Here is a 56,827-nt window from a genome sequence, read left to right on the forward strand (position 1 = left end):
CCAACGAGCTGGATTTGCTGATCAAAATGCTGGCTTACAACCTCTATGAGCGGTTCAAGCGGGACTATTGCGAACCCGTTCATTGGGGCTATACGATCGCCAGGTTTCGGCTGGAGTTCTTCCATTGGGCGGCGACGATCGTTCGGCACAGCCGGAAGCTCATCCTGAAACTGGCTCACGACTTTCCATACCGCCATGCGTGGAAGCGAATCGAAGCGCGGCTGGCGACCATGTCAGGTTAGAGATTCCCACAATTTTACATGGAAAACCAAAAGCCCCTTGCGGTGGGGGAGGGGGAGGAATACCTTTCAACGCTGACGGGGAGTTGTCTGGCTGGGAACTTCCCTGTTATTTACAGGGTGTTATGCGCTAACATCTCGTGATTTTACCGAAACAATGGGCTTTCGAAATTTAGGATAAACAAAAAAATTCCTCTATTTTCCGGCGAACGCGTGTTTACGTCCGTTCCCCATGAAAATAGAGGAAATTTTTTTCATTCCGCGGCTGTCAACCGAAAACACCGGAACAAGCGCGAACCTTTCTTTTATTCGAAAGCCGGGTATTTTCGATGGCCGGGTCACGCACGCCGCGCTCCGGCGCCTTCTCATGCGCCCCGACGCCGACCGGCGACACCCGGCACGCATCCCGGCGGACGGCGGCATCCCGGGCGACGTTGCGGACCGGCCGCATCTCCGGCGTCTGACGCGGACCGGGACAACCCGGGAGGGGGCCGGCTCCCCGACATCCCGGGAGACACCGACGGCCCGGCAACTACCGATGCTCCGGCACCTTCTACCGATGCTCCGGCACCTCTTCATGCGCCTCGCCGCGCTCCGGCATTTCCCCGCGCTCCATCCTTGCCTCCCCGCGCGCCGCATCGCGCTCCGGCGCCTCCTGCGTCCCGTCCGCTCCGTCCTCGCGCAGCGCCTCCAGAATCCGCAGGGCCAGCTTCTCGCCGATGCCGAGCGGGCGGAAATCCTCGACCGACGCCTCGCGGATCTTCTTCAGCGAGCCGAAGTGCCGGAGCAGCGCCTTGCGCCGCTTCTCGCCGACGCCGGGGATCGCGTCGAGCCGCGAGGCGATCATCGACTTGCCGCGCACGCTCCGGTGGTACGTGACCGCAAACCGGTGCACCTCGTCCTGAATGCGCTGCAACAGGTAGAATTCCTGGCTGTCGCGCGGCAGCGGCACGACCTCCGGCGGGTCGCCGGTCATGAGCTGCGCCGTCCGGTGCCTCGCGTCCTTCACGAGCCCGCAGACGGGAACGGAGAGTCCCAGCTCGTTCTCGAGCACGTCGATCGCCGCGGTGATCTGCCCCCGGCCGCCGTCGACGACGATCAGGTCGGGCAGCTCCAGCCCCTCCTTCAGCACCCGCTCGTACCGCCGCCGGATCACTTCGCGCATCGTCGCGTAATCGTCGGCTCCCTCGACCGTCTTCACCTTGTATTTCCGGTACTCCGACTTGGCCGGCTTGCCGTCGATGAACACGGCCATCGCCGAGACCGCGTCGGCGCCCTGGATGTTCGAGTTGTCGAACGCCTCGATGCGCCGGAGCCGCGGCAGGCCGAGCCGGCGGGCCAGTCCCTCGCATGCCTTGATGCTGCGGGCTTCGTCGCGCTCGATGAGCCGGAATTTCTCCTCGAGCGTCATCCGCGCGTTCTGGATCGCCATCTTCACGATGTCGCGCTTCTTGCCGCGGCGCGGGACGAACACCTTGACCTTCAGCCAGCGCTGCAGCGACTCGCGCACGTCCTCGTCGCCCCGGAAGGCGCCGGCGCCGTTCCCGCCTCCGTCCGCGGACCGGTGTTCATCGCCCCCGGCGCCTTCCCGCTTCGCACCTTCCGCGGGACCATCCTTCCCGCCGTCCGCCGGCGCGCCCGCGTCCTCGGCCGAGGGCAGCAGAATTTCCTTCGGCAGCGCCGGATTCTCGCTGTAATACTGCGCCACGAACGTCATGAAGTCCTCGTACGGATCGCCGTAGAAAGGAAACGTGGTCGCGCGGCGTTCGATCATTTTGCCCTGGCGCACGTACAAAATCTGCACGCACATCCACCCCTTGTCGGCCGCGAATCCGAAGATGTCGCGGTCGACCGCGTCGGGGACCTGGATCTTCTGCCGCTCCATGACCGTCTCGATGCTCCGGATTTGGTCGCGGTACTCCTTCGCCCGCTCGAACTCGAGTCGTTCCGCCGCGGCCTCCATTTTCTCCTGGAGCTGCGCCTTCACTTCCTGATAGCCGCCGTTCAGGAAGCGGGTGATCTGCTGCACCATCTCCTCGTACTTCGCCGGATCGACCGGGTATTCGCACGGTGCGAGGCATTGCCCGATGTGATAGTACAGGCACACCTTGTCGGGAATCGTCGCACATTTGCGCAGCGGATACAGCCGGTCGAGCAGCCGCTTCGTCTCGCGCGCGTCGTAGGCGTTCGGGTACGGGCCGAAGTATTTCCCGCCGTCCTTAACGACCTTGCGCGTCACCTCGAGCCGCGGATGCCGGTCGCCCGTGATCTTGATGTACGGGAACGACTTGTCGTCCTTCAGCAGCACGTTGTAGCGCGGCTGGTACTGCTTGATCAGGTTGCACTCGAGGATGAGCGCTTCCATGTTGTTCGACGTGACGATGTATTCGAAATCGCGGATCTCGGACACGAGCCGCTGCGTCTTGATGTTGTGGCTGCCCGTGAAATAGGACCGGACACGGTTCTTCAGCACCTTCGCCTTGCCGACGTAGATGACCTTCCCTTCGGCGTTTTTCATCAGGTAGCAGCCCGGCTTGTCCGGTAGCAGCGCCAGTTTCGAACGGATCGGCTCCGGGACGCTCTTCAGCTCCCCGGCCGCGGACCGGCCGGCCGATTCCTTCCGTGCCATGCGTTCACGCCCCCTTCGTCGCTACCACGTATTGTAGCACACGGAACGCCGCGCGGGACGGGGCGCCCGCGCCGGAGCGCCGCCTTATTTTTGTCACATTCGTTCGCTTTACAACGATTCCGCATGTTGGGTATACTAGGGGAAGCCAAGGAACACTTGTGACCGGGCGGCCCGGGACCCGAGGCCGGCCCGACGGGAGGACAGACGGATGGAGAACGTGCAGGATCCGCGTCAGCACATCAACGAGGAACCGCGCAACGATTTCAACGATGTGGCGAACGGTTTCGCCTGGATGTTCATCTTCATGGTGGTCGTGTTCTTCGGCGCCATCGCGATCAAGTACCTGATTTCGTAATCCCCCGGGACGGCGGGAACATTCGGGGCCCCGCTTCCGTCCGCTCCGGACGGCGGCGGGGCCTCTTTTTGCCGGAAACCGTGAAAAAAAAGGCCGGCGTGCCGCCCGGACCGGGAGCTTCCCGTTCGGACGGAGCCGGCCGCATCTACCGTCGGTTATCGCTTTGCTTCGCCGGTCTTCGCGAGCGGTTTGCCGGAGGCAGGCTGTGCCGATGCGCCGGATTTCTCGCGGGCCGCGGACGCCGCGTCGAACCGCCTGCGCTCCGTGCGGTCGATCTGCACGATCCGGCCGTCATGAACCGTGATCAGCACCGAGCCGTATTCCAGTCCGTTCACCACTTCGGCAATGCGCTGCATCCATACGGCATCCACCTCTACCGGTTTCGCCATCGTGAACCCTCCATCCGTGCGAATATGGATCAAATGTGGACCGGCAACGGATCCGTCTTGAGCGGATTTTCGACCAGCACCGCCGACGATCCGTCCAGCACGTACAGGCGATGAATGAACACCAGCACCTCTTCGCCCGGCCTGAGCGGCTCCCGGTCAAGCGACCGGTACGCGACCAGCCGGTTGCCCTCGACTTCCACTTCCACTTCCAGATGCGCCCCGCGGAAATACGATTGCCGGACGATGCCCGGTTGCGCGGAACGCGGATAGGAGAGTTCCCTTTCCCTGCCGACCTCCACGAACTCCGGACGGATGATGGCCGACTTGTCTCCCCGGCCGACGGCTTCCTCGAACCCGAACAGCCGCTCGGGATGCTGGAGCACCCGCGACTCGCCGATGAACGACGCGACGAACGGCGTCTTCGGATGGCGGTAGATCTCGATCGGCGATCCCTGCTGTTCCAGCCGGCCGTTCGAGAAAATGAGCATCTCGTCCGCCACCTCGACCGCCTCGTCCTGGTCGTGCGTCACGAAGATCGAAGTGATGCCGATGGCCTCGATCATCTCCTTCAGCCAGGTGCGAAGTTCCTTGCGGACCTTTGCGTCGATCGCGGCGAACGGCTCGTCGAGGAGCAGCAGGTTCGGACGGGGGGCCAGCGCCCGGGCGAACGCGACGCGCTGCCGCTGGCCGCCCGACAGTTGGTGCGGGTAGCGCTTCGCGACGCCTTCCAGCCCGACCAGCTTCAGCAGCTCGTTCACGCGCTCGCGGATTTCGGCCTTCTTCACCTTCTTCACTTCCAGCCCGAACGCGATGTTCTCGAACACCGTCATGTGCCGGAACAGCGCGTAGTTCTGGAAGACGAAGCCGATGCCGCGCTTCTGCGGCGGAACGTCGTTGACCCGCTTGCCGTCCAGGATGATGTCGCCCTCGTCCGGCTTCTCGAGCCCGGCGATCATGCGGAGCAGCGTCGACTTGCCGCCGCCGCTCGGGCCGAGCAGTCCGATCAGCTTGCCCTCTTCGATCGTGAAGCTGACGTTGTCGACCGCCTTCAGATTGCCGAACCGCTTCGTCACGTTGCGCACTTCGATGCGCATCTCAACCGGCCCCTCCTTCCGTATCCGTCCGCCGCTGCCCCGACTTCCACTCGACAATCGCCTTCACGACCAGCGTCACGAGCGCAAGGAGCGCGAGCAGCGATGCAACGGCGAACGATGCGGTGAACTGGTACTCGTTGTACAGGATCTCGACGTGCAGCGGCAGCGTGTTCGTCTGTCCGCGGATGTGCCCCGAGACGACGGACACGGCGCCGAATTCGCCCATCGCCCGCGCGTTGCACAGGATGACGCCGTACAGCAGCCCCCACTTGATGTTCGGCAGCGTCACGCGCCAGAAGATCCGCCACCCCTTCGCGCCGAGCGTCGCGGCGGCCTCCTCCTCCTCGACGCCCTGCGCCTGCATGAGCGGGATCAGCTCCCGCGCCACGAACGGGAACGTGACAAAGATCGTCGCGAGCACGATGCCCGGCAGCGCGAAGATGATCTTGACGTCGTGCGCCGCCAGCCACGGTCCGAGCAGCCCCTGCGCGCCGAAGAGCAGCACGAAGATGAGGCCCGAGATGACCGGGGAGACCGCGAACGGCAAATCGATCAGCGTGACCAGCACGTTCTTGCCCCGGAAGTCGAACTTCGCGATCGCCCAGGCCGCCGCGACGCCGAACAGCGTGTTCAGCGGCACGGCGATCGCCGCGGTGAGCAGGGTCAGCCTGAGCGCCGACAGGGCGTCCTTCTCCGTGATCGATGCGACGTAGACGCGCCAGCCCTGCGACAGCGCCTCGACGATGACGGAGATGAGCGGCAGCACGATGATGAGGCCGAGGAACAGCAGCGCGACCGCGATCAGCGCGATCCGCACGCCCCGGGATTCCGTCGCGTGGGCGGGCCGGTCGGAGGCCGCGTCGCGAAGCTCCGCGTGAATGGCACCGGCCATGGCGTTCCCTCCTTACCCCGTCTTGAGGCGGCGGCTGTACCGCCACTGCATGTAATTGATGACGAGCAGCAGGGCGAACGAGATGATCAGCATGACGAGCGCGATGGCCGTCGCGCCTTCGTAGTCGAACTGCTCGAGCTTCGTCATGATGAGCAGCGGCGCGATCTCCGTCTTCATCGGCATGTTGCCGGAGATGAAGACGACCGAGCCGTATTCGCCGATGCCGCGGGCGAACGCCAGCGCGAAGCCGGTCATGAGCGGCGCGGCCAGCTCCGGCAGGATGACCTTGCGGAACGTGCGCCAGCGGTACGCGCCGAGCATGACGGCCGCCTCTTCCACATCCTGGTCGAGATCCTGGAGCACCGGCTGAACCGTCCGCACGACGAACGGCAGGCCGATGAAGATGAGCGCGATCGTGATGCCGATCGGCGTATACGCAATTTTGATCCCGAGCGGTTCGAACAGCGAGCCGATCCATCCGGTCGGCGCGTAGATCGATGTCAGCGCGATGCCCGCGACCGCGGTCGGCAGGGCGAACGGCAGGTCGACGATGCTGTCGACGAGCCGCTTGCCCGGAAACCGGTAGCGGACGAGCACCCAGGCGACAAGCAGGCCGAACACGACGTTGACGGCGGCCGCGAGCAATGCGGTCAGGAAACTGATTTTGTAAGCCGCGAGCACGCGGGCGTTCGTCACGGCCGCCCAGAACTCCGAGAAGCTCATTCCCGCCGTCTTGATCAGGACGCTGGCCAGCGGAATGATCACGATGAGGCTCAGGTACAGGACCGTAAATCCGAGCGACAGCCCGAATCCCGGAAGCACGCTGGCCTTTCCGGAACCTTTCATGTGAAGTCAGCTCCCCGTCCGCAACGGCTGTATCGGTTGCCTTGGATGGATTCGGATCAGGCGGATGTCAGGAACCCGGCTGATAAATCTGGTCGAAGTAGCCTCCGTCGGCGAAATGCTTCTCCTGCGCCTCCCGCCAGCTGCCGAAGTCGTTGTCGATCGTCAGGAACTCCACCTCGACGAACCGGTCCCTGTACTGTTCGGCCACGGCCGGATGCGTCGGACGGTAGAAGTTCTCGGCGATCACCTTCTGCGCTTCCTCGCTGTACAGATAGCCGAGATACGCTTCGGCGACCTCGCGCGTTCCCCGCTTGTCGACGACCTTGTCGACGACGGCGACCGGCGGTTCGGCGAGGATGCTGAGCGACGGCGTCACGATGTCGAACTTGTCTTCGCCGAACTCCTTCAGCGCCAGGAACGCTTCGTTCTCCCACGCGAGCAGCACGTCGCCGATCTGCCGTTCGACGAACGTCGTCGTCGCGCCGCGCGCCCCGGAGTCGAGCACCGGCACATGCCTGAACAATTCCTTCATGAACGCGCGCGCGGCCTCCTCGTCGCCGCCGTTCTGCCGCAGCGCGTAGCCCCACGCGGCAAGGTAGTTCCAGCGCGCGCCGCCGGACGTCTTCGGGTTCGGCGTGATGACTTCGACGTCGTCCCGGATCAGATCGTTCCAGTCCAGGATGTTCTTCGGATTGCCTTCCCGGACGAGGAAGACGATCGTCGACGTGTACGGCGAGCTGTTCAGATCGAATTTCGATTGCCAGTCCGGCGAGATGAGCCCGGCATCGGCGATCGCGTCGATGTCGTAGCCGAGCGCCAGCGTCACGACGTCCGCCTCGAGACCGTCGATGACGGAGCGGGCCTGCTTGCCGGAGCCGCCGTGCGATTGCTTGATCGTGACCTTCTGTCCCTTCTCCTTCAGCCAGTAATCGGCAAACAGCTGATTGTACGCCTCGTACAGCTCGCGCGTCGGATCGTAGGAGACATTCAGCAGCTCGACCGACGGCAGCGAATCCTTGCCGCCCGAACCGGACGACGATCCGCCGTTCGAGCCTCCGCCATTGCCCCCTGCGCCGCATGCGGTCAACAGGGCAACGAGGGCGGCGAACATCGTCGTTCGGGCTGCGATCCTCCAGGATTTCATCGGTAACACTCCCCCAAATGCGGTAGCCACACAGGCCGTCTTGTCTGCCATCTGTACCGACTGTCGGCACAGCGAGCGGATGCCGGCGGGGCATCCATGTTCCGGTTGACCGGTCACAACATCATTATTCCTACATGTTTAGTCGGTTTATAGAAAGCATAATAACAGGTCGACTGCCGGGCGTCAACCGTTTTTTGCAAGTTTTTATCCATCCCATAAGCGGCGCTGATAAATGCGAAGGGCCCCGCCGGGGGACGCCTCGGGGCGCCGTCAGACGCCGATCCCCCGGTCGGGACCCGATTCGGTTGTCCTTGTTGCGGCCGGCCTTCCGTGGATCCGGCCGGTCAGCCGCGGCATCGCGCATTTGCTGAAGAACGGCCGGCCCGTGATGCCGCCGCTCAGCCCGTGATGCGATCCAGCGCCACCTTGCGGCCGGTTCTCGCGCTCTCGATCGCGCCGAACACCATCGCCATGCTCTTCAGATTGTCGGCGCAGTCCGTCTCGGCGGGCCGCCCCTCCTCGAGCGCCGCAAACATCTCGTCGAGGCAGCCGGCGTGGCCTTCCCTTCCGTTCCAGACGGTGCCGGCCTCCACGCGGCGCACGGGACGGATGAAGCCGGCCGCCGCCTCGTCCGCGATTTCCGCCGCGGGCATCGAGAAGCCGTCCCAGCGTGCCGTGCCGCGGCTGCCGATGACGCGCCAGTCCGCTTCCCACGACGTCGGGAAGCCCTCGGCGCACCACGATCCGCGGTACGTGAAGACGGATCCGTCGCTCATCTCGAAAATGCACACCGCCGAAGCGTTCCCCTTGTACCACGATCCCGGCGGGTTGTACTCATGGCAGTACACCGACACGGGATCCGCCCCGCTGATGAAGCGGGCCTGATCGAACGTGTGGATCGCCATGTCGATGAGCAGCGGACTGTCCATCAGGTCGCGGAATCCGCCGAAATGCGGTCCGATGAAGAAATCGGCATGGATCGAGCCGGGCGCGCCGAGCGCGCCGGAGGCGACGAGCTCCCGCAGCGCGCGGATCTGCCGGTTGTACCGCCGGTTCTGCATGATCGCGCAGCGCCGGCCCGCCCGCTCCGCGGCGCGCACGATCGCCCGCGCGTCCTCCCGGGTCTCGGCCAGCGGCTTCTCGGCGAACACGTGGCAGCCGGCCTCGAGCGCCGCCGTGACGACCGTCCTGCGGCTGGACGGAACCGTCACGTCGAACACGATGTCCGCCTCCACCCGCGCAAGCGCCTCCCGGATATCGGTGAAGATCGGCACGTCCAGCCCGTACTCGGCGGCCCGGCGGCGCGCCGCCTCCTCCTGGAGATCGACGAGCGCCGCGATCGCGATCTCCTCGCGGGACTGCGCGTAGTCGAGCCACAGCCGGGACATGCCGCCGCACCCGGCCACGATGACGCGATGCCGGCTCATGGTTTCAGCCCCCGCTTGTTCCCGCCGCCGATCCAGAGCGGGTCGACGAACGGGCGGATCCGGTCCATGATCCGCCGGCCCTTGTGCGCCTCCTCGCCGTCCCGGTGCGTGAAGCTGAAGTGCAGTTCCAGCGCGTCCAGGTCATGGTTGGACGTGTAGAACGTCGGCTTCCGGTTCATCCGGTGGTTCAGGATCGCGCCGAGCACATGGTCGCGCACCCACGGGCTCAGATGCTCGGCGCCGATGTCGTCGAAGACGAGCAGGTCGGTCTGCTTCATCAGCTCGATCGTCTCGCGCAGGCGGGCCGGCTCGTCCAGCATCGATTTCACGTCCTCGACGAATTCCGGCACATAGACGATGACGCCGGACAGACCGCACTTCGCCAGTTCGTGCAGCATGTAGCACATGAGATATGTCTTGCCCGTGCCGAACGGGCCGTACAGGTACAGCCCGCGCTTCTGCAGGCCGTTCTCACGCGTCGCTTTGATGTATTTGAACAGCTGGTTGACGGCCGCCGAACGCTCGGGTTCGATGGTGACCATTTCGGTGGGCGAGAACGATCCGCCGAGCACCGATTCGTCGATGTGGAAGCTCCGCACCCGGCTGCGAAGCTGCTGCTCGGCCTCGCGCGCCCTGAGCAGGGAGCAGGCGGCCTTCCGGTCGTGGATCTGCGCCCTGCCGTCCCGCACCTCGCATTCGAGCACCGTGTAGTACCCTTCGATGTCGTTCGGGCACCGGTCGAGGCCGGGACAGGCGGCGCAGTTGCGCTTCTCCTTCACATATTGGTAAATCCGGTTCAGATGGATGCGTAGATCGCGCCGCGTCAGTTCCGGATGGCGGTCCTTGAGCTCCCGCACGGCCGGATCGGCGAGCAGCGCGTCCAGCAGCCGCTCCGCTTCCGCCTGCATCCCGGCGCCCGGAGGCCACCGCCTGATGAGTTCCCCCAGCGATTCCATCGGCCTCTTCCTCCCGTGTCACGACGTTACGATTCGCGTTCCAGCTCGCTCGCGAGCCGGAGCGCCTCCGCCAGTTCCTCCGGCGTAAGCTGCCGGCCTCCCGTCCGCTGTTCGGCGACGGGGATCGCCGGCTTGCGCGTTCCACTCCGTCCGCCCCGGCTCCCGCGCCCCGGCGCCTGCGCCGATACCGGCGCGCGGCGTTCCGCTTCCTTCAACCGCTGCTCAAGCTCCATCTGCTCGCGCACATACCGGATCGCCTTCTCGTATGTATCGACGCCGCGGGCGAGCATGTTCGACGCCACCTTGTCGATGAAGTCGCCCGACAGCCGCTGCGCGCTTCCCGTTCCGAACAGGTAATGAATCAGCACGTTGATCACTTCGCGCGGCATCCGGTAATGGAGATCGATCCGCTCGAACGCCCGGTCGAGCCAGGCGGGCACGGCTCCCGGGAAGAACCGCTTCAGGAAGCGGGTGTGCGGTTCGTTGCGCATCAGGAAATTGTACTGCGCGATGTCGCACCTTCCCGCCAGCGATTCGGGAACGGGCAGATACCAGTCCTCCGGCACCGGAATCTCCTCCGGCGGCTCGTCCTCCCCCTCGTCCGGGGAAGCGGCCTGCGCCGCGCTCCGTCCCGCGATGCGGTTCCGCTCCTCCTCCAGCCGGCGGTTCTGACGGTAATAGACGCTGGCCCGCCGCTGCAGCTCGTCGAAGAGCAGCTCGCCGTCGGGCGAGAAGACGCCGGGCTCGTCCAGCAGCCGCCGCATGTCCACGGCGTCGAGATCGTATTTGTAGGCGATGTAGTTGACGGCCGCCATGCCGTTCCGGTCCGTCCGGAGCCGCTCGACGAACGGCCGGTTCGCCGAGGTGCGGGGGAACCCTAGGATCAGCTCGCCGTATGCGATGCCCGCGGACGGCTCGGGCGGAGGAGCAGGCGCCCGCTCGCGGGAAGCCGCGATCTCCGCCAGCGCCTGCTCGAGCTCGGCGTCCGCGCTGTGCGGCTGCACGCGGAAGATCTCGAAGAACGGAACCGAGAGATCCTCCCGCGAAAGTCCGGGCTGATCCAGCTCCTCCGGAAGCGGGGACTCGAACTGCTCGCGCAGCGCGATGACGGCGTACTTGCCGATCTTGTCCCGGAGCAGCAGCGTGAAGTGGGGATTCGTGAAGAACTCGGCCGGCTCGAGCGGCCTGACCAGCACGTATTCGTACAGAATCTCGTCGCTTCCCGGCGCCGCGATCCGGTTCGTCTGGAGCAGTCCGACGGCCTCGAGCCGGGAAGCCTGCTCGATCAGATAACGGCGGCCGGCGTCTCCGAGTCCGACGCCCAGGCCGAGCATGAGCCGGCGCTGGGCCTCCGGCCGCGAATAGCCGGTCCGCGTCTCGTCGATTTGGTGATAGAGCAGAAGGTACAGCGACACGGCCGGCGCCCCGATCATCGGCTGATAGATCAGGCTGAGCGTCTTCATGTCGAGCGGGCTGAGCGAGAAGTTGCGATAGACGACGTAACGGTGATGCTCGGTGAATTGATGCCCGTGTTCGATCCGCATGCCGCCATCCAGCTCCATCCGTCGCGAAGATCTCGTGATCCTATTCTAGCACAAAACGACACCGCCCGCGCGATTCGTCCGCAAGACGCCGTCATTCGCCATCCCCCCGGAACGGATCCCGAATGCCGGCCGGCGTGACCATCCCGGACAACAAAAAAAGAGCGGCGCCGAACCCGCGTCCGGCTCCGCTCCTGAAGCTGCGATTCATCCGTTCGCGACTGGTACCGCCGCCGGCCCCGCCATCGTCCGGGCGGGGTCCGTTCCCGCGCTCCGGCGCCTCAGAGCCGATCCGCTTCCCGCGCCGCGGCCTCCGCCTCTTCGGCGGAAAGCGCGCCCGCCGGCATCTCCGCCCCGGCAAACGTCCCGGCCGATTTCCGGCCTTCCAGCTTCGCGATCCAGGTGCGGATCGCGTCGCAGATCCGGTCCGGCGCCTTCGTCGGCAGCTGATGGCCCGCTTCGGGGATCACGCGCCATTCCGCGCGGCGCAGCTTGCCCCGGAGTTCCCGCGCATAGGCGCAGCCCGCCGCGTCTTGCCCGCCGCTCAAGAGCAGGACGGGACGGTCGATGCGGTTCAGCCGTTCGTCGCAGCTGTACCGCAGGCAGCTCTCGGCGTAGTCCCGGTGCCGCCGCGGATCGCCGATGCTGCCCTCCGCATGGAGCACGTCGAACGTCGTCCGGCTGTCCGCGTTGCCGAGCGCGACCGGCACGATGACCGCGTTCGGGATCCGGCCGCTGAGCAGCGCCCCGGCCCGCATCCACATCCGGCTGCGCCGGTCGGTCAGGCGGCCCATGCCGGACAGCAGCACGGCGCCCCTGAATCGTTCCGGCGCGGCAAGCAGCGCTTCGAGCGCCGGCATGGCGCCGCACGAATAGCCGCACACATAGGCGGAATCGATGTCCAGCCGCTCCAGGAGCTGGCGGATGTCCTCCGCGATGAGCGGGATCGCGACGGCCGCATCGCCCGCGGGACTGTGACCGTGCCCGCGCACATCGAACAGGACGACGCGGTGATCCCGCGCCAGATCGTATTTCATGTAGTTGAAGACGGAACTGCCGATGAACGGCGGATGGACCATCACGATCGCCGGTCCCTCGCCCGTCGCGTGGCAGTGGAGTTCCGTCCCGTTCACTTGGAGCATCGGCATGGCCCTCACCTCGACGAACTGGAGCGTTCCGTCTTAGTATGGGCGCCGCCGCCTCCAGGTACGATCAGAACATTTTGTAACCGCTCCGCCGCAGCTTGCGGATCGCCCAGCCGCTGGCATACGCGCCGACGAGACCCGCAAGGCCGACCGTGATGTCCGTCCAGGCATAGCCGGTCAGATGGGCCGCAAACGATTCCGACCTGTCCCAGGTGCGCAATACCTCGAACGGAATGACGATGAGCACGAACAGCCAGACCGGCATCCAGGTCGTCTTGACTAGCATGTTCAAAATAAATCCGATGCCGAAAAACAACACGAAAAAGAGCGGCACCAGCACGAGCAGCTGCAACATGTCGGAAACAGGCTCCTTCCTTCGCATCAAGCGCGGTTCCGTGCGTTTCTTAGAGTAGTGTAGTGGAAGCGTCCGCGCGAGTCAATTTTGCCGGGCGCATTGTCACAAGTCCGTCATTTGCCGCATGTCCCGGCGTTCGGGTACAATGATCTCGACCGATCAACCCGTCCGGCGACGGAACGGACCGAAGGAGGATTGCGATGAGCGAAGCGGCTCAAACACTCGAAGGCTGGTTCGCGCTGCACGATTTCCGGACGATCGACTGGCCGGCCTGGAAGCAGGCAGGGCCGGACGAGCGGCGGCGTGCGGAAGACGAGCTCCGCCGCATGCTGGAGCAATGGGCGGCCGTCGAAGAGGCGAAGGCCGGCAGCACGGCCGTCTACGCGATCGTCGGACAGAAGGCCGACATGCTGTTCATGCACCTGCGCGAGACGCTGGACGAGCTGCATGAAGTGGAGACGGCGTTCAACAAATCGGCGTTCGCCGACTACACGCTGCCCGCCTACTCCTACGTCAGCGTCGTCGAGCTGAGCAACTACACGACGCAGCCGGGTTCCGATCCGATGCAGAACCCGGAGATCGTCGCGCGGCTGAAGCCGATCCTTCCGAAGACCCGGCACATCTGCTTCTATCCGATGAACAAGCGCCGGCTGGGCGCCGACAACTGGTACATGCTTCCGATCGACGAGCGGCGCGAGATGATGCGCGCCCACGGCATGACCGGCCGCAAATACGCCGGCAAGGTCCGGCAGATCGTCACCGGCTCGGTCGGCCTCGACGAGTGGGAATGGGGCGTCACGCTGTTCGCCGACGATCCGATCCAGTTCAAGAAGCTCGTCTACGAGATGCGGTTTGACGAGGTCAGCGCGCGCTTCGGCGAGTTCGGCGACTTCTATGTCGGCAATCGGCTGACGGCGGACAAGCTCGGCGAGCTCCTGAAGGTGTAGACCGGAGCGGGCGGACGGGAACGCGCGGACCGGAACGTGCGGACCGGCAAGCTCGGCGTGGTACAGGCTCTGTCGCGTACGAACAAGCGGACAATGGTTGGCGGCAGACGCGGTCAGGACGCGCGGACGTCGGACCGGGCGCGAACACGAAGGCCGGTTCGGAACGGCGCATGCCGTTCCGAACCGGCCTTGCTTCATGCTTCATGGCCTTCTCCGGCTTCCCCCGCGCCGGCATCCGGCGACGGAACGCCCGCGCCTTCGTCCCCCGGGGCGTTCGCCGCGCCGGCCCGCTTCGCGGCCAGATATTCGGCCGTCAGCCGGTCGCGCTCGCGGCTCTTCGCCTTCAGACGTTCGATCGCGGGCTGGATCAGCAAATCCACTTCGCGTTGCACCACGTAAGCCAGGTCGTATCGTCCCTGCGATTCCAGGAAGGAGCCGACTTCCATGAGCGCATTGTATCGCTCGAGCTCGTCCCGGGTCAGCAGTCCCCGCACCTGTACGCTGCAGTGCCTCATCAGAAGAATTTCCCTTTGCGCAGCACGAGCGGAATGCCGCCGATGATGAAGAGGTAGCGGAGGTCGATCAGCTTCTTCAGCTGGGCGGCCGTCCAGCCTTTGTATTTCTTGCCGAACACGAGGCCGATGGCCTCGCCCTTGCCGAGCGAAGCGACCGTGCCCTTGCTCTTGAACTCGAACTTCTTCAGCGCCTGATTGCGGATGGACGCGACCAGGTTGTGCGCGACGGCGATTCCCTGCTGGATCGCGATCTGCGCCGTCGGCGGATACGGACGGCCCTCTTCGTTGAAGACGATCGAGTTGTCGCCGACGACGTAGATGTTGTCATGCCCCGGCACGCGCAGATATTCGTCGACCTTCACGCGGCCGCGGATCGTCTCGAACCCGGCCTCCTCGATCAGCCGGTTGCCGCGGATGCCTCCGGTCCAGATGACCGTCTGCGCCTTGATCTCCTCGCCGTCTCCGACGATGACGCCGTCCGGCCTGCATTCCTTGATCGGCGTGCCGATCCGGAACGTGACGCCCTTCCGGCGCAGCACCTCCATCGCGTATTCGACGAGCTCCGGATCGAAGCCCGGCAGCGCGGTCGGCGCCGCCTCGATGTTGATGATCTTCACGAGCTGCGGATCGACGTCGAACTCGCGGCACAGCTGCGGAACGCGGTCGGCCAGCTCGCCGACGAACTCGATGCCCGTGAATCCCGCGCCGCCGACGACGAACGTCAGGTAATCGGTGCGGTGCGGCTCGCGCTTGAACTTCGCGAACTGGTATTCGATATGCTCGCGGATCAGGCGGACGGAGTTGATGCTCCGGATGGTCAGCGCATATTCCATCAGGCCCGGGATGCCGAACGTCTCCGGCTCGCCGCCGATGCCGATCACAAGGTAGTCGTACGAGAGCGTGCCGTCCTCCAGGATGACCTTGCGGTCCTGCGGACGAATCTGCACGACGGTCGATTTCACGAAGTCGATTTTGAACTCGTCGATCAGCTTCGATATGCTGACGCGCGCGTTCTCCGGACTGTCCGTTCCCGCGGCCGGCATGTGCAGATGGGTCGTGAAGTAATGGTAATCATGCTTGTTGACGAGCGTCACGTCCGCTTCGTTGTAATTCAGCATCTTCTGCAGGCGAAGCGCCGTCATGACGCCCCCGTACCCGGCGCCTAGGATGACGATCTTCGGAATGCTGCTCATGGTGGGCTCCCTTCCATATCTTGGTCATAAATCTTACCGGGGATATTGTGAAAAATTACACAAACAAGACCGGCCATCGTGGTGACATGCCTAGCTTGCTTAAAATCAAACGCCTCTATGTATGCGTTCGATCAGATATCGGACACAATACCGATAACATACATTGAAAATGATAGCACCTTTCATGAAAAGTTCAAGAGCAAAATCCTACGAATTCTTTTAGAATTCCGTACAAAAACGACAGACGCCGCGCCCGGGAACAGGTATAATGATGTGATGGTATGGAAAGTTGTCGAAATCTGACAATCGGCCTGGAGGTGCCCACGGATGTCCCAGCAAACCCATCCCAATCTGACCGACATCGTCATCATCGGAGGCGGCCCCGTCGGCATGTTCGCCGCGTTCTACGCCGGCATGCGGCAGGCATCGGTGAAGATCATCGAAAGCATGCCGCAGCTCGGCGGGCAGCTCTCCGCGCTCTATCCCGAGAAGGACATCTACGACGTCGCCGGCTTTCCGCGCGTGAAGGCGCAGGAGCTCGTCGACCGCCTGCGCGAGCAGCTCGAGGTGTTCAAGCCGGAGATTTGCCTGGACGAAAAGGTGCTTGACGTCCGGAAACTCGGGGAGCGGCTGTTCGAAATCACGACCGACCGCGGCGTCCACCACGCGCGGGCCGTCATCATCGCCGCCGGCGTGGGAGCGTTTGAACCGAGGAAGCTGGAACTTGCGGGAGCGGAAAAGTACGAAGGGATCAACCTGCACTATTTCGTGAACGACCTGGAACAATTCCGGGGGAAGCGCGTGCTGATCAGCGGCGGCGGCGATTCCGCCGTCGACTGGGCGCTCATGCTCGAACCGGTTGCCGCGTCCGTCACGCTGGTGCACCGCCGCGACAAGTTCCGCGCCCATGAGCACAGCGTCGAGAAGCTGAAAGCGTCCGGCGTGAAGATCATGACGCCGTTCGAGATCGCGGTGCTCTCCGGCGACGGACGCATCGAGCGCGTGACCCTGAAGAACGGCCGCACCGGCGAGACGAGTGAAATCGAAGTCGACGCGGTCATCGTGAGCTTCGGCTTCGTCTCTTCCCTCGGCCCGATCGAGCGCTGGGGGCTCAGGATCGAGAACGGTTCGATCGTCGTCGACTCCCGCATGGAAACATCGATTCCGGGCATCTTCGCCGCAGGCGACATCGTCACCTATCCCGGCAAGCTGAAGCTGATCGCCGTCGGCTTCGGGGAAGCGCCGACCGCGGTCAACAACGCAAAGGTGTACATCGATCCGACCGCGAAGCTCTCCCCGGGCCACAGCAGCAGCATGAAATGGTGACGTTCGGGCATCCTGACGGACGGGGTGATCGCCATGCCGCCGATCTGTCCCGTATGCAACGGTCTGGTGCCGCTCGTCTTCGACTGTCCGCGCTGCGGCCGCCCCGTCGGGGATCTGGGCCGGGCGTCCGATGCGCTCGGACCGTACGCGCCCTATGAGCCCGGGCACGAAGAAAGCCGCACGGGCGGCTCCATGGAGGATATGGCGTGCGTGCACGCGGTGCGATGCGAATCCTGCGGGACCGGGAGCGAGGTTACGGTCGTGCTGCACCCGTAAAACGGACGGTCGTCTCCGGTCCGCACGGCGGCGATCCATGCCTGGTTCAGCGGACCGCAGCCTTCGGTCAGCGGCCCTCCGGAATGTGCCGCATCCCCAACCTACGCGCCCATCCGGACGGAAGCGGGCTTCAGCTTGCGCCGGGCCAGTTCCGCCGCGAGCATGCGGATGAACGCGGGATCGAGCTTCTGTTCGACCGCCGCGTAATACGCTTCGAGCAGCAGATCGTCCGGCAGCTTGTTCATGGCGGGTCATCCTTTCAAATCGGGTTCGCCATCGCTGGCGACATTCATCATAGCATGTCCATTTCCGGCGGAACAAGCGGCCCGGTTATCCACAACCGTCTGTGTATGAATTGTGCGTTTCTTGTGGGCAAACGTCGAAAAATGCGCCGCCGCAATGGGGATGTTGTGGACAGAGTTATACACAGCCCCTTGCGGCGGTTCCGCTGATAAAAAAGTTTCATGCATATCGGAAATCAGATTACCAAATCCTATTAACGGCGTTAAATATTTCCCCCTCCCGATCTCCTTCCCCGAGGCCGCCCGGCGGCTCAATGCGGCCGCGTGTTCACTTCGAAGATCCAGATCTTGCCCGAGCGGTCCAGGCCGTAATCGAATCCGAGCTGGTCGATGCCGGGATACCGCCGCTCCAGCACGGCCGTCGCCGTGTAGGTGAGCGACCGCATCTGGCGCTTCTTTGCCGCCGCGAGCCGCGGCGACAGCGAGCGGCTGATGCCGACGGAAGCGGGCAGCTGCGTGCCGCCGCGGCACAGGTTCGTGACGAACAGCCCCTTGCGCGCGAGCCGGCCGACGATCGCACGGATCCGCCATTCGCCGCCTTCCTTCACGATTTTCACCCGGTAATCGATCGGCCGTCCGCCGATCGTCGCAAGCGGAATGCGGCGCTGAATCAGATACCGCCGTCCCCTCCTGAGCCGGCGCAACGCCTTCGCCAGCTCCGCGAACGTGCGGTACCGGCGCTTCGACGCTCCGACGGTGACGGAGTAACCGCCGCCCTCGCGCGCGACCTTCGCGACGCCGACGCCGCCGGTGCCGCGCTGCGGCTTGATGACGACGCTCCCGTATTGCGCGAGCATCCCGCGCAGATTGGCCTCGCTGTAGAGCCGCGTCTTCGGAATGTGCGGAGCGATCCCCGGATGCGACAGGAGAGCCGCCGTCTTCGCCCATTTGTCCGCCAGCGTCCTGCCGGACGACCGGACTTGAGCCTGCATCGGCATCGCCCCTTCCCCTTGTCATGCTGCATCCTATGCCGGAGAGACAACGTTCTCCTGGACATCCACCCCCGCCTCGTCCGAAATGTGCGGACGCCGTTGATCTCGGGCCTTCCGGGATGGTACGCTGACAGTACCAGGGAGGTGCCGACATGATACCGATCGACGCCGAAGCGGTCCAGGCCATGCTGGACGCACTGAAAGACCGAGATGTCTATCTGCACCTCGAGTCGACGACCGGAGCCTACGCAGCCCATTACGACAGCAGCCGGCATCCGTCGTCCGCGTTCGTCCGGAACGCCGTCATCCGGTACGAACGGGGCGTCATTTCCGGCACCGGTCCGTACCGCGTCGGGCTGAAGATGGCGCACGGATGGGTCTATTGCGAGGGACTGACGCATTACGAGGAAACGGAGACGGAGCGGCTCCTGCTGGCCGGCCACAACCGCGAAGGGAAGCTGGCCGTCGCGCTGCAGCTGTCTCCGACGCCGTTCTGACGCGAAGGGAGCCTGATGCCGTGGAAAAACGCGTTCTCGCCGTATTCCCGCATCCCGACGACGAATCGTTCGGCGCATCCGGAACGCTGGCGATGTACGCCGCCTCCGGCGCCGAGGTCGCCTACGCCTGCCTGACGCTCGGTCAGATGGGCCGGAACATGGGGTTCCCGCCGTTCGCGAACCGAGAGACGCTCCCCGAATGCCGCCGGAAGGAGCTGGAGGCGTCCTGCCGCGCGATCGGCATCCGGGACCTCAGGCTGCTCGGCTTCATGGACAAGACGATCGAATTCGAGGATCCCGAACTGCTCGACGCGCGGATCGGCGCGGTGGTGCGCGACGTGCAGCCCGAGCTCGTCATCACCTTCTATCCGGGTTACGCCGTCCATCCGGATCATGATGCCTGCGGCGCCGCCGTCGTCCGCGTGATCGGGCGGATGCCGCGCGGCGAACGTCCCGCCGTGCACTGCATCGCCTTCTCGCACGGCTGCGAGCGGGTGCTCGGCAATCCGGACGTCCTCCGCGACGTGCGGCCGTATCTGAAGCAGAAGTTCGCATCGATCCGGGCGCACCGTTCCCAATTCTACGTGCCCGGCGTATCGGACGGCGACGGCCGGGTGACGCGCGAGCTCGAGGAGCGGTTCGGCACCGAACGGTTCTGGACCTATCGCTTCGATTGACGCAGGTTGCGGAATCCATCTTTACAAATTTGCGGAAAACGGCTATAATGCGGCCAACCGATTCGGAAAGAAGGCGGAGGGGATGGCTGCTTTCACGCTTCGGATCGTCAAAGCCCGCTGCCATCACGATCGGCCAGGCGTTTGACCCGCGCGGCAGATTCCCGCGGGGCAAACGCCTTTCGGCGTTGTGCCTGCGGGCCCGCGAAGGATCGGAGGAGCCGGCCAGGCACAGCCCGTGCCTGGATCGGCTTTTTGATTTTCGGGGGAAACGGAGGTTGCGCCATGGAATGCATCCATCGTCTGCCGGAGGACCGGGAAAGGTTGGACGCGCGCCTCGCCGCACGGCGCAGGCTGTTCGACCGGAAGACGCTGGAGGGCGTACTCGATCTGTTCGACGACGTCGAGGCGCGGGGCGACGCCGCGGTCATCGACGCGACACGGACCTTCGACGGCGTCGCCCTGGAGCGGCTCACGGTCGACGAAGCGTATGTCTCCCGCTGCGTTGCGGACCTGTCCCCTTCGCTCAGGGAAGCGGTGGAGACGGCGATCCGCCACGTCCGCGAGGTGAACCTCGCGCTGCTGCCGGAATCCCGGGAACTGAAAATCCGCCCCGGCACCGTCGTCGGCGAGCGGTTCGGGCCGCTCGACGCGGTCGGCATCTGGATTCCGTCGCGCAAGGGCCCGCTGCTCTCGACCGCGATCATGCTCGTCACCGCCGCCCGGGTCGCCGGCGTCGGCACGGTCGTCGTCGGCATGCCGCCGCGGCCGGACGGATCGGCCGACCCGGCGACGGCGGCCGCCGCGAAGCTGGCGGGCGCGGACCGGATCGTCGTCGGCAACGGCGTCGCCGTCATCGCGGCGTTCGCCTGCGGCACAGCGTCGATCCCCGAGACCGACGGCGTCTTCGGCCCGGGGCCCGGCGGCATCGGCGCCGCGATGTTCGCCGCGATGATGCGCGGCAAGCGGAGCGCGCCCGGCATCGGCCCGTCGGATTCGGTCGTGCTCGCCGACGGCACGGCCGACCCGGCCGCAGTCGCCCGCGACCTCGCGAACGAGGCGGAACACGGTCCGGACTCGTCGTCGGTGCTCGTGACGACCTCCGCCGCGCTGGCCGGGCGGACCGCCGAAGAACTGCGGCGGGTGATCGCCGAAGCGGACGAGCCGCGGCGCGGCTGGCTCGAGACCGTGTTCGGCCCCGGCGGGCGCGACGCGATCGTCATCGCCTCCGACCTCGACGAGGCGTGCGCGTTCATCAACGACTACGCGCCCGAGCACCTGATGATCGTCTGCGAACCGGAGACGGAACGACGGGCGCTCGGACGGATCCGGCACGCGGGCGAAATGCTGCTCGGGGCGAACACCCCCTTCTCCGCCGCCAATTACGGGATCGGCATCACCGCGGTCCTGCCGACGAACGGGTTCGCGCGCGCCTGGTCGGGCGTTACCGCACGGGACATGATGAAGGCGTCCACCGTCGGCCGGCTGGACCCCGGCGCGCTGCGCGACATCGCCCCGGTCATCCGCGCCTTCGCGCGCTGCGAGGGGCTGCCCGCCCACGAGGCGGCCGCCCTCGTCCGGTTGAACCGCCGCGCGCCGCGCGGAATCGCCGCCGGTTCCGGACCCGCAGGCCATGGGGAGTCGTCCGCCCGCCATGCGGACGACGGCCCCGCACGCACCGGCGGCGGAACGATGCCCGTCCGCGAAGCGGACGCCGGCCGCAATGCCGAACGGGACGGTCATGAACGATGACCGCCGCCTTCCTCCTCGTGCTCGCGACGGGATGCCTGCACGCGGTCTGGAACCTCATTGCGCCATCTTCCCGCGGGACATATACTAAATGTAAATTTCGGGCGCATGCGCATGCCGTGCGCCGAAGGAGGCGGCCAGCATGGGGGATTTCCACCATCTCGCGCACGTCAAGGAGCAGGAGGCGTCCCGGCGCACGCTGTGGATCGTGCTCGGCCTGACCCTGTTCTTCACGATCATCGAAGTGATCGGCGGCATCGTCTCGAAATCGCTGGCGCTCCTGTCCGACTCCGCCCACATGATCTCCGACGTCGGCGCGCTCGGGCTCAGCCTGCTGGCGGTGAAGCTGGCCTCGCGCAAGCCAAACTCCACGTACACCTACGGCTACCTCCGGTTCGAACCGATCGCGGCGCTGCTGAACGGCCTGACGCTGTGCGCGATCTCGATCGGCATCTTCATCGAAGGCGCACGCCGGTTCGTGACGCGTCCCGAGATCGACTACGGCATCATGCTGACGATCGCCGTCATCGGCCTGGTCGTCAACATCATCCTGACGGCCGTCCTCAGCCGCAGCATGAAGGAAGAGAACAATCTGAACATCCGGAGCGCGCTCTGGCATTTCATCGGCGATCTGCTCAGTTCGATCGGCGTCATCGTGTCGGCGGTGCTCATTTCCTTCACGGGCTGGCATCTGTTCGATCCGATCATCAGCATCGTGATCGGCGGGATCATTTTCGGCGGCGGGGCGCGGATCGTCCGGCAGTCGTACCGCGTCCTGATGGAATCGGTGCCGGAGGGGTACGAGCTGGAGGAGATCCGGCGGGACATCGCGAAGGTGGAGGGCGTGCTGGACGTGCACGAGATGCATTTCTGGGCGATCTCGACCGATCACAACATCCTGACCGCCCACGTCTTCATCCGCGCCGACATCCAGCCGTTCTGCGTCATCCTCGCGATCAACGAGATGCTGAAGGACAAGTACAAAATCATGCACGCCACGATCCAGACCGAGCACGCGCAGATCCACCCGCACGGCGAATACGGCAGGCAGTTCCTCGAAGATCGCCGGCCCCGGGACAAAGCGCCCGCCGGAACGGCGCAGCATGCGTAATGCGGCACGGACCTTCCCCGAACGGTATCATGCCCGCCGCATGGGGCGCCTTGACGGCCCCGCTCCGGAAGGCCGGCAGCCGCCGCAACGGGAATGCCCCGCCGCGATCCCGCCCCGGCCGGCCCGGCCGGAGCGCCCGCCCGCATCAAACACAAAAAAAGTACGGTTCGCCCGCAGCGAGCCGTACTTTTTCAACTTCTACAGCACCTTCGACAGGAATTCCCTCGTCCGCGGGTGCCTCGGATTCGTAAAGATCCGCTCCGGCGTGTCGTCCTCGAGGATGTTCCCCCCGTCCATGAACAGCACCCGCGTCGCCACTTCCCGCGCGAACCCCATTTCGTGCGTGACGATCACCATCGTCATGCCCTCGTCCGCAAGCTGGCGGATCAGATCGAGCACCTCGCCGACCATCTCCGGATCGAGCGCCGAGGTCGGCTCGTCGAACAACATCACCTTCGGGTTCATCGCGAGCGCGCGGACGATCGCGATGCGCTGCTTCTGGCCGCCGGACAGGGTGGACGGATAGGCGTTCGCCTTGTCCTCCAGACCGATGCGCTTCAGGAGCCGCAGCGCGTTCTCCCGCGCCTCCTCCCGGATCCGCGCCTTGCTCGTCTCGATCGGATGCAGCGGCAGCTTCTCGCCGTGGAACAGATTGCGCAGCCGGACGAGCCGGTTCCGCCGCTTCAGCCGGCGCAGATCCCTGAGTCCCAGATACACCGGTGCCAGCATGATGTTCTCGAGCACGGTCTTGTTGTTGAACAGGTTGAAATGCTGGAACACCATGCCCATCTGCCGGCGGTGTTCGTCGATGTCCGCCTTCCGGTCGGTGATGTCCCGGCCTTCGAACAGGATCGAGCCGCTCGTCGGCTCCTCCATCCGGTTCAGGCAGCGGAGGAAGGTGCTCTTGCCGCTGCCGGACGGCCCGATGATCGCGATTTTCTCGCCCTGCCGGATCGTGGTCGTGATCCCCTTCAGCACCTCCGTGCTGCCGTAGGCCTTTCGCAGATTAATGACGTCGATCACTTTTCCTCAGGCTCCTTTCCAACTGCCTGACGATCAGCGCGGCGACGGCCACGAGCACGATGTAGATCAGGGCCATCACGAGATACGGCACCATGAACTCGTAATTGTTCGAGCCGATGTAGTTGAAGGCCACGTACAGATCGGCCGCGCCGACGAAGCTGACGACGGAGGTCTCCTTGATCAGCGAGATGAACTCGTTGCCGAGCGTCGGCACGATGTTCTTCACCGCCTGCGGAATGACGATCTTCATCATCGTGACCCGGTAGTTCAGGCCGAGCGCCCGGCCCGCCTCCATCTGGCCGGGATCGACGGACAGGATGCCGCTGCGCATGATCTCCGATACATAGGCGGCGCTGTTCAGGCCGAAGACGATCACGCACACCTGCAGCGCGGGGATGTTGATGCCCATCAGGGGCAGCGCCACATAGTAGGCGACGAGCAATTGCACGACGATCGGCGTGCCGCGGAACAGGCCGACGTAGAAGACGCACAGGCCTTCCAGGGATTTGGTCAACCGGTTGGTTTTCGGCATGACCCGCACGACCGCGATCAGCGTCCCGATCAGGATGCCGATGGCCAGCCCGGCGACCGCGATCCAGACCGTATTCTGCAGCCCGGTGAGCACCTTCACGTAGCCGCCATGCTCGATGAAGACCTCCCAGAACCGCTCCAGCTTTTTGTCAAAATTCCCCATGATTCCTCTCCCAAGCGCGGAGATACTCCGCCCGGATCGGCGGAGTATCGTCGAATCTTGCGATGCGCTTTATTGCAGTTCGTTGAAGGCGGCCGCGATGAACTTCGCCGGCTCCTCGTCGATGATGACGAAATCCAGGTTGCCGTTCAGCATGTCCTGGACGGCCAGCGAACCGTTCCGGTAGCCGATGCCGGTCACGTTCAGCCCCCGGAAGCCCCAGTCCTCGTCGCCTTCCACATAGAACTGCGCGGTCGTGCCCGTCTGGAACCCGACCCGGGTGTCCTTCGACAGGCCGTTCAGCACGGCTTCCACGTCGGCGGTCGTCTTCGCTTCGTCGAACCGCGTGTCGGACGCCTTCACGATGATCATTTGCGCGGCGTCATAGTATTTGTCCGAGAAGTTGACGTACGCCTTGCGCTCTTCCGTGATCGTGAGGCCCGCCATCCCGATGTCCGCCTTGCCCTGGCCGACGGACAGCACGACGGCGTCGAAGTCCATGTTGCTGATGACCAGTTCCTTGCCCAGATATTCGGCGAGCAGCGCGGCGAGTTCCATGTCGACGCCGTAATATTTGTCGCCCACCGTATATTCGAAAGGCTCGAAGGCGGCGTTGGTCGCGACGACCAGCTGATCCTTGCCGGGATCAAGCTGCGCCGAGACGACCGGCTTGGGCTCCCCGTCGCCGAAATAGCGGTTCAGGATCTCGTCGAGCGTCCCGTCTTCCTTGACTTTGGCGATGAACGCGTTCACCTGCTCCAGCAGCTCCGGCTGGTTCTTGTCGACGACGAAGGCGTACTCTTCCTCCGTGAGCGGAATCTCGATGACCTTCACGGCCTGGCCGCCCGAACCCGCCTGATCCTTGCCGCCGCTTCCCGATCCGCATCCCGCGGCCGCGATCGCGAGCAGGACCGCCAACAGAATGATGGCTGATTGCTTCATGCTGCGTTCTCTCCCTTGTTCCCGGATGTGAATAAAAAACGAGCACATTATTGATGAATTCTCACAAAATATACATGATTCGATCTTCCCGGCGCAACATCCAAATGATGAATTTGTTCCGCGCGCACAACGGAACCCCCGGCGGCGCCCCGCCGGGGCTCTCCCGCGCCCGGAACGTCCGCCGGATCCCGCCGGCATCCGGACCGCGCGGCCGGAGCGGCGGCCGCGCCCTCCGCCGGGGCCAGGCCGCAGCCGGGGCGGCCGGGGATCACGCGCCGGCGTTCGCCTCCTGCGCCGGACGCCCGGTCCGGATCAGGAAAGCGGTGGCCAGCGACACGAGGCTGCCGGCCGTGCCGTACAGGAACATCCAGCGGAATCCCTCCGCCAGTTCCGGCGCCCGCGCAATCATCGCGCCCATCAGCGTAACGCCGAACGCCGTGCCGATGTTCCGCGCGAACATCTGCAGGGACGTCGAGACGCCCTTCCGGTCGGGCCCGACGAGCTGCTGCGCGCCGATGATCGACACCGTCGACAGGATGCCGAACGCGAAGCCGAGCGGAATCGTGGAGAAGAAGACGAACCAGAAATCGTTGAACCGCCCGAGCAGGAGGAACAGCGCGGCCGAGGCGACCTGCAGGACGTTGCCGGCCACGATGAGCGGGCGGTAGCCGTACTTCAAAATCCAGCGTCCCGCGGGCACCGAGGCACCCATCCAGCCGACCGTCATGCCGAGCATCGCGACGCCGCTCAGGAATATCGCCCAATCCTTCCCCTTCAGCGCGTATTCCTGCAGGTACAGCGGCAGGTAGGTGGACGCCCCGAACAGCGCCATGTTCGAGAGGAAACCGTTCACGTTCAGCCAGACAACCGAACGGTCGCGGAACAGGTCCAGCGGCAGGAGCGGCGACGCGTGCCCGAGCTCCCACCGCCCGAACAGCGCGAGCAGCGCGAGGCCGCCCGCGGCGCACAGCGCGGCGGCGCCGCCGGAGACCGTCGTCGTCATGAGCAGCAGGCCGACACCCGCCGTAAAGAGCGCCGCGCCGGCGATGTCGACCGGGGCCGGCCGGGGCTGGTACGCCTCGCGGTACGGCACAAGCAGCAGCATCGACACGATGCTGATCGGGATATTGACGTAGAAAATCCACCGCCACGTCCAATACTCGACGAACAGCGAGCCGAGCAGCGGCGCGACGACCGCGGACAGCCCCCACATCGCCGTGAACAGCGCCTGGATGCGGCCGCGCTTCTCGACGGTGAACAGGTCGCCCGCGATGATCGCCGGGAACGGGTTCATGACACCCGCTCCGATGCCCTGCACGGCGCGGAAGATCACGAGCTGCAGCATCGACTGCGCGGCGCCGCACAGCGCCGATCCGAACAGGAACAGGACGAGCCCGCCGAGCAGCACCTTCTTCCTGCCGTACAGGTCGGAGAGGCGGCCGGCGATCGGCGCGAGCACCGTCGTGAAGATCATGTAGGACGCGAACGTCCACGCGTACAGGCCGCCGCCGCTCCGGTCCCCCAGCTCGCCCGCGATCACCGGCATCGTCGTGTTGATGATCGTCGTGTCCATCGCCGAGACGAGCATCGCCATGACGATGCCCGAGAGCACCGATATTCTCCGCCAGTCCACCTTCCGCACCTCCCGTCCGGCATTCGCATACCGCCATTATCCACGAATGTCCCGTGCCTGGTCAATCCTTTTTCGCGCCCCATCGAAAAGTCCCCGCCGCAGCCCGGACACAACGCGCCGAACCACATAGGATAACCGGGACCCATCTGCGCGACTAACCGGGACCGATATGCGCGACGATCCGGGAGGCATGCGGGAATGCGTCTGGTTTTGCTGTGCGGCGGCGCGGGCACCCGGCTGCGGCCGCTCTCGAACGACATCCGCTCGAAGTTGTTCCTTGACCTGCTGCCCGCTCCGGACGGCGGCAGGGAATCGATGATCCGGCGGCTGTGCCGGCAGCTGGAAGAAGCGGGCCTGCTCTCGTCCGCCCTGTTCGTCGTCCGGGCGGACCAGACGGCGATCCTCCGCCGCCGGATCGGCGACGGCGGGCTCGTCATTCCCGAGCCCGCGCGGCGCGGCACCTGGCTCGCTTCGGCGCTGGCCGCCTCCTACCTCCATTCGGCGCTGGCCGCGCCGCCGGACGAGATCGTCTGCGTCATGCCCGCCGATACGCTCGTCGATGAAGCGTTCTTCCGCACGGTCGCCCGCCTCCCGGAAGCGCTGAAGGAGACGCGCGCGAAGCTCGCCATGATCGGCGCCGCTCCCGCACATCCGTCCGACCAGTTCGGCTACATCGTGCCGGACGGGCCGCCGGCGCCGGGCGGCCGGGCGGCCGTGCGCCGGTTCGCCGAGAAGCCCTCCGCCGCGGAGGCGGAGCGGCTGATCCGGGCCGGCGCGCTCTGGAACTGCGGCGTGTACGCGTGCCGGCTGGGCTACCTGTTGCGGGCGATGGAGGAGCGCGGGCTGCCCGCCGACTACGGCCGGCTGCAGGAGCTGTACGAGGGGCTTGCGGCCGACAGCTTCGACCGGGAGATCGCCGAGCGCGAGCCGGACGCGGTCGTCCTGCGGCACGACGGCCTGTGGCGCGATCTCGGGAGCTGGGCCGCGCTCACCGCCGAGCTCGGCGCGGCCGTCATCGGTCCGGGCACGATCTCCGGCGACGCAGAGGGCACGCGCATCGTGAACGAATTGCACATCCCGATCCACGTGATCGGCGTCCGCAACGTCATCGTGGCCGCCGGACCGGACGGCATCCTCGTCGCGGGCCTGGAGGAAATCGGCCGGCTGCGCGATCTCCCGGATCCGGCGGGCCGCCCGATGTACGGCGAATACGCCTGGGGCGTCCGGCGCGTCATCCATGCGGACGCGGGCGTAGGCGGCCGGACGATCGCGCTCGCGAAGCTCGTCCCCGGCGCCGTGCGGCGGATGCCGGAGGAAGCCGGCGCCGGGCTCCTGATCGCCGCGATCGCGGGCGAAGGCGAGCTGCTGCGCCGGGACGGAAGCGCCGCGGCGCTGCGCCCGGGCCTCGCCGTCTTCATGCCGGGAGATGAACCGTTCGCGCTAAGGACCGATGGCGGGCTCGAGCTGATCGAAGTGCACTTCGCCGGACCGGCGCATAAGCTGGAGTGATACCTTTCGGGAAAAACGGGGGGGTCCCGGTGACAACCGGCCGCATGAAGCGCCCTGCCGGGTCCGGGAAACCGGGCGATACGATCGACGTGCTCATTCCGGCCGCCGCGAAAGATCTCGGCACGCTGCCGCACGCGATCGACGGCGTCCGGCGTATGGTCCGGCATCCGATCGGCACGATCTGGGTCGTCTCGCCGGACAATCCGCGGATCCGGGCCGTATGCGCGCGCAAGGGATGCCGTTTCGTGAACGAGCGGAGGATCGAGCCGATTCCGAAGCGCCGCATCCGCTACCGGTCGAAGCGGTGGGAGCGGTCCGGCTGGCTGTACCAGCAGCTCCTGAAGCTGAGCGGCGACCGGATCGTCCGGCGCCGGCGCTTCCTCGTCCTGGACGCCGACACGGTGCTGATCCGCCCGCACCGGTTCCGGATCGGCGGCAGGACCGTATTCTACTGCCGGCGGTGGAGCCGGCCCGAATATTTCCGGACGTACCGGAAGCTCACGGGCCTCCGGCGGAGGGCGAAGGTGTCGTTCGTCGCCCATTACATGCTGTTCGACCGGCTCAGGCTCGCCCGTCTGAAACGGCTGATCGAGGCGCGGCACGGAAAGCCGTGGCACCGGGCCATCCTGGACAGCATCGACCGGAAGCGCAACTTCGGATTCTCCGAATACGAGACGTACGGCCACTTCGTGTACGGCGAAAATCCTTCCGCCGTCAAGCTGCTGCCCGCCCTGAACCTTCCGCTCCGCCGCAGCGCCTCTTCTCTCACGGCGGCCGACAGGCGCCGGTACGCGCGGAAATACCGCTCGCTCTCGTTCCACCGGCGGGGCGTGTACGTCCGGAGAAAGCGGTGAAGGCTTCAGGCGCAGCCCCGTCTTCCGCTCCCCGGAACCCTCCCGCCGCCTGCCGGACCCGGCGCGGATGATCGTGGAACCACAAAGACATCGCCCGCAAAACGAAGCAGCCTGTCCGTTCCCGCCCGCCTTCAGGCAAAGGCGGAACCGCCGGACAGGCTGCCCGCATCTTCAAGAAGTCAACCGGCCCGCATCAGGCGATTTGGATCTGCACCTTGAGCAGATCGGGATCCTTCGGCTTCGCCAGAAATGCCGGCGCTTCTTCCAGCGTGATCACCCTGGAGATGAGCGGCTTCACCCGGATCCGCTTCTCCTTCACCCAGTGGAAAGCGGGCAGGAACGTATGGTTGATCGCCATGGAACCGATCAGCATCAGGTCCCGGTGGTACAGCTGGAAAGGACGGATGCGGATTTCCGCGTTCTGCGGCGCCACGCCGAACTGCAGGAACTTGCCGGATGGACCCAGATAATCGATCGCCTGCTCGATGACGGACGGAATGCCGGTCGCATCGACGACGGCGTCGAATCCGCGCGGGAAATCTTCCCGTTTCAGCTCGCCGGTGAGCACGGCGCGGGTCGCGCCCAGTTCCAGCGCCAACCGCAATTTGGCCGGCGACACGTCGACCACGACGAGTTCGGACGCTCCCGACCCGGCAATCGCCTGCGTCAGCTGCAGGCCCATCGCGCCGGCGCCGAACAGGATGACGCGATCGCCCAATTTCAAATCCAGCCGGTTCATGCCGTGCACGACGCAGGCCACGGGTTCGACGAACGCCGCCTCCGCGAAGCTCATCGAATCGGGAATGACGACCGCGTTTTTCGCGGGAATCTTCACGTATTCCGCCATCGCCCCGTCCGTCGTGTCGCCGATCGCCCCCCACTTCACGCATTGGTTGCCGCGGCGGGTCAGGCAATATTCGCATTCGCCGCACAGCAGGGTCGGATCGGCCGTCACCCGGTCGCCGGGCTTGAATGCCGTGACCCCTTCTCCCACCTTGTCCACGACGCCGGAAAATTCATGACCCGGAATGAGCGGATAGGGAGACAGATAAGTGCCCGCAAAGATGTGAAAATCGGTGCCGCAGATGCCGACGCGTTCCACCTTAAGATTCCTTGGCCCCCCGCCGGGGACCGAACATCGTGAGCACGGTCCGGACGGGCACCCGGCGGCCTTCGATCTCCCAATCGACTTCGCCCTCCAGGCGGAACAGGGAAATGGCCATCTCGCGGATGCCCTCGCTCCGGCAATGCAGCATCGCCAGCGCGTGCGGTTCCATCAACAGCGGTCCGAGCTTCTCGCGATTTTCCAGATCCCGCTTCAGCAGGGCGGGATCGGTCACGGCGAACCGTTCCGCCGCAAAGGCCAGGATCCGGTCGATCAGCTGCCGCTTGTCGGCGGCGGCGAACCGGTCCGCGACTTCGACGCTGCGGAGCAGATTGGCGAGCGCTTTGCCGTACCGCTCCACCTGATCCACCTTCCGCGCGACGGTCGTCCGGTCCAGCTCCGGGCGCCGGATCCGCTGCTGCCTGCGCAGCCGGATCTGTTCAAGCCGGCTCTGGATCCGTTCGATTTCTTCATCCGTGAGAAACGGGCTGACCGTCAGCACATCCGCCTGCTCCACCTGAATCGGCAGCGTCGTCAGCACGAGATCGACCGGCGGATGGTCCCGCAGCCACTCTTCGAGCTGCACGAGCGACACCGTGTCTTCCACGTGAAGCGACGGCAGCTTCACCTTGATCTGTGCCTGCAGCAGCTGTGACGTTCCGATCCCGCTGGAACAGACGAGCAGCACCCGGTACTTCTCCCTTCCCGTCTCCTGCCGGTTCAGCAACGCCGTGCCGAAATGCATCGCCAGATAGCCGATCTCTTCTTCCGGCACCGGCCTGCCGATCGCCTGTTCGAGCCAGCGCGACGCCTTGCTGGCCGCCTCGAAGATTTCCGGATATTCCGTCTTGACATGCTGGAGCAGCGGATTGCGGACCGGCATGCCGAGTTCGATCCGCTTGACCGCCGACCGCAGGTGGGTGATCAGGTTGGCCGCCAGCCGGTCGTCGCTGCTCAATTCCAGCTTCAATTCCTGCTCCATGATGGAGATCATGCGCTTCGCGTATTCTTCCACCGCCGAATAGTCGAAGTTGCTCTCCATCAGGTTGTTCGAACGGGCGCCCAGAATGTGCATCGTGATGTATCCGATTTCGCTTTCGGGAAATTCCAGCTCCAGCTTCTCGCTCAGCCGCGCCGCGAGCTCGGACGCCAGGCGGTACTCCGGCGTCGTCTTGAGCCGCTCGAGGATGTCCCGTTCGATCGTGATTTCCTCCCGGCTCTTCAGCCGCTGCGCGGCGAGCGCCAGGTGCACGACAAACCCGACGTAGGCGCTGTCCGCCATCGGATGGCCGCGCGTTTTCTCCATCTGCTGAATGACTTCCTCGATCTTGAGGAGCCAGGCCGGATCGATGAAGTTCAGCAGACGGCCCCGGATTTCGGCGTGCAGTTTATCCTTGTTGTCGTTCCCGCGGTCGTAGATCAGGGCCATCAGCTGCTCCTGCGTGACATTCTCGTACAGCAGATCCGCCAGGGCTGCGCGGATCTGCTTCTCCTGTCCCTCGATATAGACGCCGAGCCCGGGCCTGCGGTGAAGCCGAATGCCGTAGCGTGCGAACCACGGCTCCACCTTCTGCAGGTCGTGGCTGACGGTCGATTCCGCGACATGCAGCGCTTTGCCGATCGCATACAGCTTGATCGGTTCCTTGCTGGTCAGCAGCATGTGCTTGATGAGCGCCTGCCGTTCCTCCGATGAATGGTACGGCGCGGCATCCCCGTCGCGGAGCAGCCCGGCCAGTTCTGCCAGGGCGGACCCGTCGCCTTCCAGCCGGATGCCGCGGCCGAATTTCTTCCGGAAGCGGAGGCCCAGCTCCCCCAGATACGGTTCTCAGGCGAAGCAGACCGTGATCTTCCGGCTGCCGTCCGCCGCGGCGGCCGCCGGTTTGTCCCTGGGCTCCGCCAATTCGGAGCGGTTCAGCATCGGACTGATCTCCTGCCACTTCTCGACATGTTCGAGCCTCCGGATCAGCGCGTGCTCCCTGCTTTCCACCTTCCGTTCGTCCAGTTCCTTCACCGAACCGAACACGGCGAGGGACACCGCCAGCGAGACGGCCGCGGAGACGGCAATGCCCAGCGTCACGATGAAGACGTCGCCGGGCGGCGCCAGGCCGATCACGAGAAGCAGGCTGGCCGGAGAAGGAATGGACACGAGCCCGGCGTTCCAGTATTGAAAGATCCAGATGCCGGACATGCTCCCGAGTATCAGCGCGATGAGCAATTGCGGCTTCATCAGCACGTACGGAAAATAGACTTCATGGATGCCGCCCAGCGCATGGATCGCCAGCGACGAAACCGCGTTGCGCCGGGCCCGCCCCCGCATCCGGATGATGTAAGCCAGCAGCATGCCGATCGCCGGTCCCGGATTGGATTCGAGGAGAAAGAAGATCGACTTGCTCAGATGCCTGATCTGGGAAATGCCGATCGGCCCGAGGATGCCGTAGCTCATCACATTGTTCAGGAACATCACCTTCGCCGGTTCGATGACGGCCGCCACGGCCGGAAGCCAACCGGAGTAGGCGATATGCAGGATCAGTTCGTTGAATTTCGTCATGACGCTGGACAGGAACTGGCCGACATACAGGAAGTTGAGCACGGCGAGCCCGCAGGCCATCACGGCCAGGATGAAGTTGGCCGTCAGCAGTTCATAGCCCGACGGCAGCCGCTTCTCCATCACGTGTTCGATCCGGTTGACCGCATAACCGATCACGGGACCGATGAGGACCGCAATGAAGATCATCGAGACCGAACTGGCCAGGGCCAGGCCGAAGACGACAATGGCCGCCACCGTCCCGCCCCGCCGGCCGCCCAGCAGATAGCCGCCGGTATAGCCGAACATGGCGGGAACCAGCCAGTTCAGAAGCGGACCGACCATGAGTTCGACGCTGTCGTTCGGAAACCAGCCGTATACCCCGAACAGAGCCCGGATCAGCCCGATCACGATCAGGATGACGATATTCTGGGATACGATTGCGCTGAGCAGTCTGCCGAACCTGTACACCATACCGGGTCACCGTCAATCCGCGCGAACGCGCCACGCCGGGATGAAATCGAACGCGCCGACAACGTCGAGCGATCTACGGCTGAATGATGATCTTCAGCGTGCGGTTTTTCTCCCTGATGGCCTTCTCGAACGCTTGCGGCGTTTCGTCAAGCGTCATGCGATCCGTAATGATCGGATCCAGGTCGAGGCTCTCGGCGGCCATGACGGCGACGCCGGTGGGATACGTGTTGTGATAGCGGAACACCCCGCGGATATCGATTTCGTTGTCGACGATATGGGGGATGTTGAACGGCGTCGCTTCTTCCTGCGGAAGCCCGACGAGCACGACCCTGCCGCCCCGGCGCACCGCCTGCAGCGCGGACTGGGCCGCCTTGCCGTTGCCCGCGGTCTCGATCGCGAGATCCGCTTTGCGGCCTCCGGTCAGGCGCAGCAATGCTTCCTGTCCGTCTTCCTCGCGCAGGTTGATGACGGCGTCGGCCCCCATCTGCAGCGCCCGCTCCAGGCGGAAAGACTCGAGGTCGACGCCGATGACCCGCCCGGCGCCTGCCGCCTTGGCGGCGAGCAGCGTCATCATGCCGATCGGTCCCATGCCCATGATGACCACCGTCTCCCCCGTGCGCAGTTCGCCGCGGCGCACCGCATGCAGCCCGACGGAGAGCGGCTCGATCAACGCCGCCTTCTCGAAGGACATCGAATCCGGGATCGGGAAGAGCAGATCGGCCCGCATCGTGATGTACTCGCAGAACGCCCCGTCAATCGGCGGCGTCGCGAGGAATCGGACATCCGGACACAGGTTGTACCGGCCCGACTTGCAGTATTCGCACCGGCCGCAGGTGGCGCCCGGCTCGATCGTCACCCGTTGCCCTTCCTTCAGATGGCGGACATCCCGGCCGACGGCGACAACCTCGCCCGCCGCCTCGTGTCCGAGGATGATCGGCCCCGTCACGACATACGGTCCGATCCGGCCGTGCTCGTAGTAATGGACGTCCGAGCCGCACAGACCGACCGCCCTCACCCGCACGAGCGCCTCGTCCGGACCGGGGGTCGGAATGTCCACCTCCCGGATTTCGATTTTTCCCACCTGCGTCAAAACGGCCGCCTTCATCTTGCCTTGCATCGCAACGCCCTCCTTGTCATATCCGGGATATCCATCGCGTTCTTCCTTCGGCGCCGGCGTCCCTGCTCATTTCACGGCCCCCATGGACAGGCCGCGCACCATGTACTTGCGCACGAGCAACCCGCAGATCAGCATCGGCGTGATGATGACGGTGCCTGTGGCCATCGCCTGGCCCCATTTGATGCCGGATTGCGAGACGAGCAGGGACACCGCGATCGGAATCGTCTGCGTCTGGCGATTCGTGAAGATTGAGGCGAACAGATAGTCATTCCACGCGAACATGAGACACAACACCGCCGTGGCCACGATGCCGGGAGAAGCGGTCGGCACCACAATGCGCCAGAAGGCGCGGAATTTGCCGCAGCCGTCGATCATCGCCGCTTCTTCCAGATCGGCCGGCACATCCTTGAAGAAGGTGGTCATCATCCAGAGCGCGAAGGGCAGGTTGAAGGTGGTGTAGGCCAGGATGAGCCCCGTCGTCGTGCCGATCAACTGGAGTTTGGAGAAAATCAGATACAGCGGCAGAATGACCGCCGGAATCGGCGCCATCCGCGTGCTGATGATCCAGAACGAGATGTCCTTCTCCCGCTTGAAGCCGCCGCGCGCCAGGCCGAATCCGCCCATCACCCCGAGGAACAGGCAGACGATCGTCGTCAGAATCGACACCATCAGGCTGTTCTTGAGAAACCGCGGAAAATCCCCCCTTCCGAAAAACATTTCCCGATACGACTCGAACGTCGGGGCGAAGAACAGCTTCGGCGGCATCTCGAACATGTTGACCTGGGTCTTGAGCGAAGACATGAGCATGATCAGGATCGGCGAAAGCGCCCAGATCAGGCACAGCAGCATCAAGGCATAAAGAGCGGTGTTAATGGAATATTTCTTCAGTTGCATCCCTACGCCTCCTCGGCCTTCAGAACTTTGATGAAAAACCGGCCCATCAGCGTGCTGACGACCAGCATCGTCAGGCCGACCGCGGCCGCCGAGCCGATGTCCTGGAAGCGGAACGCCACCTGCATCAGGTAATATCCGATCGTCTTCGTCGCATCGGCGGGACCGCCTTCCGTCGTGATGACGATCGTGTCCACATAGCGCAGGATATCCATGGAGCGGATCAGGAGCGCCACCACGATCATCCGCCGGATCATCGGCAGCATGACCAGGAAGATCTTCTGCCATGCGTTGGCTCCGTCCACGTCGGCGGCTTCGAGCGGCTCCTCGGGCACGGTCTGAAGGCCGGCGAGCACGATGAGCGTCACCAGGGGCGTCCATTCCCAGACATCCATGAAAATGACGGCCAGCATCGCGAAGTTCGGATCCCCGAGAATCTGGACGTCGAAGCCGAGCTGCCGGACGATCCAGTGGTAGAACCCGTACGTCGGGTCAAGCAGAAACCGCCACAACAGACCGGTGACGATCGGCGCGACGAACACCGGCAGCATCACGAGCGTCGAGAACAGGTTCCGGAATTTCGGGATATGGTACAGCAGGAGCGCGATCCCGGTGCCGAGGAGCAGCTGGAGGATCAGGCCGCCCCCTGCATAAACGACGGTTCGGCCCCACGATTGCCAGAACGTCTCGTCCGTAAGCGTATTCTGCCAGTTTTCAAGGCCGGCGAAGCGGGGATGATCCATGTCCAGCCGGTAGTCCATGAAGCTGGCGTAGATCATGAAGAAGAAAGGGAAAATCGTGATCGCCGCAAGCACGATGACCGACGGCAGCAGCATCCAGAATTCGGTGCGGTTCCATTTGGCTCTTCGTTTCAACGGCCGGATGGCAGCCTGTTCCATGATAGCCTCCTTACGTTCTCCTTCCGGCATGACGGCAAGGAAGATAAAAGGACGCAAAGCGGGCCTGCCGCTTGCTTCGACAAACCCGCTTTCCTTCATGCGTCAGTTGCCGGTCAATCGGTCGCTTTGCTTTGCGATCTCTTTCATCGTATCCGCAGGCGATTGACGTCCGGCCAGCATCTTGGACAGCTCGGTATAGATGATCGTATCGATCTGCGGCCAAAGCGGAGTTTTCGGACGCATATAGACGTTTTCTTCTTTCCAGGCTTCCTGCGCTGCCGCCAGCGAGGCCGCAAGCGGCCATTCCTTGAACTCCTGCGAATTCGGATCGTTGATCGCCGTCTGGATGTACGGCAGTTGGTAGACGGAATACCGCGTCGGCGTGAAACCGGCATCGAGGATCATGTACTGCGTCTGCGGCGCCGTCGCCCAGATCAGGAACAGCCACGCCGCCCTGATTTCATCCTCGCTGGCGTATTTGTTGATGCCGATGCTGGTACCGCCGTACATGTTGCCGCGGCCCTTCGGCCCCTTCGGCAGGATCGTCCAGCTGACCTTGCCCGCCACCCGGGACTTGGACGGATCCTCGAACATGCCGGCAAATTCATGCCATTCCGGCGCGAGCGCGATTTCGCCGGCGGCGAACGCCTCGGCGAGACCGGTCCAGTCCCACGTCGTGCTGCCCGGCGCCGCGATGCTCAGCAGCTTGGCGTAGAATTCGGCGGCCTCAATCGCTTCGGGTTCGGTCAGCTTCGATTTGCCCGGGTTTTCGGCGCCGATGTCGCCGATGTTCGGGGCTTCGAAGTAGTCGCCGCCGAAGGACGCCAGCACGTTGCTGAAGTCGTTCATCAGCGAGTCGTGCTGCTTCGCCTGATGGCCGGTGCCGTATTTGACTTCCGTGATGACGCCTTCCTTGGCCTTCCGGTTGATCCATTCGGCGATCTCATAGTACTGGTCCCAGGTCATCTCCGGGCCCGGCGTCCAGTCGTAACCTTTTTCCTGCATGAACAAATCCTTGTATTTTTCGAAGACGTCCTTGCGGTAGGCGAGGATCATGGTCGGGTTGTCGTACGGCAGGGCGTACAGATGGTCCGTGTTGCCCATGTAACCGCCGACGATCAGCTGCGATTGAATGAAGTCCTCCAGTCCGCCGGGAATGGAAGGCAGCGTCGGATCGTTGTTCAGTTCGTTCAGGTCGACGAAGTGCTGGGCCTGCTTCGCCAGAATTTGATACGGGTCGGCGTAGATAATATGGTAGTTTGCGTTTCGGGCGTTGAAATCCAGCCCGGCCTTCTCGACGACGATGTCCAGGTTGACCTGCTCGATGTTGACCTTGATCCCGGTCGCTTGTTCGAACACGTCGATATGGGCCGCAAGGCCGGAAGAAGGCGGCGTGTTTTCCGTGATGACATTGAGCGTGATGCCTTCGAACTGTCTCCAGTCGAAGCCTTCGGGCGCTTCGATCTTCGGCAGGCCTTCGATCCAGCCGCCGAACGGATCATCGGTGCTGCCGGACGATGACCCGCCGCCGGAGTTGCCCGATCCTCCGGATTGGTCCGAGCCCCCTGCGTTGTTTCCGCTTACATTTGCGCCGTCGGCATTGCCGGATTTCGACGAACCGCCGGACGAGCATGCGCTCAGGACCAGAACGCACGCCATCACCAACACCGACAGCTTGGTAAACCAGGACCTTGTCAAGGCGATCCCTCCAGGTGGGTTGATGCGTTTTCATTTCGGAAGATTCTGAAAAAGGTCCCGGCCGGGGAACCCGTTTCGTCCTCATTATAGGCCAGCCCGGCGCCGATCATCCATTTCGACTTCACGGCATTCTGGCGCGTCACAATTACGACAAAAATGAAGAAGCCGCCGGACGGTTATCCGGCAGCTTCGATGCCCGGGATCAAAGCGCAAACCAGGAACGGATTTCGGACGCCCGCGCCCCCTCGTCCGCACGGACGCGTTCCGCTCCGGTGAACGCCATGAACCGGCGGATGCAATCCGCCAGGCCGTTCCGGAGCCCGTCCTCCGGCTCGACGCCGGGCTCCGGCCACCAGCCGCGGATGACCAGCTCGCGGCGTTCCCGGTCCAGCACCGGCTCGATCCGGCCGATGAACCGGTCCCCGTACACGACCGGCAGGACATAGTAGCCGTACTTGCGCGCGGCGGCGGGCTTGTACACTTCCCAGCGGTAATCGAAGCCGAACAGCTCGAGGATGAGCCGGCGATCCCACAGCAGGTTGTCGAGCGGCGCCAGGATGGACGCGCGGTCCGGTCCGGCGTCCGCGCCGCGGATCACCTCGTCCAGCAGCGGGACATCCTCCGCCTTCACATACAGCGGATATTTCTCCATTCCCTCGACGATGACCTTCCGAATCCGACCGCTCCGGTGCAGCCGCTCGAACGCCGCCGCCCGCTGGGCGGTCTTCATCCCGCCGATGCCGAGCCAGGCGTCACCGGACCGGTTCCACAGCATGCCGATCGCGCCGATGCGGCGGAGCACCAGCCAGTCGTGGTAGTCATGCTCCGTCGGGTGCGGATCGGGAGCCTCCAGCACCTCGGCGGGCAGGTGACGGCGGGTCAGATCGTAGAATTTCCGCGTCCCTTCCTTGTGATGCACGATCACCTCGCCCGCGAAGAAGAGGCTTTCGAGCACGGCGCGGGACAGGCGCGCGGGCGCCCAGGGCCAGTCGACCTTCTCGTGGAACTCGAGATCCGACGACGACAGCGGCCCGCGCTCCTCCAGCCGCCGGATCACCTGCGGGATCAGCTCGCGGATCTTCGGATTCGCCATCCTGCCGTCCAGCACGCCGCTGCGCCGGCGCGCGAAATGCGGCCAATCCTCCGTCAGCAGGATGGACATGTTCTTGTCCCAGCCGTCGAACAGCAGCCGGTCCCGGTACAGCAGCTCGTCCAGCATTTCCGGACGGTACCCCCGGATCCGGGCCTGCAACACGAGATGCGGATTGTAGCCCACCACGTTGAGCGGATCGAACTGGAGACAGCGGACCGACCGCATCCAGTCCATGACGCCTTCTTTTCCCTCGAAACGCCATGCCCCCGCCAGGCCCTGACGGATCAGCAGAAACCGCCCGGCCTGCCGCCGGGTGATCACCCGATCCATGCGGAACTCCCCTTTGCCTCGCGCATCCAGGTTGTACAATCTGATGATACCATTTTCTGGATGATCCGATCAACCGGGTTCCGTCAGGCTCCCGGCCCCGCGGCGCGGGCGGCAACGGCGCCGCCCGGTGCGCGGGCCCGGCGATGCGGAGACGGGATCGGGCGGACCGGCCCCCGCGTGGAGAGGCGGTTTGTCCCGCAAATCGGGTTTGTTTTACAATAAGGCGCAGGAGAGGGAACCGAAGGGAGCGTCAGGCCCGTGTCCACCGACCGAAGGGTGAATTGCTTCCGGTGCCGGCACTATTACGTCACCTGGGATCCCGATTTCCCGCGCGGCTGCAAAGCCTACGAATTCAAGACGCACCAGATGCCGAGCGTCGTCGTCTTCTCGTCTTCCGGCCGGCCGTGCCTGAAGTTCGAGCCGAAGGAAAGCCGCAAGCCCGACGGATGAGCGCAGGTGCGGTCCGCCTCCGGCCCGCATGCCCGCGGAATCGGTATATCCGGCCCGCCGGCCGGGTCCCGCGCCGTCGATGCGCGCGCGGAAGGCACGCTTCGTCCCGGCGGAATCGCGCCGGGCGTCGGCTTCGCCGCGGGCGGCCCGGGCCCGCCGTCCGCCCTCCGCCCGCGCTCACGCATGGCGCGTCCAGCGCGGCGCGCCGGGCGCGGGGCACGCGCGGTCCTTCAGCTTCGCGACGATCGGGACGATGCTGCCGCAGACCGCGCACGTATGGCCGCCGATCAGCTTCGGACAGGACCGGCACAGCGCAAGCCGCGCCTCATAGACGTCGTCCGGCACGCACAGTTCGCTGTCCGGCGCGAACATCGGCGAAGCGAGCACCGTCCGGATATGCTCCTCAAGGAGCTCCGCGTCCTGCCGGCAGCCCCGGCACGGGCGATCCGCCGCTTCCGTCATCCGCCGTTCACCCCGCAATCCGTCCGGGGGCCGCAACCGCCGGCCGACGCCGCCGGCCGGGAACGGCCGCATGCCCTCCGGACGAACGTCCTCCGCCGCGAACCACCGCGTCTCACTCCGCCGTAAGCTCCAGCACCGTCACGGACATCGGCGGAAGCTGCACGTCCAGACGCGCGCCCTCGATCCGGAAGCCGCGGAACGGAGCCGGCTTCACCCGCTCGGGCTCGTCGAACGTGTTGTGCCCGTCGATCCGGTCCGACGTCAGCGTCATACCGGCCGCTTCCAGACGGCCGCCCTTGAGGCCGCGCAGCTCCACCTCCACGCTTGCGCCGCTCTCGAAGTCCAGATTGACCAGGCTGATGTGGATCTTGCCGTCCGCCGCGCGGGACGCCGATGCCGACACCTTCGGCAGCTCGCCCTCCGGACCGGTCCGCTCCACCGACTCGTGGCTGTCAAGCAGCTCCGCGTCCTGGTGCACCTTGAACAGGTCGAAGACGTGGTAGGTCGGCGTCAGCAGCATCCGCTCGCCCTCCGTCAGGATGACGGACTGCAGCACGTTGACGAGCTGCGCGATGTTCGCCATCCGGACGCGGTCCGAGTGCCGGTGGAAAATGTGCAGCGTCGCGCCCGCGACGATCGCGTCGCGGATCGAATTCTGCTGGTACAGGAAGCCCGGATTCGTGCCCGGCTCGACGTCGTACCAGGTGCCCCATTCGTCCACGATCAGATCGATCCGTTTCTCCGGATCGTAGACGTCCATGATGGCGGAATGCTTCGTGATGAGCTCGTCCATGTGCAGCGCCTTTTTCAGCGTGATCCACCATTCGTCCGTCGTGAAGCCGGTCGCCGGCCCCTTCTTCTGCCAGGTGCCCGGCACCGTATAATAGTGCAGCGACAGCCCGTCCATGAACGGCGCGGCCTGCTGCATCAGCACCTCCGTCCAGCGGTAGTCGCCGGAGTTCGCGCCGCACGCGATCTTGTGCAGCTTGTTGTCGCCGTAGTTGCGCAGGTAAGTCTGGAACTGCCGGTACAGGTCCGCGTAATACTCCGGCCGCATGTGGCCGCCGCAGCCCCAGTTTTCGTTGCCGACGCCCCAGTATTTCACGCGCCACGGCTGCTCCCGGCCGTTCGCCCGGCGCCAGTCCGCCATCGGCGATTCGCCGCCGAAGGTCAGGTATTCGACCCATTCGGACATCTCCTGCACCGTGCCGCTGCCGACGTTGCCGCTGATGTACGGCTCGCAGCCGAGCAGCTCGCAGAGCATCATGAATTCGTGCGTGCCGAAATGGTTGTTCTCGATGACGCCGCCCCAGTGCGTGTTCACCATCCGCTTCCGCTTGTCCCGCGGCCCGACGCCGTCCTTCCAGTGGTACTCGTCCGCGAAGCAGCCCCCCGGCCAGCGCAGCACCGGGACCTTGATCCGTTTCAGCGCCTCGAGCACGTCGTTGCGGATGCCGTTCGTGTTCGGGATCGGCGAATCCTCCCCGACCCACAGCCCCTCGTAGATGCACCGCCCGAGATGCTCGGCAAAGTGCCCGTAGAGGTTGCGGTGAATCTTGCCCTTCACCCGGTCGGCATTGACGACAATCCGGCTTGCCATCGTGCATCGCTCCTTCGCCTGCTGAATGATCATCTTCCGCGGCCGGAACTTTCTGCACGCGCCGCGGCTTTGCGATGATTGTCCACACCCGATATTTTATAGGTTTGTTCATCCGGACAAAATGATATATTCTGATCAATAACTGATCATTTGTCTTCTGAGAGGGTGTGTGCGATGATCCGGATGAACCGGTGCGGCTACAACGTCATGCACCCGGAGGGCATCACGATCGACCGGCCGCACGGCTCGGGCGACTATCTGTTCCTCTTCTTCCGCAGCCGGATGCTCGTCGAAGCGGGTGGAGCGCGGTTCGTGACGGACAAGAACACCTGCCTCCTCTACCGCAAGGGGAGCCGGCAGTATTATCGCGAGCTCGAACGGCCGATGGTGCACGACTGGTTCCACTTTGACGGCGATGAAGTGGAAGACCTGTGCCGGGAGCTGAACCTGCCTTTTGACACGCCGATGAAGGTCCACGAGCCGGTGTATGTGTCGCGGAAGGTGAGCGAGATCCAGGGAGCGCTGGTCGAGAGCGGGCTGTACCGGGACGAACTCATCGATTTGACCGTCCGCTGCCTGTTCATGAAGCTCGCCGACCTCCGCAACCGGATCGAACCGAACAAGCCGGTCGGGAAATATTACGACCTCCTCGTGTCGCTGCGCAACGAAATCTACAACAACCCGTCCGTCCCCTGGTCCGTCGGCGAGCTGGCGGCCCGCGTCAACATGAGCCGTTCCTACTTCCAGAAGCTGTACCGGGAGCTGTTCGGCATCTCCGTCCTGAACGACATCATCCAGAACCGGCTCGAATACGCGATGTACCGTCTGAAAAACACGTCCGACAGCATCCGGGACATCGCCGCGCAATGCGGCTACGAGAACGACGTCCACTTCATGCGGCAGTTCAAGAAGTACATCGGCCTGACACCGGGCGAATTCCGCTATCAGGGCCGGCGCTCCGGAAGCCGCCGGACGGAACCTACGGACGGAATCCGGAAATACGGCGCCTCTGATGCCCGATAGAGCCGGCAAAACGACAGAACCGGCATAAAAGCACGGGTTGTTGCGGCACGGGGCCACATTCCAAGTCAAACGGCCGGTCCGTCCGGTTCCCCCGGAACGGACCGGCCGCCGGGCCGCGCGCCGCAAGTCGCCGGCGCTCCCTTCATCGCTGCCTGGTCCTGATCGCTTCCCGGTCCTAAGCCTCCACGCCCGCCGTCCGCACGACGCGGCGGAACGCCTCCTTCGGCCGGTGGTTTTCGTCAAACAGCAGCGGCCAGTTGCGGCGTCCCCGCACCGGAAAATTGTGGAGCCACGTGTAATCGTCCGCCGCGCCCCAGAACGTGACGCTCCGGATCACATCCCGGTATTCGCGGTAGAGCGCGAACAATTGCTCATACCGCTCCGCCTGCCGTTCCAGCATCTCCGCCGTCGGCTCCTTGAGGTCGGTCCGCCGGTCATCCCAGGCGTAGACGGACATGTCCAGCTCCGTCACGTGGATGATGAGGCCGAGCTCGGCGTATCGTTCGATCGCCTCGCGCACTTCGGCGATGGACGGCGACTCCAGGTTGTAATGGCCCTGCATGCCGATGCCGTGGATCGGTGCGCCCTGCTCCTTCAGCCATTTCACGAGGCGGATGATCTTGTCGCGCTTCGCCGGATTGCATTCGTTGTAGTCGTTGTAGAAGAGCAGCGCGTCCGGATCGGCCTCGTGCGCGTATTCGAACGCGCGGACGATGTAATCCGGTCCGACCCGCTCGTGCCATTTCGACGGACGCAGCCATTGTTCGCCCTCGTCGGCGACCGCTTCGTTCACGACGTCCCAACAGTATGCGCGCCCCCTGTACCGGCCCGCCACCGCGCGGATATGGTCGCGCATCCTGCGGAGCAGCGTCTCCCGGTCGGCCGGCCCGCCGCCGGGCGCCTCGAAGAACCAGTCCGGCGTCTGGTTGTGCCAGACGAGCGTGTGCCCGCGCAGCTTCATGCCGTGCCCCGCGGCGAAGTCGGCGATCTTGTCCGCCTTCTCGAACGTGAAGACGCCCTCGGCGGGCTGCGTGTTCACCGGCTTCATCTCGTTCTCCGCCGTCAGGCTGCCGTACTGCGCCTTGATCAGCTCCGCCGCGCTGTCCACCGTCCAGATGTTCACCGCCGCGCCGATGTCGAAGTCGCCTTTGAAGACTTCCCGCAAACTCCGTACGCTCATGTTCTTTCCTCCCCGCCGAGAGTTGTTCGCATCCGGCCGCCGGCCGCCGAATCGTCATCGCGTGCCGCCGTCGCCGCCGCACGTCCGGTCACCGGGCGCCGGCACGCCGCCCGCAGGCGCCCGGAAGCCGCGCGGACGCGGGATGCGTCCGCGCGGCGCGGGTGCGATGCCCACGGTGAGGCGAATCCGACATTTCCCGGGAAATGATGTCGATCCGCGGACGCCCGCCGTCGGATGGCACGACCCGGGCCTGCGCGGTACGGGGGCCGTGCGGTCAATAGATCTTGCGGCCGTGCTCGTCCGGTATGCCCGATTTCCGCCAGAAGTAGGCGTTGATCACGTCGCGCCACTCTTCCGCGTGCGCCGCCTGTTCCTCGAGCCGCTCGAGCACCTGGCGGTACCGGCCGGGATCGATCCGGTCCTGCAGGCTCTTCCATCGCTCCACGAGCCCGCGGGCCTGCTCCGCGCCCTCGAAGTGCGTGTCGTAGATGTGCTGGATGACCGTCTTGCCGGAATGGAGCCGGTGCGTGTACGGCACATGGTGGAAGAACAGCAGCAGTTCATCCGGGCAAAGCTCGAGCGACTCGTAAATGTCGCAGTGCGGCTTGTGGTACTGGGCCGTAAAGCCGGTCCCCGTCTTCACCGTCCGGTCGACGCCGACGCCGCGGAAATCCGCGAAATGGTAGGTCCCCCATTTCGAATATTCATATCCGTCGACGTTCGGCCCGTAGTGGCTGCCGGGATTGACCATCCAGCCGACGCCGAGCGGAGCCGTGTAGTTCTCGTAAATGCGCCACGATTCCAGCAGCATTCCCGAGATCGTGTCGACCGTCACCGGATCGCCGCCGAACGTGAGCCGCACCCATTCGTCGGTAATGGCCTCGGCGGTCAACTCCGGATTCCACGCCAGCCGTCCGAATCCGTACAGGTTCGCCTGCGCCAGCAGATGGCCGGTCCAGTTCGGATCGTCGCCGATATTCGAAACGCCGGCGATGCCGCCGATCGGGCGTCCGAACGCGCTCCCGTTGACGATGCGCGCCACGGTCGTGCCCTCGCCGCAGGCATACGTGTCGAAATCGAGCACTTCCTTCCACTGCGGCACGAGATAGCACAGATGGCGCTGCTGCCCCGTGTATTCCTGCGTGATCTGCAGCTCGAGCATCTGGTTCGTTTTCGACATGCCGCCGAACAGCGGCGACACGGGCTCGCGCACCTGGAAGTCCATCGGTCCGTTCTTGATCTGCAGCAGCACGTTGTCACGGAAGCGGCCGTCAAGCGGCACGAAAATGTCGTACGCCGCCTTCGCCCGGTCCGTCTTGCGGTCGCGCCAGTCCTGCTGGCAGTTGTAGACGAAGCAACGCCAGATCACGATGCCGCCGAACGGCTCCAGCGCCTCGGCCAGCATGTTCGCGCCGTCCGCGTGATCCCGGCCGTAGTTGAACGGCCCGGGCCGGAATTCGGAGTCGGCCTTGACGAGGAATCCGCCGAAATCCGGAATCCGGCGGTAGATGTCCGCCGCACGCTCGCGCCACCACGCGCGCACCCCGGGATCGAGCGGGTCCGCCGTGTCGAGGCCTCCGACCTGGATCGGCGCGGCGAAGTTGATGCTGAGCATGAGCCGGATGCCGTATTCGCGGAAAATGCCGGCCACTTCCGCCACATCGGGCAGCCATTCGTCCGTGATCAGCTTCGTCTCCGTCTCGTGCACGTTGACGTTGTTGATCGTCAGCGCGTTGATGCCGATCGAGGCGAGCATCCTCGCATAGTCGCGAATGCGCGTTTTGTCCGCGATGAACCGTCCGTTTCGGTAAAAGATCGATTTCCCCGCATATCCCCGCTCGATGCTTCCGTCCATGTTGTCCCAATGGTTGATCATCCGGAGCGGATTGCGGGGCCTCTCGGTGATGTCCAGGCTCGCGAGCGCCCGTTCGTCCAGGCTGCCGATCGCCGCGAGGCGCAGGAAATGGAACGCGCCGTACAGCAGCCCGCGCGCCGTTCCGCCCGCGATCAGCACCGCCTCGAATCCGTTCCGGCGGACGGTGCGGATGACATACCCTTCCGCATGCAAGGCTCCGGCTTCCGCCGCCTCCAGCAGCCCGAGCGCGGCGGCCCGCTCCGCCGTCGCTGCGATGAGCGCCCTGCCTTCGCCGGAAATGTCCGCAGCGTCCGCAACCGCTCCGGGCGCATCCAGAATCTCCGGTTCGGCGCCGGTCAGCGACGCCAGCGCCGACGTAAGTTCCCGCCGGACGGTCCCGAACAGGACATCCCGATCGGGCATCACGATCCGGCGGCACCAGCCGGTCAGCACGGCGGCCAGTTGTTCCGGCAGCCGGTCGTACCGGAGCCAGGCTTCATAACCGGTATCGGAAATGGCGTTCGCGACGGACATTTGTGAAATCCTCCTTAATTGTTATGTACGCTTGGTGGTGACCATGTTAGGATAATTGCAGGAGCCGTTGCTTCAATCCGCACATGAACGCGACGTTCAAGCCGAATGAAGGAGGCTGCGTGCCCATGGCCGTGTTCGAATACGAACATCTCGTGCCCGAAGTGGTGCTCTTCGTCGACCGGCGCTGCTACCCCGACTGGAAAATCATCCGCAGGCGGATCGATTTCCACGATCTGACGTTCGTCGTCGGCGGCAAGGCCGACTATTACGTCAACGGCGTGAAACACACGGCGGAAGCCGGCAATCTGATCTACATCCCGCCGGGGTCGATCCGTGAAGCGCATACGTACGCGGATTCGCCGATGCACTCGTACGCGTTCAACTTCCTGTGGCTGCCCCCGAACAACGATACGCGGCTGCCGCTCGACACCGTCACGAAATTCCGCCTTCCGGGACCGCTGCTGGACATGATCAAGACGTTCAACCAGATCTGGATGAGCAAGCAGCCCGGCTACAAGATGCAGGCGCGGGGCCAGTTCCTGCTGATCCTCCATCGGCTGCTCGTCACGACGCTGCACCGGACGGACGACCTCGCTCCCGACCCGCGCATCGAGCGCTTGAAAGCCTATCTGGCCGAGAATTACGCCGAGGACATCGACATCGGCAGGCTCGCGCAGCTGGCGGGACTGCACCCGGTCTACCTCGGCCGGCTGTTCAAGCAGCAGACCGGCGTATCCTACCGGGCTTTCCTGAACCAGATCCGCGTCAACAACGCCGAAGCGATGCTCGCCGCCGGCGGTTTCACCGTCAGCGAGGTGGCGGAACGCTGCGGATTCAAGGACGTCTCCTACTTCAGCAACGTATTCAAGGCGATCAAGGGTTATCCCCCGTCCGCCATCGCCGCGAAAGGATGGTCACCTGTAAAAATTTAAATTGTCGGAATCGCAAAAAAGAACGCCGAAGCGCTCCGCGTTGCTTACTATTATAGAAATGATGCCGGTGAATCCGCCATAGAAGAACAATAGAACATTTGTAATTTTTAAAGATCTTTTTCGCCCGGGCGGGGTTGCCCGGGCGTTTGGTTCAGTTTTTGGCCGCCAGCGCGCTGCGGTACTCCTTCGGCGTCATGTGCACGACCTTCTCGAACTGCGCCGCGAAATATTCGGGATTGCTGAAGCCCACCTCGGCGGCGATCTCGTAAATGCGCATGTCCGTCTGCCTGAGCAGCCGCTTCGCTTCCCGGATGCGCAAATCCAGGAGGAAATCGTTGAAATAGACGCCGTATGTCTTCTTGAACAACTGTCCCAGATAGACCGGATTCATGTAATACTGCTGCGCGATGACCTTGAGGTTGATGTTCTCGCGGAAATGGCGCTCGATGTACGCCTTGATTTGATGGATCGAGCCCTTTGCCCGCTCCTTGCGCAGCTCCGCCATGTATCCCGACGCTTCCGCGACGAAATCCGCCGTCAGCTTCCTCAGCCCGCCCAGCGTCATCGGCCTTTCCCGCCACTCGGCCAGCGCGGCGCACGAGGCCAGCCGATGTTCGTCGCCGTCCATCGCCCGCACCGTTCCGTTGACGGCGCGGATCAGCCGGTCGATCGAAGCCGCGACCGCATCCGGCGCGAAGCGCTCCGACCGGAAGGACGCGAACATCTCGTCCAGCACCGCTTCCGCCTCGGCCGTGTCCATCTCCTCCATCGCGTGGAGCAGACGGTCGAACAGCGCGGACGGGAGATCCGTCCGGACGAGCGTCCGGCCCTCCAGATCCCTCCCGGACACGACGGCCTTTCCATCGAGCGCGTATTTGAATTCCATCGCGTGCCGGGCCGAACGGTACGAATGATGGATCCGTTCCGGCGCGGGGGCCGGATCGCCCACATAGAGGCGCAGGACGCCCGCGCGCGGCCGGACGGCCCGAAGCAGCGTCTCCGCCGCCTCCTCCCATGAGCCGAACGCTTCGCTCATCGGCAGCAGCAGGCCGACGGTCCACTCGCCCGGCTCGTGCAGGAGCGGTTCCCGGCCGCCGGTCAGCGCCCCCGCCGCCCGCGCCAGCTGCGCCTTCCAATCGTCCGCGGACGGATCGGCATCCGGCTCGAGGACGACATCGTTCACCTCCGCGAGGATGCAGCAGAATTCCCCTTCGGTCGGAAGTCCCAGCGCGGCCAGCGCGCCGGGAATGTACGCCTTGTCCAGCCGGCCCGAAAGCAGGCTGTCGAGGAGCGACAGGTGCAGCGCCGGATGCCCCTCCTCCAGCAGCCGCTTCCGCTTGATCGAATCCGCGACGCGCCGCAGCGTGTTGGACAACTCCGTCTCGTCGATCGGCTTCAGGATGAAATCCTCCACGCCGAACCTGACGGCCTGCTGGGCATATTTGAAGTCGTTGTATCCGCTGATGATGATGAAGCGCGGATTGGCGATTTCCCGCTCCTTCACCGTCCGGATCAGTTCGAGTCCGTCGAGCACCGGCATGCGGATGTCGGTCACGACGAGATCGGGCTGCTCCTCCTGGATGAGCTGAAGCGCCTCCTCGCCGTTCGCAGCCTCCGCCACGATCTCGAATCCGAGCCGGTTCCACGGGATCAGGCCGCGCAATCCCGTGCGCGCGAAGACTTCGTCGTCGACCAGCAGCACCTTGTGCATGACAGACTCCCCCTTTCGCACCGATGCGATCCCCCGCTCCGCGATCTCCTCCGATGTCCCCGGGCGGTGCGGAGAACCCGATCTCCGTTCCCAATGGGTGAAATCGCTTACATTCCACGGGTGCGGCCTTCCATTGCCCTGCTTATTTATAAGTTTACAGAATCAAAACGGCCGTTGGAACTTGAAAAATTATAGTTTTGATAGCAAAAATTTAAGCCCAGATTTACATTCCCGTTGAAAAATTGTACATTTCTAGGGACGAACTCTTCTTGACCAACATCCGGGGGATGGTATCGATGACGGTAGGCGGCACAGCCCGAATGAAGCGATTTCTCGCGGCGGCGTTGACAGCCGTCCTGATGCTTGCGCTCCTGATCGGCTGCGCATCGAAGGGCGGCGGGGAGCAGGAAGCGCCGGCGAATGAACCGGCCGTCGGCGAAACGGAGAACGGCGGTACGCAGAGCGGAGCGGAAAACGGTGCGGATGACGGCGGGGCACCCGCGGACGAAGCGGCGGAAGAGGAGGCCGCGCCGGAGGAGAATCCAGCGGAACCGGCCGTCCAGACCGACATTCCGTCGCTTGCCGAAGCGTACGCCGACTACTTCCCGATCGGCGCGGCGATCACGCCGGAGCAGACGGAAGGCCCGATGGCCGAGCTTCTCAGGAAACACGTGAACATGCTCGTGGCGGAGAACGCCATGAAGCCGATGTACCTGCAGCCGAAGGAAGGCCAGTTCCGCTTCGAACAGGCCGACAAAATCGTCGAATTCGCGCAGGCGAACGGCATGGAGCTCCGGTTTCACACGCTCGTCTGGCACCAACAGACGCCCGCCTGGTTCTTCATGGACAAGGAAGGCAAGCGGATGACGGAAGAGACCGACCCGGCGAAGCGGGAAGAAAACAAAAAGCTCTTGCTCGAGCGGCTCGAGAACCACATCCGCGTCATCGTGGGCCGCTACAAGGACGTGATCAAATCGTGGGACGTCGTGAACGAGGTGGTCGAACCGAACGACCCGGACGGCCTGCGCAACAGCGAATGGTACCAGATCGCGGGTATCGACTACATCGAGACGGCGTTCCGCGCCGCGCGCGAAGCGGGCGGTCCCGACATCAAGCTGTACATCAACGACTACAGCACGGACGACCCGAGGAAGCGCGACCGGCTGTACGAGCTCGTGAAGGAATTGCTGGACCGCGGCGTGCCGATCGACGGCGTCGGCCATCAGACGCACGTCAGTGTCGAATGGCCCTCCGTCGACTCGGTCATCGAATCGATGCGAAAGTTCGCCGAACTCGGCCTCGACAACATCGTCACCGAAATGGACATGAGCATCTACGCTTGGAATGACCGGCGCGACTACGGCGACGCCATTCCCGAATCGATCATTCAGAAACAGGCCGACCGGTACCGCGAGTTCTTCGAAGCGTTCCGGGACAACCGGGACATCCTGAGCGCCGTCGTCTTCTGGGGCATCGCGGACAGCCACACATGGCTGCACGATTTCCCCGTCCAGGGCCGGACGGACGCGCCGCTCCTGTTCGACAAGAATCTGCAGGCCAAGCCGGCGTTCTGGGCCGTCATCGAAGCGGTGCAGGAATAACGCCGGATCGGTTCCGGAGAAGAAGCCGCCCTCTCCCGCACGGGAGGGGGCGGCTTTCCGCTTTCATAAAAAAATAAATCCGCCCCCATCCTTCGGAAGGAAATGGGCGGCTTCGCATTTGCGCTGCAGGCCGGCATCTGCAGGATGGACCCGGCGCACCCGACGCGCCGGCTTTCCGCTCATCCCCGCTCCGGTTCCTTCGCGGGCTTCGGTTCCCGGAGCGTCCATTTCAGCATGGGCGGTGCGGCCACGGTCGTCAGGACGATGACCAGAATGAGCGTCGTGTAAAATTCCGCCGGCACATACCCGCCGGAGAGCCCGAGCGCCGCGAGGATGAGCGCCACTTCGCCCCGCGACACCATGCCCGATCCGATGACCAGGGACGAGCGCAGGTTGAACCCGGTCAGACGGGCGCCGAGACCGGCGCCGACCAGCTTCGTCAGCACGGCGAGCGCGCTCAGGACGATGAACGGCACCCACTGTCCCGAAAATCCCTCGAACGACACGTGCAGTCCGATGCTGACGAAGAAGACCGGCACGAACAGCGTATAGGCGATCGGTTCCACCCGCTTCAGGACCGCCTCGCCGTGCGGCGTGCGGCTCACGGCCAGCCCGGCGGCGAAGGAGCCGATGATGCCGGCCAATTCGGACATTTCCGCCGCGACCGCCATCAGCAGGACCAGCACGATCGCGGCGCTCGTCACCGGTTCGGTGACATGCAGCCTGGACGAGAGCTTCAGAAACAGCGGGACGCCTTTCCATATCATGAGAACGGCGAGGACCGCGAAGGCGATCATTTTGCCGACGACGAGCGCAAGGTTGACATCCCCGGCCAGCACCAGGCCGAGCACGACGGCCAGCCCGAGGACGGCCATGATGTCGTCCGCGATCGCGGCGCCGAGGATCGTCGCGCTCTCCCGGGTGTTAAGTTTCCCGAGCTCGCGCAGCGTCTGGACCGAAATGCTGACGGACGTCGCCGACAGCACCAGCCCGAGGAAAATCGCTTCGCCTTGATCAAGGCCGAGCCACAGTCCGGCCGCCCATCCGCCGAGCAGCGGAAGCACGACGCCCCCCGTCGCCGCCGCCAGCGAAGGCGTCCGGTTCTCGTTCAGCGCCTTCACATCGGTCTCCATGCCGGCGAGAAACATGAGCAGCAGCACGCCGATTTCGGCAAACATCTCAATCCAACGGGCGGATTCCACCCATCCGAGCACGGCCGGTCCGATCAGCACCCCCGCCAGCAGCTTGCCCAGGACGGACGGCTGTCCGATCCGGATCGCGAGTTCCCCCATCAGCTTGACCGCGGCCACGATGACGGCGAGTTGCAGCAACGCTTGCAGAATGAAATCCACGTCTTTTCCTCCCCTTCAGAACCCTCCGGAAGACAAAATGGAGCCCGCTTTGACAGGCTCCACCTTCACATTCCGTATGAAGTTGACAGGCTCGGTGAAGATTATAAAATACCGCCCGCCACCCGTCAAGCCGCGCAATGGCCGCCGCTTCCGGGAAGGCGGTCGCGGATTGCACCAACCGGAGGTCCGCGATGGGTAGACCATCACACAACCGGTCGATCGGCGCCGCCCTGGCCGAACACATCCAGACGGCGCTCGGTTCGCCTCCCGATCTGATCTGCCGGTCCGTGACCACGGAAGAGAACCGGAGCGTGCTGATCATCTATCTGAATTCGCTCGTCGACCGGAAGACCGTCGACGAATTCATCGTGAAATCCGTCCGGCAGAACGCGTTCGCCGAAAGCCCGGCGGTCTCCGGCAGCCGGTACTTGCGCGAGCTGCCGCTGGCCTCTCCCGGCGAAACCTTGCGGGAAGAGGCGGTGCGCGCTGCCGTCTCGGGCCAATGCGTGCTCGTCGATGAAGGCCGGGAACGCGTCTGCTTCATCGACACCTATGAAGCGCCCGGCCGCGGCGTGGAGGAACCGAATGCGGAGCCGACGATCCGCGGGTCGTACGAGGGGTTTACGGAGAACATCCGGGTCAACATCGGACTGATCCGGAAACGCCTCCTGAACCCCGCTCTCCGCCTGGAAGAGATGCGGATCGGCAGCCGGACCGGCACATGTGTCGTGATCGCCTGGCTGGAAGGCCTCGCGCCGGAAGCGCTGGTGCGGGAGGCGAAGCGCAGGCTTGCGGCCATCCGGACGGACAGCGTGCTGGAAAGCTCGTATCTGGAGGAATATATCCAGGACCGCATTCTTTCGCCTTTTCCCACGATCCTGAACACGGAGCGGCCGGACAAGACGGTCGCCCATCTGCTCGAGGGCAAGGTGGCCATCCTGACGGACGGCACGCCCTACGTCCTGATCGCGCCGCTCACCTTTTTCGATCTGTTCAGTTCGTCCGAGGATTATTTCCAGCGCGCGGACATCGCGACGTTCATCCGCTGGCTCCGCCTCATTTCCTTCTTCGTCGCCGTCTTTGCGCCTTCGCTGTTCGTCGCGGCCACGACCTTCCATCAGGAGCTGATTCCGACCGAGCTGCTCATCAGCCTGTCCGCCCAGCGGGAAGGCGTGCCGCTGCCGGCCTTCTTCGAAGTCATGCTGATGGAAATCGTGTTCGAGATCATCCGGGAAGCCGGGCTTCGCATGCCCCGGGCGGTCGGCCAGGCGCTGTCGATCGTCGGAGCGATCGTTCTCGGACAGGCGGCCGTGGAAGCCGGGCTCATCTCGGCCGCGGTCGTCATCGTCGTCGCGGTGACCGGCATCACGAACTTCGTCGTGCCGGTGTACAGCTTCGGCATGTCGCAGCGGCTGCTCCGGTTCACGTTCATCCTGCTGGCCGGATTTCTGGGGCTGTTCGGCATCCTGTGCGGCGCGCTGTTGCTCGTCGCCCACCTCGTGTCGCTGAAGTCGTTCGGCGTCCCGTACATGACCCCGATGGCGCCCCTGACCAAATCCGACTGGCGCGACACGCTGGTGCGCGCTCCGCGCCCCTGGAGAGACCCGAACCGGCTTCCCGCGTCCGTCCGGCTTCTGAAGCGCAAGTAATCGGGAGGTGCGGTCATGTTCCGGCGCAAAGCCGCCGCGGCCGTCGCGCTCGCGCTGTCCGCGGCGCTGCTGTCCTCCTGTTGGGACAAAACCGAGCTGAACGAGCTGGCGCTTGTCAGCATGATCGGGCTCGACCGGGACCCGGAAAGCGGCATTTATACGATCCGGCTGCAGGTCATCAATCCGACGAGCGGCAGCACCGCCAGGGGCACGCCGGGCGGCGAACAGTCCCCGGTGTACACCTACGAGGCAAACGTCCGCACGCTGGCGGAGGCGGACCTCAAATTCTACCATCTCATTCCCCGGAAATTGTTCCTGCATCACGCGAAGGCGGTCCTGATCTCGGGCCGCGCCGCCCGGCAGGGCATGCGGGACTTCATCAATTTCTCCGAGCTGCAGCCGAGCGCCCGGACGTCGGTGCCGCTGTTCGTCGTCGACGGATCGATCGGCGAGGTGATGCGGACGTATACGCCGCTCGAACGCACCCCTGCCGAATCGCTCTCCTCCCGCATCGAGCTGCTGGCCGATTACGCGCTGCAATCCGGCCGGGACGTCGAAGTCCGGGATGTCATCGAGCGGTCGGAACGAGACGAATGGATCGTCCTCCCCATGGTCGCCGTGACACCCAAGACCGGCAACCTGGACAGCCGGGACGTCGACGCGTCGATTGACGCGAACCGCAACCAGCTCCGGTTGAACGGCGGGGCGGTCATCCGGAATTACCGGATGGTCGGCCGTCTGGATGACAACGAACTGGTGCTGTATCACCTGCTCAACGGCGACAAGGGGACGTTCGTGCGGCGGGTTCCTTTCCGGAACGGTCACGTGACGGCCGTGCTCTTAAGCCGGGGAACCAAGCGGCGGCTCGACTGGGAGAACGGCAGGCCGGTCGTCCGGATCCGGCTTTCGCTGGAACTTTCGACCCTCGCGATGAACGAATACCACCCTCGGACGCTGGAAGACATCCGCGCGCTGGAAAAAGCGGTCAGCGAGTCCATCACCGACGAACTGGACGCCTTTCTGGACAAGACGCGCGCGAAGGGCTGGGATCTGGCCGGCATCCGCAGCCTGCTCGGACGGAAAGCGCCGAAGCTGCCGAATCCGGATCGGGCGGCGGCCGACGCGAAGATCCGGTTCGAAATCAAAACCCTGTTCACCGGAATGGGCAACTTGAGCCGGCTTTACGAAGGATCGGGGGGAACGTCATGATTTCGCGGGGGCAGTTCTATTTTCTCACGGTCAATTTCACGCTGGGCACCACCCTGTTCGTCACCATCAACAACATGATCGAAGAAGCCGGTCCCGACGCGTGGATGATGCCGCTGTGGGCGGGGCTCGGCGGCATGCTCGCCGCACTGCTCTGGATCGCGCTGCTCCGGTGCGCCCCGGGCCGGAGTCCGGTCGAGATCGCGCGGGATGCCTGGGGACCGATCGCGGGCCTCATCGTCGGCATCCTCTATCTGTTGGTGTTCTGCACCATCGCCGCGTGGGTGCTGCGCAACCTGAGCGATTTCATGAATGTGACGATCATGCCGAAAACGCCGCCCACGATATTCCACATCATGTTTCTGCTCGTGGGGGCCTATGCGGTGGCGCAGGGGTCGGAGACGGTCGGACGGATGAACGCGGTCATCACGCCTTTTCTGTTCTTTCCGTTCTGGCTGAGTCTGGCGCTGGCGGCGGAGGAATGGAAATGGGAGCGACTGGAGCCCGCGTTCCGGGATCCGTGGGCGTTTTTCCAATACCCGTCGCTGCTCGCCTTCCCCTTCCTGGAGGCCTTCGCGCTGACGATGTTCTGGCCGAAGGTACGCCCGGGAGCGGCCGGCGCGCTCGTGTCCGGCATCGCGAGCGCCGCGGTTTCGCTCAGCCTCGTGCTGTTCATGGTGACCGGTCTGCTCGGTCCGGAGCGCGCCGCCCGGATCAACTTTCCGATCTACACAATCGTGCAGGAGGTGTCCATCGGCCGGGTGCTCGTCATCATCCATTCCGTGCTGACCGTCACCCTGATCACGCTCATCTTCGTCAAGCTGCTGGTGCTGCTGTACGCCGCGTTCGAAACCATCGACCGGCTCTTCCGCCCGACGGTCCGGTGGCCGCATCTGCTCGCGCTGGCCATCCTGATCTCGGCCGGAGCCCGCACCGTCTATGAGAACCCGGTCCAGAACCGGCTCCTGATCGACCGGTATTTGCTGATCTACGACGGTTTCTATTCGGTGCTGATCCCCGCCCTGCTGCTCGTGACCATATGGATCCGGCGGTCGCTCGCGGGCCGGGCCCGGAAGGGTTGACGCACATGTGGCTGCTGTATCTGGTGCTCGCGCCGGTGATCGTCCTGCAGGCGGCATGGCTCCTTTACGCAAAAAAATACAGGGACACCGCCGTGTTCCTGGCGATATCCCTTTCCGGATTCGCGCTGTGGGGATCCGTCGCCTACGGCCGCCCGATCATCCTGAACGCGTGGATCGGGCGGATCATCGAGGCGGCGAAATCGCTGGTGTCCTTCTGACGCCCGAACCGGCCGGATCGGCCCGGTGCGCCCGGCCGGCACAGGACGCCTTATTGGTTCCGGATCCAATCGGCGATGGCCGCGATCTCCTCGTCCGTCAGCCGGTCCCTGAATCCCTGCATGAGGCCGGTGCCGTCGCGGATCACCGCAATGAGCTCGTCCCGGGTCATCCGCTCGCCGATGTTCCGCAATTCCGGTCCGAAGGCTCCCTCCAGGCCCTCGCCGTGGCAGGCGCTGCAACGGTTCGCGTACAGCCGCGCGCCCTCGGCCATCCCCCGATCCGCTCCGTCCGAACCGCCGGCCGCGCCTCCGCCGACACCGCACGCGCCGAGCGCCGCCGCAAGCAGCAGCGCGGCCGGCCACGCACGCCTTGCCGCCAATGCCCCGAACCTCCCCGTCTCATCTTGTTGCACCGTATTATAATCCACATCGTCCATGCCGGCAAACGAACATCTCGTGAACCCGTCCGCCTTCATTTCCGTTTCCGCACCGCCGTCCGTCTTTTGCCCTGCCACCAGCCGCCGGTTTTCTGCTTTCCCGCGGTCCCGTCCGTTGTCCGTCGACCCCCTCCTGATGGATAAAACCCGCCTCGCATGCAAACAATGGAACCAAACGCACACGCGGGGGATGGCAATGAAGCTTTCCAGACATTTGC

54 protein-coding genes (1 of these 54 cut by a window edge) are annotated in these 56,827 nt (G+C 64.5%); 20 read left to right on the forward strand and 34 right to left on the reverse strand.

Annotated features, from left to right (window positions below; all coding sequences use genetic code 11):
• A partial coding sequence (locus A9Z00_RS00005; protein WP_296973011.1) for a transposase occupies positions 1-242 on the forward strand: 242 nt, incomplete at its 5' end.
• 550 nt (positions 243-792) lie between these two features.
• On the opposite strand, the gene uvrC is transcribed toward A9Z00_RS00005, so the two are convergent.
• Positions 793-2,868, reverse strand: a complete 2,076-nt coding sequence (gene uvrC / locus A9Z00_RS00010; protein WP_296973013.1) for an excinuclease ABC subunit UvrC — start codon at positions 2,866-2,868, stop codon at positions 793-795.
• A gap of 208 nt (positions 2,869-3,076) precedes the next feature.
• Between uvrC and A9Z00_RS00015 the strand changes: the two genes are divergently transcribed.
• The gene (locus A9Z00_RS00015) at positions 3,077-3,223 is read left to right on the forward strand and encodes a YqzM family protein (protein ID WP_296973015.1); all 147 of its coding nucleotides are present in this window, start codon (positions 3,077-3,079) and stop codon (positions 3,221-3,223) included.
• Positions 3,224-3,378: 155 nt separating this feature from the next.
• Here A9Z00_RS00015 and A9Z00_RS00020 read toward each other — a convergent pair whose 3' ends face one another.
• The 10 genes from A9Z00_RS00020 to A9Z00_RS00065 all read right to left on the reverse strand — a co-directional run bounded on the left by A9Z00_RS00020 (position 3,379) and on the right by A9Z00_RS00065 (position 13,012).
• Entirely contained in the window at positions 3,379-3,612 is a 234-nt protein-coding gene (locus A9Z00_RS00020) for a YezD family protein (RefSeq protein ID WP_296973017.1), read from the reverse strand.
• Positions 3,613-3,641: 29 nt separating this feature from the next.
• Positions 3,642-4,706: an ABC transporter ATP-binding protein gene (locus tag A9Z00_RS00025; protein WP_296973019.1), complete on the reverse strand. Its 1,065-nt coding sequence runs from the start codon at positions 4,704-4,706 to the stop codon at positions 3,642-3,644.
• A gap of 1 nt (position 4,707) precedes the next feature.
• Positions 4,708-5,598 (reverse strand): sulfate ABC transporter permease subunit CysW, encoded by an 891-nt coding sequence (gene cysW / locus A9Z00_RS00030; RefSeq protein WP_296973021.1) that lies wholly within the window; start codon positions 5,596-5,598, stop codon positions 4,708-4,710.
• 12 nt (positions 5,599-5,610) lie between these two features.
• A complete protein-coding gene (cysT, locus tag A9Z00_RS00035; protein WP_296973023.1) occupies positions 5,611-6,444 on the reverse strand; it encodes a sulfate ABC transporter permease subunit CysT in 834 nt (277 codons plus the stop codon).
• Between the two features lie 67 nt (positions 6,445-6,511).
• On the reverse strand, positions 6,512-7,588 hold the full coding sequence (locus A9Z00_RS00040) for a sulfate ABC transporter substrate-binding protein (RefSeq protein WP_296973026.1): 1,077 nt from the start codon (positions 7,586-7,588) through the stop codon (positions 6,512-6,514).
• 398 nt (positions 7,589-7,986) lie between these two features.
• Positions 7,987-9,015 (reverse strand): Gfo/Idh/MocA family protein, encoded by a 1,029-nt coding sequence (locus A9Z00_RS00045; protein WP_296973028.1) that lies wholly within the window; start codon positions 9,013-9,015, stop codon positions 7,987-7,989.
• Complete coding sequence (dnaI, locus tag A9Z00_RS00050; RefSeq protein WP_296973031.1) at positions 9,012-9,971, reverse strand: primosomal protein DnaI; 960 nt, start codon at positions 9,969-9,971, stop codon at positions 9,012-9,014. Before dnaI ends, A9Z00_RS00045 begins: the two co-directional genes overlap by 4 nt.
• Positions 9,972-9,997: 26 nt before the next feature.
• Positions 9,998-11,533 (reverse strand): DnaD domain protein, encoded by a 1,536-nt coding sequence (locus A9Z00_RS00055; RefSeq protein ID WP_296973033.1) that lies wholly within the window; start codon positions 11,531-11,533, stop codon positions 9,998-10,000.
• A 260-nt stretch (positions 11,534-11,793) separates the two neighbouring features.
• Complete coding sequence (locus A9Z00_RS00060) at positions 11,794-12,654, reverse strand: alpha/beta fold hydrolase (RefSeq protein ID WP_296973034.1); 861 nt, start codon at positions 12,652-12,654, stop codon at positions 11,794-11,796.
• A gap of 70 nt (positions 12,655-12,724) precedes the next feature.
• Complete coding sequence (locus tag A9Z00_RS00065; protein ID WP_296973036.1) at positions 12,725-13,012, reverse strand: YuiB family protein; 288 nt, start codon at positions 13,010-13,012, stop codon at positions 12,725-12,727.
• 200 nt (positions 13,013-13,212) lie between these two features.
• Between A9Z00_RS00065 and hemQ the strand changes: the two genes are divergently transcribed.
• Positions 13,213-13,959, forward strand: a complete 747-nt coding sequence (hemQ, locus tag A9Z00_RS00070) for a hydrogen peroxide-dependent heme synthase (RefSeq protein WP_296973038.1) — start codon at positions 13,213-13,215, stop codon at positions 13,957-13,959.
• Positions 13,960-14,153: 194 nt separating this feature from the next.
• Here the strand turns inward: hemQ and A9Z00_RS00075 are convergent, their stop codons facing one another.
• Together A9Z00_RS00075 and A9Z00_RS00080 are read right to left on the reverse strand one after the other, a co-directional pair.
• Positions 14,154-14,474, reverse strand: coding sequence for a hypothetical protein (locus A9Z00_RS00075; protein WP_296973040.1), 321 nt, complete (start codon positions 14,472-14,474; stop codon positions 14,154-14,156).
• Entirely contained in the window at positions 14,474-15,667 is a 1,194-nt protein-coding gene (locus tag A9Z00_RS00080) for an NAD(P)/FAD-dependent oxidoreductase (RefSeq protein ID WP_296973042.1), read from the reverse strand. The genes A9Z00_RS00075 and A9Z00_RS00080 overlap by 1 nt, the downstream gene beginning before the upstream one ends.
• A 327-nt stretch (positions 15,668-15,994) precedes the next feature.
• On the opposite strand from A9Z00_RS00080, the gene A9Z00_RS00085 reads away from it, so the two are divergent.
• Both A9Z00_RS00085 and A9Z00_RS00090 read left to right on the forward strand, forming a co-directional pair.
• The gene (locus A9Z00_RS00085) at positions 15,995-16,993 is read left to right on the forward strand and encodes an NAD(P)/FAD-dependent oxidoreductase (RefSeq protein ID WP_296973044.1); all 999 of its coding nucleotides are present in this window, start codon (positions 15,995-15,997) and stop codon (positions 16,991-16,993) included.
• Between the two features lie 33 nt (positions 16,994-17,026).
• A complete protein-coding gene (locus tag A9Z00_RS00090; RefSeq protein WP_296973045.1) occupies positions 17,027-17,269 on the forward strand; it encodes a hypothetical protein in 243 nt (80 codons plus the stop codon).
• Between the two features lie 101 nt (positions 17,270-17,370).
• Here the strand turns inward: A9Z00_RS00090 and sda are convergent, their stop codons facing one another.
• Positions 17,371-17,514, reverse strand: a complete 144-nt coding sequence (sda, locus tag A9Z00_RS00095) for a sporulation histidine kinase inhibitor Sda (protein WP_296973047.1) — start codon at positions 17,512-17,514, stop codon at positions 17,371-17,373.
• A 308-nt stretch (positions 17,515-17,822) separates the two neighbouring features.
• Entirely contained in the window at positions 17,823-18,503 is a 681-nt protein-coding gene (locus tag A9Z00_RS00100; RefSeq protein WP_296973049.1) for a YheC/YheD family protein, read from the reverse strand.
• A 152-nt stretch (positions 18,504-18,655) separates the two neighbouring features.
• On the opposite strand from A9Z00_RS00100, the gene A9Z00_RS00105 reads away from it, so the two are divergent.
• The 4 genes from A9Z00_RS00105 to A9Z00_RS00120 all read left to right on the forward strand — a co-directional run bounded on the left by A9Z00_RS00105 (position 18,656) and on the right by A9Z00_RS00120 (position 22,534).
• Positions 18,656-19,000 carry a YojF family protein gene (locus A9Z00_RS00105; protein WP_296973051.1) on the forward strand — a complete coding sequence of 115 codons (345 nt, stop codon included), beginning with the start codon at positions 18,656-18,658 and terminating at the stop codon, positions 18,998-19,000.
• Between the two features lie 20 nt (positions 19,001-19,020).
• Positions 19,021-19,677 carry a bacillithiol biosynthesis deacetylase BshB2 gene (gene bshB2 / locus A9Z00_RS00110; RefSeq protein ID WP_296973053.1) on the forward strand — a complete coding sequence of 219 codons (657 nt, stop codon included), beginning with the start codon at positions 19,021-19,023 and terminating at the stop codon, positions 19,675-19,677.
• 282 nt (positions 19,678-19,959) lie between these two features.
• On the forward strand, positions 19,960-21,426 hold the full coding sequence (hisD, locus tag A9Z00_RS00115) for a histidinol dehydrogenase (protein WP_296973055.1): 1,467 nt from the start codon (positions 19,960-19,962) through the stop codon (positions 21,424-21,426).
• A 139-nt stretch (positions 21,427-21,565) separates the two neighbouring features.
• Positions 21,566-22,534: a cation diffusion facilitator family transporter gene (locus A9Z00_RS00120; protein WP_296973057.1), complete on the forward strand. Its 969-nt coding sequence runs from the start codon at positions 21,566-21,568 to the stop codon at positions 22,532-22,534.
• Positions 22,535-22,732: 198 nt separating this feature from the next.
• Here A9Z00_RS00120 and A9Z00_RS00125 read toward each other — a convergent pair whose 3' ends face one another.
• The 4 genes from A9Z00_RS00125 to A9Z00_RS00140 form a co-directional block, all read right to left on the reverse strand.
• Positions 22,733-23,557: an amino acid ABC transporter ATP-binding protein gene (locus A9Z00_RS00125; protein WP_296973058.1), complete on the reverse strand. Its 825-nt coding sequence runs from the start codon at positions 23,555-23,557 to the stop codon at positions 22,733-22,735.
• Positions 23,541-24,251 (reverse strand): amino acid ABC transporter permease, encoded by a 711-nt coding sequence (locus A9Z00_RS00130; RefSeq protein ID WP_296973060.1) that lies wholly within the window; start codon positions 24,249-24,251, stop codon positions 23,541-23,543. The genes A9Z00_RS00125 and A9Z00_RS00130 overlap by 17 nt, the downstream gene beginning before the upstream one ends.
• A 69-nt stretch (positions 24,252-24,320) precedes the next feature.
• Complete coding sequence (locus tag A9Z00_RS00135) at positions 24,321-25,190, reverse strand: transporter substrate-binding domain-containing protein (protein WP_296973062.1); 870 nt, start codon at positions 25,188-25,190, stop codon at positions 24,321-24,323.
• Positions 25,191-25,458: 268 nt separating this feature from the next.
• Complete coding sequence (locus A9Z00_RS00140) at positions 25,459-26,784, reverse strand: MFS transporter (RefSeq protein ID WP_483316238.1); 1,326 nt, start codon at positions 26,782-26,784, stop codon at positions 25,459-25,461.
• Between the two features lie 237 nt (positions 26,785-27,021).
• Between A9Z00_RS00140 and A9Z00_RS00145 the strand changes: the two genes are divergently transcribed.
• Positions 27,022-28,332, forward strand: coding sequence for a sugar phosphate nucleotidyltransferase (locus tag A9Z00_RS00145; RefSeq protein ID WP_296973065.1), 1,311 nt, complete (start codon positions 27,022-27,024; stop codon positions 28,330-28,332).
• 44 nt (positions 28,333-28,376) lie between these two features.
• Positions 28,377-29,186 (forward strand): DUF6492 family protein, encoded by an 810-nt coding sequence (locus A9Z00_RS00150; RefSeq protein WP_296973067.1) that lies wholly within the window; start codon positions 28,377-28,379, stop codon positions 29,184-29,186.
• 193 nt (positions 29,187-29,379) lie between these two features.
• Here the strand turns inward: A9Z00_RS00150 and A9Z00_RS00155 are convergent, their stop codons facing one another.
• The 8 genes from A9Z00_RS00155 to A9Z00_RS00190 form a co-directional block, all read right to left on the reverse strand.
• Entirely contained in the window at positions 29,380-30,288 is a 909-nt protein-coding gene (locus tag A9Z00_RS00155; RefSeq protein ID WP_296973068.1) for a zinc-dependent alcohol dehydrogenase family protein, read from the reverse strand.
• A 1-nt stretch (position 30,289) separates the two neighbouring features.
• Positions 30,290-31,951, reverse strand: a complete 1,662-nt coding sequence (locus A9Z00_RS00160) for a BglG family transcription antiterminator (RefSeq protein ID WP_296973070.1) — start codon at positions 31,949-31,951, stop codon at positions 30,290-30,292.
• Between the two features lie 165 nt (positions 31,952-32,116).
• Entirely contained in the window at positions 32,117-33,289 is a 1,173-nt protein-coding gene (locus tag A9Z00_RS00165) for a PTS transporter subunit EIIC (protein WP_296973072.1), read from the reverse strand.
• A 73-nt stretch (positions 33,290-33,362) separates the two neighbouring features.
• Positions 33,363-34,406, reverse strand: coding sequence for an NAD(P)-dependent alcohol dehydrogenase (locus A9Z00_RS00170; protein WP_296973074.1), 1,044 nt, complete (start codon positions 34,404-34,406; stop codon positions 33,363-33,365).
• A 66-nt stretch (positions 34,407-34,472) separates the two neighbouring features.
• The gene (locus A9Z00_RS00175; protein ID WP_296973076.1) at positions 34,473-35,300 is read right to left on the reverse strand and encodes a carbohydrate ABC transporter permease; all 828 of its coding nucleotides are present in this window, start codon (positions 35,298-35,300) and stop codon (positions 34,473-34,475) included.
• A 2-nt stretch (positions 35,301-35,302) separates the two neighbouring features.
• Positions 35,303-36,196, reverse strand: a complete 894-nt coding sequence (locus A9Z00_RS00180; RefSeq protein ID WP_296973079.1) for a carbohydrate ABC transporter permease — start codon at positions 36,194-36,196, stop codon at positions 35,303-35,305.
• A gap of 102 nt (positions 36,197-36,298) precedes the next feature.
• The gene (locus tag A9Z00_RS00185) at positions 36,299-37,894 is read right to left on the reverse strand and encodes an extracellular solute-binding protein (protein ID WP_296973081.1); all 1,596 of its coding nucleotides are present in this window, start codon (positions 37,892-37,894) and stop codon (positions 36,299-36,301) included.
• A 202-nt stretch (positions 37,895-38,096) separates the two neighbouring features.
• Positions 38,097-39,317 (reverse strand): winged helix-turn-helix domain-containing protein, encoded by a 1,221-nt coding sequence (locus A9Z00_RS00190; protein ID WP_296973082.1) that lies wholly within the window; start codon positions 39,315-39,317, stop codon positions 38,097-38,099.
• 258 nt (positions 39,318-39,575) lie between these two features.
• Here A9Z00_RS00190 and A9Z00_RS00195 point away from each other — a divergent pair, with 258 nt between their 5' ends.
• Entirely contained in the window at positions 39,576-39,767 is a 192-nt protein-coding gene (locus tag A9Z00_RS00195; protein ID WP_296973084.1) for a uracil-DNA glycosylase, read from the forward strand.
• Positions 39,768-39,944: 177 nt separating this feature from the next.
• On the opposite strand, the gene A9Z00_RS00200 is transcribed toward A9Z00_RS00195, so the two are convergent.
• Positions 39,945-40,229: a DUF6171 family protein gene (locus A9Z00_RS00200; protein ID WP_296973086.1), complete on the reverse strand. Its 285-nt coding sequence runs from the start codon at positions 40,227-40,229 to the stop codon at positions 39,945-39,947.
• A gap of 112 nt (positions 40,230-40,341) precedes the next feature.
• A complete protein-coding gene (locus A9Z00_RS00205) occupies positions 40,342-41,829 on the reverse strand; it encodes an alpha-N-arabinofuranosidase (RefSeq protein WP_296973088.1) in 1,488 nt (495 codons plus the stop codon).
• 174 nt (positions 41,830-42,003) lie between these two features.
• On the opposite strand from A9Z00_RS00205, the gene A9Z00_RS00210 reads away from it, so the two are divergent.
• A complete protein-coding gene (locus A9Z00_RS00210; RefSeq protein ID WP_296973090.1) occupies positions 42,004-42,852 on the forward strand; it encodes an AraC family transcriptional regulator in 849 nt (282 codons plus the stop codon).
• Between the two features lie 175 nt (positions 42,853-43,027).
• Here A9Z00_RS00210 and A9Z00_RS00215 read toward each other — a convergent pair whose 3' ends face one another.
• Both A9Z00_RS00215 and A9Z00_RS00220 read right to left on the reverse strand, forming a co-directional pair.
• Entirely contained in the window at positions 43,028-44,032 is a 1,005-nt protein-coding gene (locus tag A9Z00_RS00215; protein WP_296973091.1) for an endo-1,4-beta-xylanase, read from the reverse strand.
• 274 nt (positions 44,033-44,306) lie between these two features.
• Positions 44,307-46,421, reverse strand: a complete 2,115-nt coding sequence (locus A9Z00_RS00220) for an alpha-glucuronidase family glycosyl hydrolase (protein WP_296973093.1) — start codon at positions 46,419-46,421, stop codon at positions 44,307-44,309.
• A gap of 125 nt (positions 46,422-46,546) precedes the next feature.
• Here A9Z00_RS00220 and A9Z00_RS00225 point away from each other — a divergent pair, with 125 nt between their 5' ends.
• Positions 46,547-47,353 (forward strand): AraC family transcriptional regulator, encoded by an 807-nt coding sequence (locus A9Z00_RS00225; RefSeq protein ID WP_296973094.1) that lies wholly within the window; start codon positions 46,547-46,549, stop codon positions 47,351-47,353.
• 151 nt (positions 47,354-47,504) lie between these two features.
• Here the strand turns inward: A9Z00_RS00225 and A9Z00_RS00230 are convergent, their stop codons facing one another.
• Positions 47,505-49,064: a response regulator transcription factor gene (locus A9Z00_RS00230; RefSeq protein ID WP_296973097.1), complete on the reverse strand. Its 1,560-nt coding sequence runs from the start codon at positions 49,062-49,064 to the stop codon at positions 47,505-47,507.
• Between the two features lie 320 nt (positions 49,065-49,384).
• Here A9Z00_RS00230 and A9Z00_RS00235 point away from each other — a divergent pair, with 320 nt between their 5' ends.
• Positions 49,385-50,665 carry an endo-1,4-beta-xylanase gene (locus A9Z00_RS00235; RefSeq protein WP_296973099.1) on the forward strand — a complete coding sequence of 427 codons (1,281 nt, stop codon included), beginning with the start codon at positions 49,385-49,387 and terminating at the stop codon, positions 50,663-50,665.
• Between the two features lie 179 nt (positions 50,666-50,844).
• On the opposite strand, the gene A9Z00_RS00240 is transcribed toward A9Z00_RS00235, so the two are convergent.
• A complete protein-coding gene (locus tag A9Z00_RS00240) occupies positions 50,845-51,957 on the reverse strand; it encodes a cation:proton antiporter (RefSeq protein WP_483316239.1) in 1,113 nt (370 codons plus the stop codon).
• Positions 51,958-52,208: 251 nt separating this feature from the next.
• Here A9Z00_RS00240 and A9Z00_RS00245 point away from each other — a divergent pair, with 251 nt between their 5' ends.
• Genes A9Z00_RS00245 through A9Z00_RS00260 form a run of 4 tightly spaced genes read left to right on the forward strand, consistent with a single transcriptional unit; the run spans position 52,209 to position 56,172 of the window.
• Positions 52,209-53,666 carry a spore germination protein gene (locus A9Z00_RS00245; RefSeq protein ID WP_296973104.1) on the forward strand — a complete coding sequence of 486 codons (1,458 nt, stop codon included), beginning with the start codon at positions 52,209-52,211 and terminating at the stop codon, positions 53,664-53,666.
• Between the two features lie 15 nt (positions 53,667-53,681).
• Entirely contained in the window at positions 53,682-54,875 is a 1,194-nt protein-coding gene (locus A9Z00_RS00250; RefSeq protein WP_296973106.1) for a Ger(x)C family spore germination protein, read from the forward strand.
• Positions 54,872-55,954 carry a GerAB/ArcD/ProY family transporter gene (locus A9Z00_RS00255; RefSeq protein WP_296973108.1) on the forward strand — a complete coding sequence of 361 codons (1,083 nt, stop codon included), beginning with the start codon at positions 54,872-54,874 and terminating at the stop codon, positions 55,952-55,954. Before A9Z00_RS00250 ends, A9Z00_RS00255 begins: the two co-directional genes overlap by 4 nt.
• 5 nt (positions 55,955-55,959) lie before the next feature.
• A complete protein-coding gene (locus A9Z00_RS00260; protein ID WP_296973111.1) occupies positions 55,960-56,172 on the forward strand; it encodes a hypothetical protein in 213 nt (70 codons plus the stop codon).
• Positions 56,173-56,222: 50 nt separating this feature from the next.
• On the opposite strand, the gene A9Z00_RS00265 is transcribed toward A9Z00_RS00260, so the two are convergent.
• Positions 56,223-56,552, reverse strand: coding sequence for a c-type cytochrome (locus A9Z00_RS00265; RefSeq protein ID WP_296973113.1), 330 nt, complete (start codon positions 56,550-56,552; stop codon positions 56,223-56,225).
• 253 nt (positions 56,553-56,805) lie between these two features.
• Here A9Z00_RS00265 and A9Z00_RS00270 point away from each other — a divergent pair, with 253 nt between their 5' ends.
• On the forward strand, positions 56,806-56,827 hold the 5' end (the start) of the coding sequence (locus tag A9Z00_RS00270) for a spore germination protein (RefSeq protein ID WP_296973116.1). The gene runs 1,385 nt beyond the window's last position; only the first 22 of its 1,407 coding nucleotides appear in the window; it begins with the start codon at positions 56,806-56,808; the stop codon falls past the right edge of the window.

Origin of the sequence: Thermobacillus sp. ZCTH02-B1 (genome assembly GCF_002159085.1) — a bacterium.
Lineage (GTDB): Bacteria > Bacillota > Bacilli > Paenibacillales > Paenibacillaceae > Thermobacillus.

Bases quoted from the DNA above. Each gene is read 5' to 3' on its own strand.
- A9Z00_RS00200 (WP_296973086.1), bottom strand. From the start codon at position 40,229: ATGACGGAAGCGGCGGATCGCCCGTGCCGGGGCTGCCGGCAGGACGCG.
- A9Z00_RS00020 (WP_296973017.1), bottom strand. From the start codon at position 3,612: ATGGCGAAACCGGTAGAGGTGGATGCCGTATGGATGCAGCGCATTGCC.
- A9Z00_RS00205 (WP_296973088.1), bottom strand. From the start codon at position 41,829: ATGGCAAGCCGGATTGTCGTCAATGCCGACCGGGTGAAGGGCAAGATT.
- A9Z00_RS00165 (WP_296973072.1), bottom strand. From the start codon at position 33,289: ATGGTGTACAGGTTCGGCAGACTGCTCAGCGCAATCGTATCCCAGAAT.
- A9Z00_RS00160 (WP_296973070.1), bottom strand. From the start codon at position 31,951: ATGCTGCTGACCAGCAAGGAACCGATCAAGCTGTATGCGATCGGCAAA.
- A9Z00_RS00060 (WP_296973034.1), bottom strand. From the start codon at position 12,654: ATGCTCCAAGTGAACGGGACGGAACTCCACTGCCACGCGACGGGCGAG.
- A9Z00_RS00130 (WP_296973060.1), bottom strand. From the start codon at position 24,251: ATGGGGAATTTTGACAAAAAGCTGGAGCGGTTCTGGGAGGTCTTCATC.
- A9Z00_RS00260 (WP_296973111.1), top strand. From the start codon at position 55,960: ATGTGGCTGCTGTATCTGGTGCTCGCGCCGGTGATCGTCCTGCAGGCG.
- A9Z00_RS00140 (WP_483316238.1), bottom strand. From the start codon at position 26,784: ATGGCGATGCTCGTCTCGGCGATGGACACGACGATCATCAACACGACG.
- A9Z00_RS00175 (WP_296973076.1), bottom strand. From the start codon at position 35,300: ATGCAACTGAAGAAATATTCCATTAACACCGCTCTTTATGCCTTGATG.
- A9Z00_RS00180 (WP_296973079.1), bottom strand. From the start codon at position 36,196: ATGGAACAGGCTGCCATCCGGCCGTTGAAACGAAGAGCCAAATGGAAC.
- A9Z00_RS00120 (WP_296973057.1), top strand. From the start codon at position 21,566: ATGGGGGATTTCCACCATCTCGCGCACGTCAAGGAGCAGGAGGCGTCC.
- A9Z00_RS00025 (WP_296973019.1), bottom strand. From the start codon at position 4,706: ATGCGCATCGAAGTGCGCAACGTGACGAAGCGGTTCGGCAATCTGAAG.
- A9Z00_RS00255 (WP_296973108.1), top strand. From the start codon at position 54,872: ATGATTTCGCGGGGGCAGTTCTATTTTCTCACGGTCAATTTCACGCTG.
- A9Z00_RS00085 (WP_296973044.1), top strand. From the start codon at position 15,995: ATGTCCCAGCAAACCCATCCCAATCTGACCGACATCGTCATCATCGGA.
- A9Z00_RS00135 (WP_296973062.1), bottom strand. From the start codon at position 25,190: ATGAAGCAATCAGCCATCATTCTGTTGGCGGTCCTGCTCGCGATCGCG.
- cysT (WP_296973023.1), bottom strand. From the start codon at position 6,444: ATGAAAGGTTCCGGAAAGGCCAGCGTGCTTCCGGGATTCGGGCTGTCG.
- A9Z00_RS00080 (WP_296973042.1), bottom strand. From the start codon at position 15,667: ATGAGCAGCATTCCGAAGATCGTCATCCTAGGCGCCGGGTACGGGGGC.
- A9Z00_RS00240 (WP_483316239.1), bottom strand. From the start codon at position 51,957: ATGGGGGAACTCGCGATCCGGATCGGACAGCCGTCCGTCCTGGGCAAG.
- A9Z00_RS00100 (WP_296973049.1), bottom strand. From the start codon at position 18,503: ATGCAGGCTCAAGTCCGGTCGTCCGGCAGGACGCTGGCGGACAAATGG.
- A9Z00_RS00170 (WP_296973074.1), bottom strand. From the start codon at position 34,406: ATGCAAGGCAAGATGAAGGCGGCCGTTTTGACGCAGGTGGGAAAAATC.
- A9Z00_RS00230 (WP_296973097.1), bottom strand. From the start codon at position 49,064: ATGCACAAGGTGCTGCTGGTCGACGACGAAGTCTTCGCGCGCACGGGA.
- A9Z00_RS00055 (WP_296973033.1), bottom strand. From the start codon at position 11,533: ATGGAGCTGGATGGCGGCATGCGGATCGAACACGGGCATCAATTCACC.
- A9Z00_RS00225 (WP_296973094.1), top strand. From the start codon at position 46,547: ATGGCCGTGTTCGAATACGAACATCTCGTGCCCGAAGTGGTGCTCTTC.
- A9Z00_RS00045 (WP_296973028.1), bottom strand. From the start codon at position 9,015: ATGAGCCGGCATCGCGTCATCGTGGCCGGGTGCGGCGGCATGTCCCGG.
- A9Z00_RS00145 (WP_296973065.1), top strand. From the start codon at position 27,022: ATGCGTCTGGTTTTGCTGTGCGGCGGCGCGGGCACCCGGCTGCGGCCG.
- A9Z00_RS00150 (WP_296973067.1), top strand. From the start codon at position 28,377: ATGAAGCGCCCTGCCGGGTCCGGGAAACCGGGCGATACGATCGACGTG.
- sda (WP_296973047.1), bottom strand. From the start codon at position 17,514: ATGAACAAGCTGCCGGACGATCTGCTGCTCGAAGCGTATTACGCGGCG.
- A9Z00_RS00015 (WP_296973015.1), top strand. From the start codon at position 3,077: ATGGAGAACGTGCAGGATCCGCGTCAGCACATCAACGAGGAACCGCGC.
- A9Z00_RS00065 (WP_296973036.1), bottom strand. From the start codon at position 13,012: ATGTTGCAGCTGCTCGTGCTGGTGCCGCTCTTTTTCGTGTTGTTTTTC.
- A9Z00_RS00190 (WP_296973082.1), bottom strand. From the start codon at position 39,317: ATGGATCGGGTGATCACCCGGCGGCAGGCCGGGCGGTTTCTGCTGATC.
- A9Z00_RS00090 (WP_296973045.1), top strand. From the start codon at position 17,027: ATGCCGCCGATCTGTCCCGTATGCAACGGTCTGGTGCCGCTCGTCTTC.
- A9Z00_RS00250 (WP_296973106.1), top strand. From the start codon at position 53,682: ATGTTCCGGCGCAAAGCCGCCGCGGCCGTCGCGCTCGCGCTGTCCGCG.
- A9Z00_RS00075 (WP_296973040.1), bottom strand. From the start codon at position 14,474: ATGAGGCACTGCAGCGTACAGGTGCGGGGACTGCTGACCCGGGACGAG.
- hemQ (WP_296973038.1), top strand. From the start codon at position 13,213: ATGAGCGAAGCGGCTCAAACACTCGAAGGCTGGTTCGCGCTGCACGAT.
- A9Z00_RS00040 (WP_296973026.1), bottom strand. From the start codon at position 7,588: ATGAAATCCTGGAGGATCGCAGCCCGAACGACGATGTTCGCCGCCCTC.
- uvrC (WP_296973013.1), bottom strand. From the start codon at position 2,868: ATGGCACGGAAGGAATCGGCCGGCCGGTCCGCGGCCGGGGAGCTGAAG.
- A9Z00_RS00210 (WP_296973090.1), top strand. From the start codon at position 42,004: ATGATCCGGATGAACCGGTGCGGCTACAACGTCATGCACCCGGAGGGC.
- A9Z00_RS00220 (WP_296973093.1), bottom strand. From the start codon at position 46,421: ATGTCCGTCGCGAACGCCATTTCCGATACCGGTTATGAAGCCTGGCTC.
- cysW (WP_296973021.1), bottom strand. From the start codon at position 5,598: ATGGCCGGTGCCATTCACGCGGAGCTTCGCGACGCGGCCTCCGACCGG.
- A9Z00_RS00105 (WP_296973051.1), top strand. From the start codon at position 18,656: ATGATACCGATCGACGCCGAAGCGGTCCAGGCCATGCTGGACGCACTG.
- A9Z00_RS00215 (WP_296973091.1), bottom strand. From the start codon at position 44,032: ATGAGCGTACGGAGTTTGCGGGAAGTCTTCAAAGGCGACTTCGACATC.
- dnaI (WP_296973031.1), bottom strand. From the start codon at position 9,971: ATGGAATCGCTGGGGGAACTCATCAGGCGGTGGCCTCCGGGCGCCGGG.
- A9Z00_RS00235 (WP_296973099.1), top strand. From the start codon at position 49,385: ATGAAGCGATTTCTCGCGGCGGCGTTGACAGCCGTCCTGATGCTTGCG.
- hisD (WP_296973055.1), top strand. From the start codon at position 19,960: ATGGAATGCATCCATCGTCTGCCGGAGGACCGGGAAAGGTTGGACGCG.
- A9Z00_RS00245 (WP_296973104.1), top strand. From the start codon at position 52,209: ATGGGTAGACCATCACACAACCGGTCGATCGGCGCCGCCCTGGCCGAA.